At 64.1% G+C, this 57671-nt stretch carries 49 protein-coding genes (2 of these 49 cut by a window edge); 22 read left to right on the plus strand and 27 right to left on the minus strand.

The features are described 5' to 3' along the window. A protein-coding gene (locus tag L8V00_RS06770; protein WP_269944572.1) for a Pls/PosA family non-ribosomal peptide synthetase crosses the window boundary here: on the plus strand, positions 1-3179 show its 3' portion. Its footprint begins 721 nt before the window's first position; 3179 of the gene's 3900 nt are visible here — the last part of the coding sequence; its start codon lies off the left edge, out of view; its stop codon occupies positions 3177-3179. A 91-nt stretch (positions 3180-3270) separates the two neighbouring features. Here L8V00_RS06770 and ppk2 read toward each other — a convergent pair whose 3' ends face one another. The 3 genes from ppk2 to groL form a co-directional block, all read right to left on the minus strand. Continuing rightward, positions 3271-4161, minus strand: a complete 891-nt coding sequence (gene ppk2 / locus L8V00_RS06775) for a polyphosphate kinase 2 (RefSeq protein ID WP_034987296.1) — start codon at positions 4159-4161, stop codon at positions 3271-3273. A 160-nt stretch (positions 4162-4321) separates the two neighbouring features. Further along, positions 4322-4453, minus strand: a complete 132-nt coding sequence (locus tag L8V00_RS06780) for a PorACj family cell wall channel-forming small protein (protein ID WP_161799464.1) — start codon at positions 4451-4453, stop codon at positions 4322-4324. Positions 4454-4722: 269 nt separating this feature from the next. After that, positions 4723-6366, minus strand: a complete 1644-nt coding sequence (groL, locus tag L8V00_RS06785) for a chaperonin GroEL (protein WP_049049725.1) — start codon at positions 6364-6366, stop codon at positions 4723-4725. A gap of 232 nt (positions 6367-6598) precedes the next feature. On the opposite strand from groL, the gene L8V00_RS06790 reads away from it, so the two are divergent. Both L8V00_RS06790 and L8V00_RS06795 read left to right on the plus strand, forming a co-directional pair. After that, positions 6599-8014 (plus strand): dipeptidase, encoded by a 1416-nt coding sequence (locus tag L8V00_RS06790; RefSeq protein WP_269944573.1) that lies wholly within the window; start codon positions 6599-6601, stop codon positions 8012-8014. A gap of 169 nt (positions 8015-8183) precedes the next feature. Beyond that, entirely contained in the window at positions 8184-8804 is a 621-nt protein-coding gene (locus L8V00_RS06795; RefSeq protein WP_269944574.1) for a hypothetical protein, read from the plus strand. A 78-nt stretch (positions 8805-8882) separates the two neighbouring features. On the opposite strand, the gene L8V00_RS06800 is transcribed toward L8V00_RS06795, so the two are convergent. The 3 genes from L8V00_RS06800 to L8V00_RS06810 form a co-directional block, all read right to left on the minus strand. Further along, complete coding sequence (locus L8V00_RS06800; RefSeq protein WP_269944575.1) at positions 8883-10061, minus strand: glutamate--cysteine ligase; 1179 nt, start codon at positions 10059-10061, stop codon at positions 8883-8885. A 50-nt stretch (positions 10062-10111) separates the two neighbouring features. Then, positions 10112-10828: a LytR C-terminal domain-containing protein gene (locus L8V00_RS06805; RefSeq protein WP_269944576.1), complete on the minus strand. Its 717-nt coding sequence runs from the start codon at positions 10826-10828 to the stop codon at positions 10112-10114. Between the two features lie 89 nt (positions 10829-10917). Next, positions 10918-11130: a DUF3263 domain-containing protein gene (locus L8V00_RS06810; protein ID WP_269944577.1), complete on the minus strand. Its 213-nt coding sequence runs from the start codon at positions 11128-11130 to the stop codon at positions 10918-10920. 25 nt (positions 11131-11155) lie between these two features. Here L8V00_RS06810 and L8V00_RS06815 point away from each other — a divergent pair, with 25 nt between their 5' ends. The 5 genes from L8V00_RS06815 to L8V00_RS06835 all read left to right on the plus strand — a co-directional run bounded on the left by L8V00_RS06815 (position 11156) and on the right by L8V00_RS06835 (position 15863). Then, positions 11156-11737: a peptide deformylase gene (locus L8V00_RS06815; protein WP_035004751.1), complete on the plus strand. Its 582-nt coding sequence runs from the start codon at positions 11156-11158 to the stop codon at positions 11735-11737. Continuing rightward, complete coding sequence (locus L8V00_RS06820) at positions 11730-12827, plus strand: N-acetylglutamate synthase, CG3035 family (protein ID WP_269944578.1); 1098 nt, start codon at positions 11730-11732, stop codon at positions 12825-12827. The genes L8V00_RS06815 and L8V00_RS06820 overlap by 8 nt, the downstream gene beginning before the upstream one ends. Positions 12828-12838: 11 nt before the next feature. Then, on the plus strand, positions 12839-13639 hold the full coding sequence (locus L8V00_RS06825) for an exodeoxyribonuclease III (RefSeq protein ID WP_269944579.1): 801 nt from the start codon (positions 12839-12841) through the stop codon (positions 13637-13639). Positions 13640-13642: 3 nt separating this feature from the next. After that, positions 13643-15154: a cardiolipin synthase gene (gene cls, locus L8V00_RS06830; RefSeq protein ID WP_035004758.1), complete on the plus strand. Its 1512-nt coding sequence runs from the start codon at positions 13643-13645 to the stop codon at positions 15152-15154. Between the two features lie 166 nt (positions 15155-15320). Then, on the plus strand, positions 15321-15863 hold the full coding sequence (locus L8V00_RS06835; protein ID WP_035004760.1) for a MarR family winged helix-turn-helix transcriptional regulator: 543 nt from the start codon (positions 15321-15323) through the stop codon (positions 15861-15863). 92 nt (positions 15864-15955) lie between these two features. Here the strand turns inward: L8V00_RS06835 and L8V00_RS06840 are convergent, their stop codons facing one another. After that, positions 15956-16768, minus strand: a complete 813-nt coding sequence (locus L8V00_RS06840; protein ID WP_035004763.1) for an ABC transporter permease — start codon at positions 16766-16768, stop codon at positions 15956-15958. Then, positions 16768-17859, minus strand: a complete 1092-nt coding sequence (locus L8V00_RS06845; RefSeq protein ID WP_269944580.1) for an ABC transporter ATP-binding protein — start codon at positions 17857-17859, stop codon at positions 16768-16770. The genes L8V00_RS06840 and L8V00_RS06845 overlap by 1 nt, the downstream gene beginning before the upstream one ends. A 76-nt stretch (positions 17860-17935) precedes the next feature. Here L8V00_RS06845 and L8V00_RS06850 point away from each other — a divergent pair, with 76 nt between their 5' ends. The 3 genes from L8V00_RS06850 to L8V00_RS06860 are packed head-to-tail and all read left to right on the plus strand — an operon-like array spanning position 17936 to position 23002. Beyond that, on the plus strand, positions 17936-19348 hold the full coding sequence (locus L8V00_RS06850) for a hypothetical protein (RefSeq protein ID WP_035004767.1): 1413 nt from the start codon (positions 17936-17938) through the stop codon (positions 19346-19348). Further along, positions 19348-20433, plus strand: coding sequence for a transporter substrate-binding domain-containing protein (locus L8V00_RS06855; RefSeq protein ID WP_239316328.1), 1086 nt, complete (start codon positions 19348-19350; stop codon positions 20431-20433). Before L8V00_RS06850 ends, L8V00_RS06855 begins: the two co-directional genes overlap by 1 nt. After that, entirely contained in the window at positions 20423-23002 is a 2580-nt protein-coding gene (locus tag L8V00_RS06860) for a serine/threonine protein kinase (RefSeq protein ID WP_269944581.1), read from the plus strand. Before L8V00_RS06855 ends, L8V00_RS06860 begins: the two co-directional genes overlap by 11 nt. 521 nt (positions 23003-23523) lie before the next feature. On the opposite strand, the gene L8V00_RS06865 is transcribed toward L8V00_RS06860, so the two are convergent. The 9 genes from L8V00_RS06865 to L8V00_RS06905 form a co-directional block, all read right to left on the minus strand. After that, a complete protein-coding gene (locus L8V00_RS06865) occupies positions 23524-24735 on the minus strand; it encodes an acetate kinase (protein ID WP_269944582.1) in 1212 nt (403 codons plus the stop codon). Between the two features lie 121 nt (positions 24736-24856). Next, positions 24857-26401: a phosphate acetyltransferase gene (pta, locus tag L8V00_RS06870; protein ID WP_420840048.1), complete on the minus strand. Its 1545-nt coding sequence runs from the start codon at positions 26399-26401 to the stop codon at positions 24857-24859. 102 nt (positions 26402-26503) lie between these two features. Continuing rightward, positions 26504-27517: a sulfite exporter TauE/SafE family protein gene (locus L8V00_RS06875; protein ID WP_269944584.1), complete on the minus strand. Its 1014-nt coding sequence runs from the start codon at positions 27515-27517 to the stop codon at positions 26504-26506. 72 nt (positions 27518-27589) lie between these two features. Continuing rightward, positions 27590-28399 carry a sirohydrochlorin chelatase gene (locus L8V00_RS06880; RefSeq protein WP_269944585.1) on the minus strand — a complete coding sequence of 270 codons (810 nt, stop codon included), beginning with the start codon at positions 28397-28399 and terminating at the stop codon, positions 27590-27592. Position 28400: 1 nt separating this feature from the next. Next, positions 28401-29660: a sulfate adenylyltransferase subunit 1 gene (locus tag L8V00_RS06885; RefSeq protein ID WP_269944586.1), complete on the minus strand. Its 1260-nt coding sequence runs from the start codon at positions 29658-29660 to the stop codon at positions 28401-28403. Next, on the minus strand, positions 29660-30574 hold the full coding sequence (cysD, locus tag L8V00_RS06890; protein WP_269944587.1) for a sulfate adenylyltransferase subunit CysD: 915 nt from the start codon (positions 30572-30574) through the stop codon (positions 29660-29662). Before cysD ends, L8V00_RS06885 begins: the two co-directional genes overlap by 1 nt. Beyond that, positions 30571-31371 carry a phosphoadenylyl-sulfate reductase gene (locus tag L8V00_RS06895; protein WP_269944588.1) on the minus strand — a complete coding sequence of 267 codons (801 nt, stop codon included), beginning with the start codon at positions 31369-31371 and terminating at the stop codon, positions 30571-30573. The genes cysD and L8V00_RS06895 overlap by 4 nt, the downstream gene beginning before the upstream one ends. Before the next feature lie 244 nt (positions 31372-31615). After that, complete coding sequence (locus L8V00_RS06900; protein WP_051901675.1) at positions 31616-31825, minus strand: hypothetical protein; 210 nt, start codon at positions 31823-31825, stop codon at positions 31616-31618. A gap of 3 nt (positions 31826-31828) precedes the next feature. Then, positions 31829-33556 (minus strand): nitrite/sulfite reductase, encoded by a 1728-nt coding sequence (locus L8V00_RS06905; RefSeq protein WP_269944589.1) that lies wholly within the window; start codon positions 33554-33556, stop codon positions 31829-31831. Positions 33557-33924: 368 nt separating this feature from the next. Here L8V00_RS06905 and L8V00_RS06910 point away from each other — a divergent pair, with 368 nt between their 5' ends. Then, positions 33925-35346: an FAD-dependent oxidoreductase gene (locus tag L8V00_RS06910; protein ID WP_049049892.1), complete on the plus strand. Its 1422-nt coding sequence runs from the start codon at positions 33925-33927 to the stop codon at positions 35344-35346. A gap of 44 nt (positions 35347-35390) precedes the next feature. Further along, the gene (locus tag L8V00_RS06915) at positions 35391-35963 is read left to right on the plus strand and encodes a GNAT family N-acetyltransferase (RefSeq protein ID WP_269944590.1); all 573 of its coding nucleotides are present in this window, start codon (positions 35391-35393) and stop codon (positions 35961-35963) included. Positions 35964-36360: 397 nt separating this feature from the next. Here L8V00_RS06915 and trhO read toward each other — a convergent pair whose 3' ends face one another. Together trhO and purT are read right to left on the minus strand one after the other, a co-directional pair. Further along, the gene (gene trhO / locus L8V00_RS06920; protein WP_239316311.1) at positions 36361-37293 is read right to left on the minus strand and encodes an oxygen-dependent tRNA uridine(34) hydroxylase TrhO; all 933 of its coding nucleotides are present in this window, start codon (positions 37291-37293) and stop codon (positions 36361-36363) included. A gap of 16 nt (positions 37294-37309) precedes the next feature. Beyond that, positions 37310-38545, minus strand: a complete 1236-nt coding sequence (purT, locus tag L8V00_RS06925; RefSeq protein WP_269944591.1) for a formate-dependent phosphoribosylglycinamide formyltransferase — start codon at positions 38543-38545, stop codon at positions 37310-37312. A gap of 183 nt (positions 38546-38728) precedes the next feature. On the opposite strand from purT, the gene L8V00_RS06930 reads away from it, so the two are divergent. Further along, a complete protein-coding gene (locus tag L8V00_RS06930) occupies positions 38729-39163 on the plus strand; it encodes a Rieske (2Fe-2S) protein (RefSeq protein ID WP_049049896.1) in 435 nt (144 codons plus the stop codon). 47 nt (positions 39164-39210) lie between these two features. Here L8V00_RS06930 and L8V00_RS06935 read toward each other — a convergent pair whose 3' ends face one another. The 3 genes from L8V00_RS06935 to L8V00_RS06945 all read right to left on the minus strand — a co-directional run bounded on the left by L8V00_RS06935 (position 39211) and on the right by L8V00_RS06945 (position 41988). Then, a complete protein-coding gene (locus L8V00_RS06935) occupies positions 39211-40425 on the minus strand; it encodes an ATP-binding cassette domain-containing protein (protein ID WP_269944592.1) in 1215 nt (404 codons plus the stop codon). Between the two features lie 79 nt (positions 40426-40504). Next, positions 40505-41185, minus strand: a complete 681-nt coding sequence (locus tag L8V00_RS06940) for an energy-coupling factor transporter transmembrane component T (RefSeq protein WP_035004817.1) — start codon at positions 41183-41185, stop codon at positions 40505-40507. Then, a complete protein-coding gene (locus L8V00_RS06945; protein ID WP_269944593.1) occupies positions 41182-41988 on the minus strand; it encodes an ECF transporter S component in 807 nt (268 codons plus the stop codon). The genes L8V00_RS06940 and L8V00_RS06945 overlap by 4 nt, the downstream gene beginning before the upstream one ends. A 463-nt stretch (positions 41989-42451) precedes the next feature. On the opposite strand from L8V00_RS06945, the gene metE reads away from it, so the two are divergent. Further along, positions 42452-44770 (plus strand): 5-methyltetrahydropteroyltriglutamate--homocysteine S-methyltransferase, encoded by a 2319-nt coding sequence (gene metE, locus L8V00_RS06950; RefSeq protein ID WP_269944594.1) that lies wholly within the window; start codon positions 42452-42454, stop codon positions 44768-44770. A gap of 384 nt (positions 44771-45154) precedes the next feature. Here the strand turns inward: metE and L8V00_RS06955 are convergent, their stop codons facing one another. Further along, a complete protein-coding gene (locus L8V00_RS06955; protein ID WP_269944595.1) occupies positions 45155-46234 on the minus strand; it encodes a nucleoside hydrolase in 1080 nt (359 codons plus the stop codon). Positions 46235-46313: 79 nt separating this feature from the next. Between L8V00_RS06955 and L8V00_RS06960 the strand changes: the two genes are divergently transcribed. Continuing rightward, entirely contained in the window at positions 46314-47048 is a 735-nt protein-coding gene (locus tag L8V00_RS06960) for a TetR/AcrR family transcriptional regulator (RefSeq protein ID WP_269944596.1), read from the plus strand. Positions 47049-47082: 34 nt separating this feature from the next. Here L8V00_RS06960 and L8V00_RS06965 read toward each other — a convergent pair whose 3' ends face one another. Continuing rightward, positions 47083-47892 (minus strand): histidine phosphatase family protein, encoded by an 810-nt coding sequence (locus L8V00_RS06965; protein WP_269944597.1) that lies wholly within the window; start codon positions 47890-47892, stop codon positions 47083-47085. A gap of 178 nt (positions 47893-48070) precedes the next feature. On the opposite strand from L8V00_RS06965, the gene L8V00_RS06970 reads away from it, so the two are divergent. From L8V00_RS06970 to L8V00_RS06980, 3 genes are read left to right on the plus strand one after another with little or no spacing between them, the layout of a single operon-like run. Next, positions 48071-48955, plus strand: coding sequence for an SDR family oxidoreductase (locus tag L8V00_RS06970; RefSeq protein ID WP_269944598.1), 885 nt, complete (start codon positions 48071-48073; stop codon positions 48953-48955). Positions 48956-48960: 5 nt separating this feature from the next. Further along, positions 48961-50214 (plus strand): acyl-CoA dehydrogenase family protein, encoded by a 1254-nt coding sequence (locus L8V00_RS06975; RefSeq protein WP_269944599.1) that lies wholly within the window; start codon positions 48961-48963, stop codon positions 50212-50214. Further along, entirely contained in the window at positions 50204-51316 is a 1113-nt protein-coding gene (locus L8V00_RS06980; protein WP_269944600.1) for a phosphotransferase family protein, read from the plus strand. The genes L8V00_RS06975 and L8V00_RS06980 overlap by 11 nt, the downstream gene beginning before the upstream one ends. Here L8V00_RS06980 and L8V00_RS06985 read toward each other — a convergent pair. Continuing rightward, complete coding sequence (locus tag L8V00_RS06985; protein WP_269944601.1) at positions 51313-51744, minus strand: pyridoxamine 5'-phosphate oxidase family protein; 432 nt, start codon at positions 51742-51744, stop codon at positions 51313-51315. The genes L8V00_RS06980 and L8V00_RS06985 overlap by 4 nt on opposite strands. A gap of 212 nt (positions 51745-51956) precedes the next feature. Here L8V00_RS06985 and nrdI point away from each other — a divergent pair, with 212 nt between their 5' ends. After that, the gene (nrdI, locus tag L8V00_RS06990; protein WP_269944602.1) at positions 51957-52400 is read left to right on the plus strand and encodes a class Ib ribonucleoside-diphosphate reductase assembly flavoprotein NrdI; all 444 of its coding nucleotides are present in this window, start codon (positions 51957-51959) and stop codon (positions 52398-52400) included. Positions 52401-52458: 58 nt separating this feature from the next. Next, the gene (gene nrdF / locus L8V00_RS06995) at positions 52459-53475 is read left to right on the plus strand and encodes a class 1b ribonucleoside-diphosphate reductase subunit beta (RefSeq protein WP_065422298.1); all 1017 of its coding nucleotides are present in this window, start codon (positions 52459-52461) and stop codon (positions 53473-53475) included. Positions 53476-53480: 5 nt separating this feature from the next. On the opposite strand, the gene L8V00_RS07000 is transcribed toward nrdF, so the two are convergent. Further along, positions 53481-55103, minus strand: a complete 1623-nt coding sequence (locus tag L8V00_RS07000) for an AMP-binding protein (RefSeq protein WP_269944603.1) — start codon at positions 55101-55103, stop codon at positions 53481-53483. Positions 55104-55259: 156 nt separating this feature from the next. Between L8V00_RS07000 and L8V00_RS07005 the strand changes: the two genes are divergently transcribed. Then, positions 55260-56978 (plus strand): choline/carnitine O-acyltransferase, encoded by a 1719-nt coding sequence (locus L8V00_RS07005; protein WP_269944604.1) that lies wholly within the window; start codon positions 55260-55262, stop codon positions 56976-56978. A 19-nt stretch (positions 56979-56997) separates the two neighbouring features. Here L8V00_RS07005 and L8V00_RS07010 read toward each other — a convergent pair whose 3' ends face one another. Next, positions 56998-57671, minus strand: the 3' portion of a protein-coding gene (locus tag L8V00_RS07010; protein ID WP_070487222.1) for an adenylosuccinate synthase. The gene runs 616 nt beyond the window's last position; 674 of the gene's 1290 nt are visible here — the last part of the coding sequence; its start codon lies beyond the right edge, outside the window; the stop codon is at positions 56998-57000.

Consider the following 57671-nt stretch of genomic DNA (forward strand, 5'->3'; position numbering starts at 1 on the left):
TTTCCCGCAGCGTCACGGCCGTTTCCACCGTGCCGACCCTAGCCGGTCTCTGGCCCGATGAGGCTCTGGATGCCGTGCGTCTGCTGATCTTCGGCGGCGAGGCCTGCCCGCCAGAGCTAGCCGCCCGCCTGGCCACCGATTCCCGCGAGCTGTGGAACACTTATGGCCCGACCGAGGCCACCGTCGTGGCCTGCGGCACCACCATGGACGGGGTGCGCCCGGTTTCCATTGGCACTCCCCTGCGCGGCTGGGACCTGGCTGTCGTTAACGAAAACAACCAGCCGGTGGGCTGGGGTGAGACCGGCGAACTGATCATCGGCGGCGTCGGCCTGGCCCGCTACCTGGATCCGGAGAAGGATGCGGAGAAGTTCGCGCCCATGCCGGAGCTCGGCTGGGAGCGCGCCTACCGCTCCGGCGACCATGTGCGCCTCGAGGAAGATGGCCTGTACTTCGTCGGTCGTATCGACGACCAGGTGAAGATCGGTGGGCGTCGAATCGAACTCGGTGAGGTAGACGCCGCGCTGTCCGCCCTTCCCGGAGTACGCAGCTCCACCGTCGTGGTGCAGACCACTGGCGGCGGGGACAAGGTACTGGTGGGCTACGTCTCCACCGAGGGAGACGTCGAGGACTTCGACCAGCAGCAGGCGCTAGACCAGCTGCGCGATTCCATGCCCGCTGCCATGGTTCCGCGCCTGTGCGCGCTGGACGAGCTGCCGGTGACGACCTCCGGCAAGGTGGACAAGAAAGCCCTGCCATGGCCGCTGCCTTCCAGTGGCAACGCGGAGTTCGACAACCCCACCCAGCAGTGGCTGGCGGGGCTGTTCGCCGACGCGCTCGGCACGGCAGTAACCAGCCCGGATGCGGACTTCTTTAACCTCGGCGGCACCTCCCTGGGTGCGGCCACGCTGATCAGCCGCGTGCGCCAGGAGGTTCCCACCGTCAGCGTGCGTGATCTCTACGATCACTCCCGCCTGGGTGCACTGGCCGAGCACATCGACTCTCTGCGCGAAAAGACCGGCGGCACGGGCTCCGGCCAGGCCGCACAGGCCAAGGACGTCACACCCGCCAAGCCGGTGGGTATCGGCACCCGCCTTGCACAAGCCCTGATCCAGGTTCCGGCGCTCACCCTCGCGGGCGCGCAGTGGGTCACCTGGATCCTGGTGTTCAACGCGATCCTGTTCCACGGTTCCTCGTGGGCAGGCGACCTGCCGTGGGTGGTCGACGTGCCTTGGGCCGTGGTCATCGCCGCGGTGATCGTCTTCGCCACCCCGCTGGGCCGCCTGCCACTGTCCGCGCTGTTGATCCGCCTGATTACGGCGGGCATCGGCGAAGGCGACTATAAGCGCGGCGGCTCTGTTCACCTGCGCATTTGGGCTGCGGAGCGCGTGGCGGATTCCTCCGGCGCACGCGATGTCTCCGGTGCCGCGTGGATCACCACCTATGCCCGTTGGCTGGGCGCGAAGGTCGGCAAGGGCGCTCAGATGCACACCCTGCCGCCCGTCACTGGCCTGCTAACCCTGGGCAAGCACTGTTCCATCGAGCAAGAAGTGGACCTTTCCGGCTACTGGCTGGAGGGCGATGTGCTGCATGTCGGCAGAATCGAGGTCGGCAAGGACGCCTCCGTCGGCGCCCGCTCCACCCTGTTCCCCGGTGCCCGCATCGGCGCCCGCGCTCACATCGAGCCCGGCTCAGCCGTCACGGGAGCCAAGAAGGTCAAGGCAGGTTCGCAGTGGGCAGGTTCGCCTGCGGTGAAGGTCGGCAAGGCCCGCAACCGTTTCCCGGAGCACGCCGCCCCGCGCCGCACCATGTGGTTCTGGCTCTACGCGCTGAGCGCCATCGCGATGTCGTTCCTGCCCCTGGTGGCTCTGTTCGTCGCTGCGGCGTTTGTGCTGTGGCTCGTTCCTGTTGACGCCCCCTTGCTGGCGCTTCCCATCGCCGCAGTTGGTGGTCTGGTGGCATTTGCAACGTACGCAGCACTGACGTGGCTGTCCGTCCGTCTGCTGTCCGCAGGCCTGAAGCCGGGCGTGGTGGCCGTGCGCAGTCTCAGCGGCTGGCGCGTCTGGGCGGTCGAGCGCCTGATGGATAGCGCCCGTACGCAGCTGTTCCCGATGTACGCAGCACAGCTCACCCCGCTGTGGTTCCGCAGCCTGGGCGCCAAGGTGGGCAAGGATGCGGAGATCTCCACCGCCGTGATGGTGCCGCGCTTCGCCGAGGTGCGCGAGGGCGCGTTCCTGGCAGACGACACGATGGTCGGCGGCTACGAGCTCGGCGGTGGCGGCTGGATGCTTACCGGTAACACGAAGGTGGGTAAGCGATCCTTCCTGGGCAACTCCGGTATCGCCGGTCCGGATCGCACGCTGAAGAAGAACTCTCTGGTGGCCGTGCTCTCCTCCACCCCAGAGAAAACGAAGTCCGGCAGCAACTGGCTAGGCTCCCCGCCAGAGCGCCTGCGCCGCGTGGCTGTGGAGGCCGGCGGCGAGTCCCGTACCTACAACCCGGGCTTCGGCCTGAAGGTGGCCCGCGGCATCGTAGAGACCCTCCGCTTGCTCGCCCCGATGACCTCCGCCGCGATTGCCGCGGGTGTGGTACTGGCGCTGCAGTGGATGCTGGTAAACCAGGGCATCTGGCAGACCTTCGCGGTTTCCGGCCTGGTTCTGGTCGGCGCTGGGTTCGTGGCTGCGGCGGTGACGGTGCTGATGAAGTGGCTATGCGTGCAGCGCATCAAGCCAGGCGAGCACGAACTATGGTCGGCCTTCGTGTGGCTCAACGAACTGCAGGATCAGTTCGTGGAGACCGTGGCCGGCCCCTGGTTCCTGGCGCACACGATGGGTACTGGCAGCCTGAACATGTTCCTGCGTGCACTGGGCGCGAAGATTGGCCGGGGCGCTTGGTTGGATTCCTATTGGCTGCCGGAGGCGGACCTGGTCAGCATTGGCCGGGGTGCCAGCGTGGGCCCGGGTTGTGTGGTGCAGACGCACCTGTTCCAGGACCGCGTGATGAGCCTGGATACCGTCACCCTGGGAGACGGTGCGACAATGGGCCCCCACAGTGTGGCTCTGCCCGCCGCCGCAATCGAGCAGGCGGCGACGGTCGGCCCGGCGTCACTAGTTATGCGCGGCGACCACGTACCCGCCGCGACGAGGTGGCAAGGCAACCCGATCGAGATCGTCGAAGGTTAGCCTCCAAGAGCACAGGCCCCGGCCGCCCTATGCAGGGCAGCCGGGGCTTGTTCGCGTACTGGCTTATTCTGGCCAGCCCGGGTGGATGCTATTAGTCGCCGATCTGGTCGCGGCCGCGCTTGACGATCTTCGGATCCGGCTCGCCGACGACCTCGTGATCCTTGTCCGCGTACTCGAACTTGGACAGGACGTAGCGCATCGCGTTGATGCGGGCGCGCTTCTTGTCGTTGGACTTAATGGTGATCCACGGGGACTCGTTAGTGTCCGTGTAGCGGAACTGCTCTTCCTTGGCACGGGTGTAGTCATCCCACTTGTCCAGGGAAGCCAGGTCCATCGGCGAGAGCTTCCACTGGCGAACCGGGTCCACCTGGCGGATGGCGAAACGGGTGCGCTGCTCCTTCTGAGTGACGGAGAACCACAGCTTCGTCAGGGAGATACCCGAGCCCATGATCATGTTCTCCAGCATCGGAACCTCACGCAGGAACTCCGCGTGCTGATCGTTGGTGCAGAAGCCCATCACGCGCTCCACGCCGGAGCGGTTGTACCAGGAGCGGTCGAAGAAGACGATCTCGCCGCCGCACGGGAAGTGCTGGACGTAGCGCTGGAAGTACCAGGAGGTGGACTCGCGCTCGGAGGGCTTCTCCAGGGCCACGGTGCGGGCACCACGGGGGTTCAGGTGCTCGTTGAAGCGCTTGATGGTGCCGCCCTTACCGGCAGCATCACGACCCTCGAAAATAATGATGTGCTTCTGGCCGGTGTCCTTGGTCCAGTTCTGGAACTTCAGCAGCTCGATCTGCAGGGCGCGCTTGGTGGTCTCATACTCGTCGCGGCTCATGCGCTCGTCGTAGGGGTATTGGTCGCGCCAGGTATCAACCCGATGGCCGTCCGGAGTGATCAGTACCGGATCGTCTTCATCCGAGTCGTCCACCAAGTAGCCCTCGGTAGCGGCAAGATCAACCATGTGGAATTCTTCTTCGGCCATGTGCCTGGGTTCTCCTTCGCCTGAAGATTTTTCAATTCTAGTAGCACTTTCCAGTCTAGTGGTTTTGGCCCAGCTATACAGATGTGCCGGAACCATACGGGGTAGGAAAGGCATGAAAAAACCCCGGCCGAAGCCGGGGTTTTAGCTGTTAAGCGGAAGCTTACTTCTCAGCCTTGCCGTTAACCCACTCGTTGATAACGCCGGCAACCTTGCCCAGGCCCTCGAAGATGCTCTTGAAGCCGCCGAAGAAGTCGGTCAGCTGGGTGAAGATGTTGTTGATCTGCTCGAACATACTAGTTTCTCCTCTTGTAGAGATTGGGGGCGCCAGTTCCTCTGAGCCCGATAATTTTCTTGTGGTAGTGACGCCCCCTCTAGGCCGTCTGGAGAATAGAGTAGCGGATCTGCGAAAAGCCACAACCCCTGGGCGAGACCTTCTTTAAATCCACCCCCCACCAGGGGGTAACGATTCAATAAAGATCCAGCTCAGGGGTTGTTTTTACGGCGAGTCCACCTAGGTTAAATCTAGGAAAACCAGCTATTTTTAACTGTTTTACACGGGGCTTAGAAGCCGCCCATGCCGCCCATCTCGTCAGCACCCGGCATTGCCGGTGCCTCCGGCTCCGGCTTGTCCGCGACGACAGCCTCGGTCGTCAGGAACAGTGCCGCGATGGAAGCAGCGTTCTGCAGCGCGGAACGGGTGACCTTCACCGGGTCGGAAATGCCAGCACCCAGCAGATCGACGTACTCGCCGGTTGCAGCGTTCAGACCCTCGCCTGCAGGCAGGTTGGCAACCTTGTCCACGACTACGCCCGGCTCTAGGCCAGCGTTGTGAGCGATCTGCTTCAGCGGGGCTGCCAGGGCCGCGCGTACGATCTGCACGCCGGTAGCCTCGTCGCCTTCCAGGCCCAGGTTGTCGTCCAGCACGTTGGCGGTCTGCAGCAGGGCTGCGCCACCGCCGGCGACGATGCCCTCTTCTGCGGCTGCCTTAGCGTTGCGCACGGCATCCTCGATGCGGTGCTTGCGCTCCTTCAGCTCCACCTCGGTGGCGGCGCCGACCTGCAGCACTGCAACGCCGCCGGACAGCTTAGCCAGGCGCTCCTGCAGCTTCTCTGCGTCGTAGTCGGAGTCCGCGTTCTCGATCTCCTGGCGGATCTGCTTGATACGGCCAGCCAGCTGCTCTGCAGAGCCTGCGCCGTCGACGATGGTCGTATCGTCCTTGGTCACCACGACCTTGCGGGCGGTGCCCAGCATCGGCAGGTCTGCGGTCTCCAGGGAGAGGCCAACCTCTTCGGCGATGACCTGGCCGCCGGTCAGGATCGCGATGTCCTGCAGCTGCGCCTTACGGCGGTCGCCGAAGCCCGGTGCCTTCACGGCGACAGACTTGAAGGTGCCGCGGATCTTGTTAACAACCAGGGTGGACAGAGCCTCGCCCTCGATGTCCTCGGCAACGATCAGCAGCGGCTTGCCGGACTGCATGACCTTCTCCAGCAGCGGCAGCAGATCCTTGACGTTGGAGATCTTGGAGCTAACCAGCAGGATGTACGGGTCCTCCAGCACAGCCTCGCCACGCTCCACGTCGGTGGCGAAGTAACCGGAGATGTAGCCCTTGTCGAAGCGCATACCCTCGGTGACCTCGAGGTTCACGCCGAAGGCGTTGGACTCCTCGACGGTGATCACGCCGTCCTTGTTCAGCTGACCGTCGCCAACCTTGTACATAGCCTCGGCGATCAGCTCGCCGATCTTCTCGTCAGCAGCGGAGATGCCGGCGGTAGCGGCGATCTGCTCCTGGGTCTCGATCTCCTTGGCGTGGCTCAGCAGCTCCGCCGTGATCTTCTCCACGCCAGCCTGGATGCCGCGCTTGATGCCCATCGGGTTGGAGCCAGCGGCAACGTTGCGCAGACCCTCGCGTACCAGGGACTGCGCCAGGACGGTTGCAGTGGTGGTGCCGTCGCCAGCGACATCATCGGTCTTCTTGGCGACTTCCTTGACCAGCTCGGCGCCGATCTTCTCGTAGGGGTCTTCCAGCTCGATTTCGCGAGCGATCGTCACACCGTCGTTGGTGATCGTCGGGGCGCCCCACTTGCGCTCCAGGACGACGTTGCGTCCCTTCGGGCCGAGGGTTACCTTAACCGCGTCTGCCAGGGTGTTCAGGCCCTTTTCCAGTCCGCGGCGTGCTTCTTCGTCGAATGCAATCATCTTAGCCATGAGGCTTTTCGATCCTCCGTTTAGAGTTGGCGACACATACGGCTCAGATCAAGCGCCCGCGACGGCACGGGTGAATGAATGTCGCGACATTCACCCTCACTTCATCTGACGGTTATTTTCTGGCACTCCCTTAGTTCAAGTGCTAACCCCGTTTTTAGCACTCTCCCCCATCGTCTGCAAGGTGCCGTGCACGCACATCGGCTGTCCAGTCCGGTCGCTACAGTAGTTATCTATGAGCGATACCAACAGTGAATCCAACAGCGCATCCAACACCTCGCAGCTAGACCTCGCCCGCGCCGCCATCGCGGAGCAGATGCCGCAGCTGAAGAAAGACCTCACAACTCTCGTCTCCTTCGAGTCGGTCCACTCCACCCCGGGCCTGGAAGATGCCAATGCCGCTGCCGCGCAGTGGGTCATCGACGCATTCACCAGCGTGGGCATCCCCGTCGAAGGCCACGTCACCACCGACGGCTCCACCTCCGTCATCGGCCTGCGCGAGCCCGCCGAGGGCTACCCCACCATCCTCCTGTACTCCCACTTCGACGTGCAGCCCGCCGGCGACATCGAAGCGTGGACCGATGACCCGTGGACCCTCACCGAGCGCGATGGCCGCTGGTATGGCCGCGGCACCGCCGACTGCAAGGGCCACGTCGCCATGCACGTTGCTGTGCTGCGTGCTCTTTCTATCCTTTCGGACGCCCACTTCCCGGCCGCCAAGAATCTCGGCATCCGGATCGTCGTCGAGGGCTCGGAGGAGCGCGGCGGCTATGGCCTGGAGGACCTGCTGGCCGAAAAGCCGGAGCTCTTCGCCGCCGACACTTTCCTCATTGCCGATTCCGGCAATGACACCCTGGGCGAGCCGAGCCTGTGCACCGCGCTGCGCGGTTCCGCGCCGGTCACGGTGCGTACCCGCACGCTGGCACAGCCGATGCACTCCGGCCAGTTCGGCGGCGCGGCACCGGATGCCTTGGTCGAGCTGGTGCAGCTTCTTTCCACTCTCCACGACGAAAACGGTTTGGTAGCCGTCCCGGGATTGGAGCCGAAGGAGCGCTGGGGTGGCGTCGGACCAACAGAACAGGAATTCCGCGACAACGCCGGGGTAACCGACGGCGTGGAGCTATACGGAGCCGGCGAATGGCAGCCGAACGACCTGACGGTGATGAACCCATCGATCACGATCACAGGCCTGGATGCGCTGTCGGTGGCGGACTCGGTGAACTCCGTGCCCGCAACCGCGGCGGCCGTGGTAAGCCTGCGCGTGCCGCCGGGACGCGAGCCGCAGGAGTGCCAGGACCTGCTGGTCAAGCACCTGGAAAGCCTGAAGACGAACGCGCAGGTGGAGATCGAGCGCGGCTCCCTGGCCGAGGCATTCCAGGCGGATACCTCCGGCCCAGCGCTGCAGCGGCTCGGCGAGGCACTGGGCGAGGTCTACAGCAAGGAGACGATGGAGGTCGCCTCCGGTGGGTCGATTCCGCTGACCAACAAGCTGCTGGGTGCGTACCCGCAGGCGGAGCTCGCGCTATACGGCATCGAGGAGCCGAAGTGCGCCATCCACTCCGCGGACGAGTCCGTGGATCCGGGCGAGATTGAGGCCATCGCGACGGCCGAGCTGCTGTTCCTGCTGCGCACCGCAGAGGAGCACAGCTAGCCGCCCAGAATCTCACCTAATGAGAAATAGGCAACAGTTTGAATCTCAGAGTGAGACGGATTACATTATTTAACTAGCAGTACTTTATATAGGTACCCAACTTTATTTGAGCACCCATTCAGCGGGTGCCCAAGGCCAACTAGATCTTGTTCCAGAAAATCGAGTCACCATGAACGTTTCCTCTACGAACACCACGACCTTGATCCGCTTCGCCAGCTCGGACCAGGACCTGGATCTAGACGCGCCTGTGTACACCCCGCTACCCAGCGGTCGCCGTTCCACCGCGAAGACGTACAGCGAGCCGGTGCACACCCGCATCGAGAAGCGCCGCAAGCGCACCCGCACCTTCGCGGAGGATCCGTTCCGCGCCCGCTTCGGCCAGCGCCTGCCGGTGGGCATGCGCCAGGAAGCACGCGGCATGGAGTGGAAAAAGTTCATCCGCACCTACGCGCCCGGCGCGATCCGCGTGGACTACCTGAAGGCCACCCGCCTTTCTCTGGGCCGCCACGACTTCGACATGCAGGTCAGTGGCCTGCGCGCCGATGGACAGTCCACCCGCGTGGAGATCACCGCGATGGGCGCATCCTCGGCAATGACGGAAACCCTGGCAGACCACGGCTTCCCCGTGGAAGTCGCAGAGTTCCACCAGTACGACATCTTCGAGGCCACCGTGACCTTCATCTACGCGGTGCACAAGTCCAAGCGTGTGTGGGCAGTTGGCTTCGGCGCGGACCGCGATACCTCCATCGCTAGCGCCCTGTGCAACGCGGCTGCCCGCCTGCACCTCTAGCGCGGCTACCCGCCTCTAAGCTCAGCACCTCTAAGCTCAGCCACGTAATGGTGGCTAGGGCACGCCACTGTCACGTAACTACAGCGACTTCCGCAGGGACTCGACTGTCAGGTCCACCGCGGCGATCCACGCCTCCGGCTGCGTGAAGCCGCCCTCTACCCCGTCGTCTCCACGGGTGCGGGTGCCGGGCTCCGGCGCGGCACCGTGCTCGCGGGCCGCGGCGCGTTGCAGCGCATAGTCTCCGCCACGGGCGATCAGCTTGCGCACATCCTGGAGTTCCGCTGCGCATCCCAGCTCCTCGGACAGCGGGGCGAGCCTATCCACCCAGGCGTCCAGCTCGTCAGTGACCAGCGCCTCGTTGGTCTCCCGGTCGGTAATGATCAGCGCGTCCAGGCCATAGCGGGCCGCGCGCCACTTGTTCTCCGCCACGTGCCAGGGCTGCAGGGTCGGTAGCTCGTGGCCAGCGTCCAGGCGGCGCTCGAAGTACACCACCAGACAGTGGGTGTAGGCGGCGATGGCGGCGAGCTCCCACAGCTCCATCGTGGCATCAGCAAAACGGGTTTCCACCGTGCCGTACTTGGTGGGGCGCACGTCGAAGTGCATGGAGCCGGTGTGGTTGATCACTCCCGATAGGTCCTGATCCCGGTTGAATTCCTCCCACTGCTCCCAGTTTTCAAACTGGTAAGGCATGCCCGCAGTCGGCAGCTGTTGGTACAGCAGGGTGCGGTTGGAGGAGTAGCCGGTATCCAGCCCCTCCCAGGCGGGCGAGCTGGCGGACATGGCCAGGATGTGCGGGTAGTGCGTCATCAACGCATTGATGATGGGCCACACTTTTTCCTTGGAACCCACGCCCACGTGCACGTGAATCCCCCAAATCAGCATCTGACGGCCCCAGTACTGGGTGCGCTCGATGATCTCCTGGTAGCTCCCCTTTTCGCTGAGCTGCTGATCCCCCCAGTGCGCGAACGGGTGCGTGCCTGCGGAAAACAGGTTCACGCCGATGTCGTCCGCGCATTCCAGCAGCTGCTTCGCCTGCACGTACAGGTCCTCGACTGCCTCCGGGATCGTGTCGTGCACACTGGAGACCATTTCCACGGTGTTGGCCAGGAACTCGCGGACGACCTTGTGGCCGGGGTGCACCTCGTCCATCCGCTCTATCAGTTCGGCGGCGCGCGGAACCAGGTCGCGGGTTTCGGGGTCGACGAGGGCGACTTCCCACTCAATGCCGACGGAAGGTGCGGAACCCGGGAAGTCCATTGCGGCCCCTTAGAAGATATGTAGACAGAAGTTAAAAGAACGCTTTTACTTTAGCGGGGCATGTCATTTGTTGTCACAACCACAACACCCGCGGGGCGCTCCCCCTCCAGCATCTCTACGCCTTCGATGGCTCGGTCGGTAGCCTCGTCACGCTCGCGCGCCTGGATCCCCAGATCCTTGGCGAGCTGCTCGGCCAGCTGACGCTCGGCGTCATTACCCTTCGGGTAGAGCACCACAGACGTCGGGAAGACACCCGACTCGTCCGGTAGGTTGCCCACACCGGTCTTGTTCCACTGCTGGTCGCGCATCTTGTTGGCGACGTCGCCGGCGAGGCCGTTGATGGGACTGTTATTGAGGACGGCTACGTAGGTGTCTTCTTTATTGACGCCACCTTCCGCCGCTGCCGCATCACCATCGCGACTCTCGTCAGCGCGATCCCCCTCCCGGTTTTCGCGCTCGTCTTCCGGCTTCGGCTTCTCGGCATCTTCCGCGTCCGGGCGGTTGGGATCTTCGCCCTCGGGGGCGGAGGGCTTCTCACCCTGCTTAGCTTGCTCGCCCTGCTGACCCTGCTGACCCTGCGTCTGCTGGGTCTGGCTGGCCTGCTCGGATTCATCGGAATCATTGCCGGACAGGGAGAATACGCCCCAGCCAATCAGCAGAACGGCTACGGCAATCAGGATCATGGCTAGGCCGCGCAGCGGGAGGCCGAGGTTCTCATTATCCGCGTCGTCGTCGAGTGCATGGCGTGGTCGATTCGGTTCAGTCACGCCACAAAGTTTAACTTCCGTAACATCGGTAACAAACCTGACACGCGCTGTGCCTCATTCTTCGTCAGAGCTCTTCATCACTAGTCTCGTCAGAACTCATCATCACGGCGACGCAACAGCATGCGTACCAGGACGGGGTCGAAGTCCAGCGCCTCCGGGCGCTCGATCAGACGGTTGAGCTGCTGGAAGTAGCGGACCGGATCCACCCCAAACTCGCCGCGGATGTGCTCATTCTTCGCGCTGGCATCCCGCCACCAGCGGCGCTCGAACTCCAAAATGGCGATCTCTCGGTCTGACAACATGGAACTAGATTCTAGACTGTCTGTTATGACCATCATGCCTATCGTCATCTGTGGCGACCCTGTACTGCACAACCCCACCACCAAGGTGGATCCCAGCGAGATCGCTGACCTCGCCCCACTGATCGCGGACATGTACGAAACGCTCTCCGCCGCCAACGGCGTGGGGCTGGCAGCCAACCAGGTGGGCGTAAACAAGCGCTTCTTCGTCTACGACTGCCCCGATACCGAGCGCGGTGAGATGCGCCGCGGCTGCGTGATCAACCCCGTGCTCGAGACCAGCGAGATCCCGGAGACCATGCCGGACGAGGAGGAAGACGAGGAAGGCTGCCTGTCCGTCCCCGGCTACTCCTTCCCCACCGGACGCGCGGACTGGGCACGGGTAACCGGCCTGGACGAAAACGGTGAGGAGGTCACCGTCGAAGGCACCGGCTTCTTCGCCCGCTGCCTGCAGCACGAGGTCGGCCACCTGGATGGCTTCCTGTACACCGACACCCTGATCGGCCGGTGGAAGCGCAAGTCCAAGAAGGCCATCAAGGCCGAGGGCTGGGATCACGCGGGCAACACCTGGACCCCCGGCGTGGACGAGGATCCTTTCGGGCATGAATAAAGACACGACGTTCTCCGCCGCCCACGCAGGTGCCCGGCGCGTGGAGGGCTTCGGGTTCCCCATCAGCCGCCGCACCGACCCCGTGAGTATCCGCCCGGGCACGCGAGTGGTCGTGCGCTACCGTGTGCCGGGCGATGCCGCTTCCGGCCACGGGGCAGGCTCCGTCACCGACGCGATCGGCGTGCTGCGCAACATAAGCCCGCTGCAGGTGGACGACCTTGTGATCGCCGACGAGGACGTTGTGGTGCTGAAGACCCTCAGCGCCAAGCCACTGCGCAATAGCGACATCCGCGCCCTCGAAGCCGCCAAGGCCGCGGCCTTCCCCGGCATCGAAAACCAGATGATCGGCGGGTGGCTGGCGCGCGCGGGCGATGGCATCACCGAGCGCAGTAACTCCGCCGTGCCCATCGGGCCGAGTGCCGGATTGCAGGAGGTTCCGCTGGCGCAGCTGGAGGAGTTCTACCGCTCCCACGACCTGCCCTGCCAACTGATGATCCCCGACCGGATCGGCCGACCCGCCGAACACCTGCCGGGCGAACGCGGCCCGGAGATCCTGGTGATGAGCAAGGAGCTCGGCGACTCGGCGCGGCTCTCGGCGCAAGACTCGCCGCAAGGCTCGCCGCAGGCTCCGACTCCGGCTCTGGACACGTCCCAGACCGACGCGCTGGACCCATCCCTGGCCGACACGCAGATCGAGCTGGCCGTCGACGAGACCCCGGATGCCGACTGGTTCTCCATGTACAAGTTCCGCGGCCAACCCCTGCCGAAGAAGGCCCTGGACCTGCTGTGCCACCGCATCGACGGCCAGCTGGGCTTCGCCCGCCTCACCGTCGATGGCCAACTCGCGGCCATCACCCGCGCCACCATCACCGACGGTTGGCTGGGTTACTCCGCCGTGGCCGTGGCCCCGGAGTTTCGCCGCCGCGGCCTGGGTACCCTCCTGTGCCAACACCTGCTTAGCTGGGGCGCGGACAACGGCGCGGAGCGCGCCTACCTGGACGTTATCGATTCCAACACCGCCGGAAAGGCGCTGTACCACAAGCTGGGTTTCAGCGAACACCACCGCAGCCGTAGTCTGCGCACGCGCTAGAATGCTTAACCATGCGCATCGCCACCTGGAACATCAACTCCGTACGCACCCGCGAGGAGCGGGTGCGCGAGTTTTTGCAGCGCAGCGACGTGGACGTGCTGTGCCTGCAGGAGACCAAATGCACGGACAAGCAGTTCCCCGACTTCACTGACACGGGCTACGAGCAGGCCCACTTCGGGCTGCACAGCTTTAATGGCGTAGCCATCCTGTCGCGCGTGGGCCTGGCGGACGTGCAAACCGACTTCGGCCAGCCCGGCTTCAACAAGGACCTGGATGCCGAACAGGCGCTGGAAGCCCGCGCCATCGGCGCAACCTGTGGCGACGTGGAGGTATGGAGCCTGTACGTTCCGAACGGCCGCGAGATCGCGGATCCGCACTACTCCTATAAGCTGCGGTGGCTGGACGCCCTCGCGGCGTATGCGGCGGGTTCGGGCGTGGGGGCGTCCCAAAGAAAGAGCAGCGAGAAGCTGTGCCTGGTCGGTGACTACAACATCGCCCCGCGCGACGAGGACGTGTGGGATCGCAGCTTCTTCGACGGCCGCACGCACGTGACTCCCAACGAACGCGCCCGGTTGCGTGCCCTGGAGGACGCGGGAATGACCGCCGCAACGGACCTGATCGCCGACGAATACACCTACTGGGACTACCAGGCCATGCGCTTCCAGAAGGGCGAAGGCATGCGCATCGATCTGCAGTATGCCCGCGGAATCACTCCCACCGCCGCGCGTGTGGACCGCGATGAGCGCAAGGGCAAGGGCGCCTCCGACCACGCGCCGGTGATCGTGGACTACAGCGTGGATGGCGAGGCCTAACCCATGCCCTTCCCCGACCTCCTCGGCCTGTTTAGCGAGTTCACGGACGATTTGCAGTGGTGGCAGGTCACACTGGTCGTTCTGGACTACGCGCTGAAGATCTTTGCGCTGGGCTGGGTTCCTAAGGAACGACGCCCAACGTCCGCCATGGCCTGGCTACTCGCTATCTTCCTGATCCCCTTCATTGGCATCTTCCTATTCCTGCTGATGGGATCGCCAGCGATCAACCGGCGGCGCCACCGCATCCAGAACCAGGCGAACGAACTGATCCGCACGATGAGCGCCGACGAGCCCGACGTCCCCGAGGGCAGCGAGCTCAGCGACGAGCTACGTTCGCTGGTGCGACTCAACCGGGAGCTCACCGCACTGCCCGCCGTGAACGGCACCATGCAGGCCCTGCATTCGGACTACGAGGAATCGATCGCCGCGATGACCCGCGCGATCGACTCGGCCGAAGACTACGTAAACGTCGAAATTTACATCATGGCCTGGGACGATACGACCGAGCCCTTCTTCGAAGCACTCGGCCGGGCCGCGCAACGCGGAGTGACCGTGCGCGTGCTGTGGGACCACATCGGCGCGCACAAGTACAAGGGCAACAAGAAGCTGGGTAAGAGGCTGCAGGCCATGGGCGTGGACTGGCAGGTCATGCTGCCTCTGCAGCCGTTCAAGTGGCGCTTCCGCCGCCCCGATCTGCGCAACCACCGCAAGCTGGTGGTCGTGGACGGCCGGGTGGCCTTCATGGGCTCGCAGAACATGATCGAGGCCCCGTACCAGAAGCCGAAGAACCACAAGATCGGCCGCGAATGGGTGGACGTGATGGCGGAGCTAACTGGCCCCATCGTCAGCACCATCAACTCGGTGTTCGCCGTGGACTGGTTCACCGAAACCAACGAGGAACTGGACCTCATCAACCCCACCGATGCCAAGCAGTGGCTGGATACGCACGACCAAGATACCGGCGCGGACATCATGCAGATCGTGCCCTCCGGCCCCGGCTTCACCACGGAGCCGAACCTGCGTCTGTTTACCTCCATAGCGCACCACGCCAAGCACACGCTCAAGCTGATTAGCCCGTATTTCATCCCCGATGAGTCCCTCATGGAAGCCGTGACCACCGCCTGCTACCGCGGAGTTCGGGTGGAGCTGTACGTATCCGAGAAGTCGGACCAGCCGATGGTGGGCCACGCGCAGGCCTCGTACTACTCGGAGCTGCTGAAAGCCGGGGTGCACATGTACCTGTACCCCTACCCGAAGGTCCTGCACTCTAAGTTCGCCATCGCCGACGGCGAGATAGCCGTGATGGGCAGCTCCAACATGGATATGCGCAGCTTCGGCCTGAACTACGAGATTTCGCTGATGGTCGGCAAGGGCGAGCTGCTGGATGCGCTGCGCTCCCTGACCGATGACTACCGGCAACGCTCCGCCCTTTTGACCGCCGAGCAGTGGAGCACCCGCCCGCTGTACAAGCAGTATGTGGATAACGTCGCGCGCCTGACGAGCGCGCTGCAGTAGCGCACAGTAGCGCGCTGCAGTAGTACTGCACTAACGCTGCAGTAACACGCCGTGTTGGCGAATTGATTGTTTTCATTATCGCCGATTAGTGCAATAGCACTTTTGCCGTCATATAGGGTGAATCACAAGTTACTTACATACGCACACAAAAAGAAAGTTTCGCCCGATGACCCCGTCACCCCAGAAGTCGCCGCAGACGCCTTCCCACCCCCCGGTACGCGGCCGTAAGGCACCCGAAATCCTGCCGGAGATCGACGTCGCAGAGATCGCCACGGCAGTGTATGACTTTCTTTCCGCCACCCGCCGCCTGATGGAGCGCCCCAACCAGTCGCTGGAGATCTCCCAGTCGGAGATCGAGGTTCTGCAGTTCATCTCCCAACACCCGGGATGCGGTGTGTCGGACGTCGCCCGCCTGCGCTTCCTCCGCGCCTCTAACGTCTCGGCGACCGTGCGCCGCCTCATCAACGGCGGGCTGATCCGCCGCCAGGCCAACCCGGAGGATAAGCGAGCCCAGGATCTGTATCTCACGGACGAGGGCGTAGACATGATGAACTCCATCACCGACGAGTGGGCGCTCATCATTACGAAGGCCACCGACCGAATGGATGCGCGCGACATCGCAAAGCTGCGCCGTGGCGTGCCCGCCCTGCGGAACCTCTCCCTGGCTGCGGAGTCCCTCGTCGACGATCTGCAGCGCAACCCGGACTAGCCCCGGAAGACTCACACCAGCCCCAAAGCTAAAACGCCCCACCTGGCATCTCAAGGCCGGTGGGGCGAAGGGGGCGTCACTAAGAAAAGCGCTTAAGCGTCCCGCTTCTTCAGCGTCACTACGCCGACGATGAAAAGCACCAGACACCAGGCGGCGAAGTACAGGATCGAGCCCGTCTGGCCCCACGGCGCCTTGTCGAGGTCCCGCATGCCGACATATGCCTCAGCGTTGGTGAACGGCATGTACGGCGGCAGCCAGTCGCGGACCTTCGGCACCAGCTGTACCAGCGTGCCCTCGATCACCAGGTTCCACAGCAGCATGATTGCGATGCCGCCGGCGGTGTTGCGGACTAGGTAACCCACGCCGATGGCGGCGGCGATGGTCAGCAGCAGGTACAGCTCGATACGCCCGATCTGCTCCCACAGGCCATCGGCGCCGAGGCCGACCTTGCCCAGCAGCTCTTCATCCTCCAGATTCCAGCCGAGCGACCACTTGGCGAGAACCGTGCCCACCACGTTGGAGATCAACGCGAGGATCGAGGCGATCACGCCGTAGACCAGGAACTTTGCGATCGGCACCTGCCAGCGAGTCGGGGTGGCCAGCAGGGTGGTCTTGCTGGTGTTCGCGCCGTATTCGGTGGTCACCAGCATCACGGCCTGGATCATCACGATCATCATGCCGAAGGAGAGGAAACCGCTTAGGCCCATGTCAGCGCCGACGCCCGCGACGACGGACATGTACAGCTCTGGGTCCTTCTGCGCCTCCTCGCTCGTCAGCAGCGAGCCGGTCATGCCACCGTTAAGCAGCGCGAAGCCGAGCGAGAAGAACAGGATCAACCCGGAAGTCCACCACAGGGCTTTGGTGCTGCGGAGCTTAATCAGCTCCGATTTGATCAGGTTCACCATTACTTGTCCCCTTCCTTCTGCACGCGCACGGCGTTGCCGGTTGCCTCGCTGCTTTCTTTAGCGCTCTTTTCTTTATGACGCCCACCTGCGGGTTCCGCCTCTTCCGGCGCTGCCTTGGGAGTGGCCTTTTCCGCCGCCTCAGTCTTGCCGGGCTTGGCCTCAGCCTTGTCGGCCTCGACACTGGCGTGGTACTCCACGTGCTCCTGGGTCATGCGCAGGTATGCGTCCTCCAAGCTCGGGCGCTTCTCCGACAGCTCGCGCAGGCGTAGGCCGTAGCTATAAGCCAGGGCACCGATCCAGTCGCTTTCCTGCTGCGGGATGGTGAGCGTCGCGCGGCCGTCCAGATCCTTCCCCTCCTGGAACGCCACCGACTCCTCCGTCAGCGCGGCCTTCATCTCCGCAAGGTGGTCGGTGCGCACGACGGTGGATACCTCGGAAGTGGACTTAATAAACTCGTGGGTGCTCTGGTTGGCCACCAGGCGCCCCTTACCGATAACGATCAGGTGGTCGGCGGTCTGCGCCATCTCGCTGAGCAGGTGAGAACTGATCAGCACGGTGCGGCCCTCCCGCGCCAGGGCCCGAACGAAATCGCGCACCCAGCGGATGCCCTCCGGGTCCAGGCCGTTCACGGGCTCGTCCAGGATCAGCACCTCCGGGTCGCCCAGCAGCGCGCAGGCCAGGCCCAGGCGCTGCCCCATGCCCAGGGAGAACTTGCCGGCCTTGCGGCCCGCCACATCGCTTAAGCCCACGATGCCCAGGACTTCATCCACGCGCTTTTTAGAGAATCCGTTGGCAGCGGCGACCCAGCGCAGGTGTGCCGCGGCGCTGCGGTTGGGGTGGACCCACTTGGCATCCAGCAGCGTGCCGACCTTCTCCAGCGGGCGCTTGTACTCGGCATATGCCTTGCCATCAATGCGGGCAGTTCCCTTGGTCGGCTCATCCAGCCCCACGATCATTCGCATCGTGGTGGACTTGCCGGCACCGTTGGGCCCCAAGAACCCGGTGACGATTCCGGGTGAGACCTCAAAATTCAAATCGTTGACTACCGTGTTGCCTTTATAGGCTTTGGTTAGGGAACTGACCGTAATCATGCGTTCTAGTCTGCCACAATAAGGGGAGTTTAAGCAGACTTTGTGGGCACACAATTACTTAGGCTGTATATACTTTATGGCTATGCCCCCAGTGACTGCGTTCGAGGCAGACCGGTGGATGGACAGCGATGAGCACCCCACCGGTCGAGGCAGCTCGTTCAAGGGGTTTGTGAACCCGGCGCTCGAAGCCCCGCGCCGGTTCCTGAAGTTCGCCTCCACCTCCCCCGGCCTACTCACCATCGTCTCGACGATCCTGGTTTTGGCCATTCTCGCCGCGGGCGGGGCAATGGTCTACAGCTCGCAGAACCGCCAGGCGCAGCTGAACACCTTGGTCAGCCAAACCGAGCCGCTATCGGATGCGGCGCAGGAACTCTTCAACTCCCTTTCCGTGGCCGATTCCGTGGCCACCACCAGCTTCCTGCGCAAGTCCACCACCGACGCCGCCACCCGGGACTACGACGCAGCAATGTCCAGCGCCTCGACCTCCCTGATCCGCGCCACCAGCGGCATCGACAACATCGAGTCCCGGGAAATGGAACTGGTACTGCAGATCCAGAACTCCATGCCGGAGTACGTGAAGCTGATGTCCAACGCGCAAACCCACGACCGTCTGCGCAACCCCGTCGGCGCCTCCTACCTGGCCCAGGCCTCCACGCTGATGCAGGACACGATGCTGCCGGCCGCCCAGGAGCTCTACTCCCGCACCTCAGAGGAGGTCTCCACCCAGCAGGCGAAACTCTCCGCTCCCCTGTGGTTCCCACTGTCCGGCATCGTGGCGGCGATCATCATGCTGGTGATAGCCCAATTCTGGCTCGCAGCATTGACCAATAGGCGCCTCAACCTGGGATATGTGGCGGCTACTGGGCTTATGCTATTCGCCCTCGTATGGGCGTCAATAAGCGCTGCCCTGACGTGGCACGCGGGTAACCAAGACGTGCAAGGCACCGTGCGACCACTCGAGCAGCTCACGGCAGTGCGCATCTCGGTGCAGCAGTCGCGCACCCAGGAAGCGCTGGGGCTGATTCAGCGCGACTACGGCGAAGATCGCCAGCAGGAGTTCTCGGATGCCATGGCGGACATCGACAGCAAGCTGGAAGGCCTGCGCAACCAAGTGAGCCACCCCGAGCGCATCGATACCGCCCGGGAAGCGCTGCGCTCGTGGGACGAATCGCACGCGAAGATGGTCTCCGAGCTGAAGAATGGCCGTTACACCGAAGCGCTGGCCGCGGCGCTGGACACGAAGGTCAGCGAGGAAAAGCAGGATGGAAAGAAAGACCTGCGCGCCGCCGATGAAGATACGTCCGACTACACCGTCGTGGACAACGAAATGCAGGAGCTCATCAGCAGCACCCGCGAAGAACTGCGCGACATCCTGGTGGAAGGCCGCACCGCCGCCGGCCGCGTGACCAACCTCGTACTGGCCCTGACAGTGCTCTCCGCACTGTGCGTCTTCTTTGGCACTAGGCCCCGACTGCAGGAGTTCCTCTAATGAGAAAGCAAGCGTTCAAGCCTGTAGTCGCCGCGCTGACGGTCGCGGCCATCGCCCTCACCTCGGCCTGCGCCACGGAAAACCCCAGCCTGCCGGAATGGCCTTCCGTACAGCACAATTCCAGCGACGATCTGCCCTACGGCGCGACGTATGTACAGCCCGACGAGGTTCCTAGTGACGGTGACGCCGCATCGGATTCGAATGAAAACATCGACAACACTGGCGACGAAGAGCCGTTTGGCTCTATCAAGCCGGATACCCGCGAGCCGAAGGAGCGCGTGCCGCAAATCATGCGCCGGGGTCGTCTGGTGGTTGGCGTGGCCCAATCCCTGAACCGGCTAGGCTTCCGCGACCCGGTCTCCGGCGACGTCGCGGGCTTCGAAGTGGACCTGGCGCGCGAGATCGCACGCGACATTTTCGGCGACCCGAACAGAATCGAGTTCCGCTACGTAGAAAGCCGCGAACGCGCAGAGGCGCTCAAGAGCGGCGACGTGGACATCGTGGTGCGCACAATGTCGCCGACGCTTTCCCGCCAATCGAAACTGGAGTTTTCCATCCCCTACCTGCAGGTTCATTCGCGCCTGCTGGTGTTGAGCGACTCGCAGATCCAAAGCTTCGACGACCTGCAGAATAAGACAGTGTGCGTGACGCGCGACTCGACCTCCGCGGTGCGCATCAAGCAATACGACGTGGGGCGGCTGCTGCTGACGCAGGCATGGACTGATTGCCTCATGGCCATGCAGCGCTTCCAGGCCGATGCGATCTATACGGATGACGCGATCCTCACCGGCCTGCGAGCCCAGGATCCCTACACAACCCTGGTGGCCGACGCGCCGGAGACGAGCTACTACTCGGTGGCGATCTCCCCGCCGGGATTCCCAAAGCATACGACCGGGCTGGTGATGCAGGTGAACTCCACCATGGAGAGGATTCGGCGCGACGGAACGTGGAGGAACCTCTATGACACGTGGCTGGCGGACTACTTAGGGCCGGCGTCATCACTACCGATTAAGTACCGCACCGAGGAAGAGACGAAGGAACTCAACAAGATCCGGCGAAGGGAGGCGAACGGTAATGCAGAATAACGACAGCGAACCGGAAGAGCGCACCGAGGCCGTAGAATTCGACCCCTTCGCCGACAGCGAACCAGAAGAACACACCGAAGCCGTAGAATTCGACCCCTTCGCCGACAGCGAACCAGAAGAACACACCGAGGCCGTAGAATTCGACCCTTTCGCCGACGACGAAGACACAGACGCGACGGTGCAGCACACCGAACCCGTGGGTAACCCGGCGAACGCCGTGGACTCCGGCGAGCGCTCGCGCATCGAGGCGCTATCGACGTTCCGCAAGAGGCGCGGCACGCACCGCTCCGGCGCCTCCGTGGCCGACGGCATGGTGCAACTTCCGTTCATCCCGCCGACGAACCCGGAAGACGCAGTCATTGACCCCAGCGCAGCGATCGAGAAAGGCGTGGAAGCACCGACACTGAAGGCCGGCGACATCATCGCAGGCCAGTACGAGATCCTCGGCCCCATCGCGCACGGCGGTCTGGGCTGGGTGTACATCGCCATCGACCACAACGTCGCCGACCGCTACGTGGTGCTCAAAGGCATGATGGCCACGGAAAACGAGCAAGAACGCGCGGTCGCGGAATCCGAGCGGGCGTTCCTGGCGGACATCACGCACCCGGGAATCGTGAAGATTTTCAACTTCATCGACGACCCACGCTCCCCCGGCGGCTTCATCGTGATGGAGTACGTCGGCGGGCCATCGCTGCGCGGGCAGCGGCGGAAGCTGTCGGCCGGGGTGCTGGATCTGGACGTGGCGATTGGCTACATCCTGGAGATCCTGCCCGCACTGGACTACCTGCACTCCCGCGGCGTGGTCTACAACGACCTGAAGCCGGACAACATCCTGATCACCGAGGACCAGGTGAAGCTGATCGACCTGGGTGCGGTGACAGGCATCGGCGCGTTCGGGCACATCTTCGGCACCAAGGGTTTCCAGGCCCCGGAGATTGCCAAGACCGGACCGACCGTGGCCAGCGACATCTACACCGTCGGCCGCACCCTGGCCGCACTGATCGTGAACCTGCCGGTGGAAAACGGAGTGTATGCCTCGAGGCTGCCCACCCCAGACGAAGAACCGCTGTTCCGCGAGTATCTGTCCCTGTACCGCCTGTTGCTGCGGGCCACGGACGAGGATCCGGAGGCGCGCTTTAGCTCCGCCACCGCCATGGCTAACCAGCTGATCGGCGTGCTGCGGGAGATCCTGGCTATCCGCGACGGCCGCCACTACCCGCACCTCTACACCCGGTTCACCGCGCAGCGTAGTACGTTCGGCACCAAGCACATTGTGTTCCGCACCGACCAGCTGGTCGACGGCGTGGTGCGCTCCGTGGAGATCTCCGTGCCGGAGGTTGTCAGCGCCCTTCCCACCCCGCTGGCCGATTCGCAGGACCCGGGGTATGGCCTGCTTTCCGCCACCAGCTTCACCGAGGCCGGGGACCTGCTGGATACCCTGCGCGCTGCTTATGCCCAGCCGGAGCTGAAGCACTCCGTGGAGATTCCGCTGACGATGGTGCGTGCGCTGCTGGACGTGGGCCAGACGCGCGAGGCCCACAATCTGCTGGACGAGCTGAAGCCGCGGTTGGAGAAAGACTGGCGCTTCCAGTGGCACTCCGGGGTGGCGGCGCTGCTGACGGGGCAGTTCGCGGACGCGCAGAAGTTCTTCAACCGGGTGCTGTACATTCTGCCTGGTGAGCCCGCCCCGAAGCTGGCGCTGGCCGCCACCGACGAGCTGTTGCTGCAGCAACAGGGCGTGAACTCTACGAAGCTGCTGAGCGAGCACGTCTCCCGCGCCGCTTCTGCCCTGGCTTATGCGCAGAAGTTGCCAGTTAAGGATTACACCGGGGTGCCCAGCTGGGAGCACGTCACGCTGGATCCGGTTTCCCTGCGCTTCCACGCCATGCGCCTTTACGGGTTGGTGTGGGCTACGAACCAGTCCACTGTTTCCAGCGCGTTTGGCCTGGCCAGGCAGCTGCGCGCGGAGGGTATGGTCGATTCGGCGGTGGCTGCGTTGGACCGGCTGCCGCAGGCCTCGCGGCACAATCGTCTGGCACGGTTGACGTCTATCTTGTTGCTTATTTCTGACGCCAACAGCCTCACCGAGTCCCGCATCCGCCGTGCGGCTAGACGTTTGGAGACGCTACCGACTAACGAGCCGCGCCTGCCGCAAGTTCGCATCGCAGTGCTGAGCGCGGGTCTGAATTGGCTGCGTGGCGCTAACGACGGCCCGGACGGCGGTGCGGGGATTGCCGGAGTTGGAACTGGTGGCAGTGCTGCTGGTGTCGCTGGTGTCGCTGGTGCCGGCAGCTCGGTTACCGGAGCTGGCGGTACTGGCGCTGGCCGCGGCTCCCGCAAGTCCAAGGGCAAGCGCAAGCGCAGTGCCGTGAACAGGGCAAACGTAGGTTCTCAGGTCAACCGGAAGGCAGCTGCGGCTCCCCTGTTCGACGTGCAATTTACCGAGCGTGGCCTGCGCACCGGCTTGGAGAAAAGCCTGCGTCAGTTGGCCCGCCAGGCTCCTTTTGCCCGCCACCGCTACGACTTGGTGGACATGGCCAACCAGATCCGCCCCCGCACCTGGTTCTAGCTGCGCACCTGCCCTCCCATTCCAGCTGCGCAACTGCCTTCTCATCCAAGCTGCGCACCTGGATCCCACGTCACGCCCCGCACTCCCCCTCCCCTGAGTGGCAAATGTCGCTAGAGCGGGAATCCGTGCGCCCCCAGAACGGCAAATGTCGCTAGAACGGGAATCCGTGCGCCCCCAGAACGGCAAATGTCGCTAGAACGGGAATCCGTGGAGGCGCAAGAACAGATCTCGCGAAGCGCAAGCTCCTGACCTGCGCCTTTACATTAATGAAAACTATCTGCATTAACGTATTCCCGTTCTAACGACATTTCGTCCCCAGCGGAGCCCTAAATGCCACAGGCAATCCTGCATTTTCACCCAACGAGGCACGCATTCCCGTTCTAACGACATTTCGTCCCCAGCAGGGGCAGCCAGAGCAACCCAGCGCCCCGGCAAACCCCTACCGCTGCTTTGGCCAGGTCAGCCCTCACCGGCCAATGCCAGCTGGAGGAAACCCCTACCGCCGCTCGGCCAAGCAGGCCCTACCGCTGCTCGGCCAGCTCCGTCGCCTGGCGCGCGATCGCCAGCTCCTCATTCGTCGGAACCACGAACACCTTCACCTTGGAATCGTCCGTAGAGATCTCCCGCGCGCCGACGATCCCCTCGGAGTTCTCATTCCGCGCCTCGTCAATCTCAATACCAAAGTTCTGCAGGTCAGCCATGGCATCGCGGCGCACCTGCACCGCGTTCTCGCCCACGCCCGCGGTGAACACAATCGCATCCACGCCACCGAGGATCAGCATGTAAGAGCCAATGAAGCGGCGCAGCGCGTGGATGTACACGTCGTAAGCCAGCTGCGCATTCTCATCGCCGTCCTCGATCAAGGCCTTCAGCTCGCGGAAGTCGTTCACGCCAGCCATGCCCTTCAGACCGGACTCGCGGTTCAGCAGCTTATCCGCCTGATCCACCGTCATCCCGCCGGAGCGCGCCAGGTGGAAAATAATGCCTGGGTCAATGTCGCCGGAACGGGTGCCCATCACCAGGCCGGCGAGTGGCGTCAATCCCATCGTCGTATCAACAGCCACCCCGCCACGGATCGCGGCGGCCGAAGCACCGTTGCCCAGGTGCAGGGTGATCTGGTTGACCTCCTCGGCGGGCTTGCCCAGCAGGTCCGGCACCTTGGAGGACACGTACTCGTGGCTGGTGCCGTGGAAGCCGTAGCGGCGGATGTTGTACTCGTCGGCGATGTCCTTCTTGATGGCATAGTTCGCCGCATGCTCCGGCAGCGTGGAGAAGAACGCGGTGTCGAACACGGCCACGTGCGGCACGTGCTCCAGCAACGCGCGGGCATTCTCGATGCCGTCGATGTTGGCGGGGTTGTGCAGCGGCGCCAGCGGGATGAGCTCCTTGAGCTGCTCGATCACCTCGTCGTCGATGAGCACGGGCTCTGTGAACGTCGCGCCACCGTGGACCACGCGGTGCCCTGCTGCTACCAGGTCTAGGTCTTGGGGTCCGACGCCCAGTAGCGTCATCATGCCGAAGGCGCGTTCTAGGCCAACAGAGTGGCTGAGGATAGGGCGATTGTCTTCCATCTTCGACGTTTCCGTCTGAATCTGGATGTGCCCCTTCTTCTCACCGATCTTCTCGACAATGCCGGAGACGAATGGGTCCGCCGTCGCGTTTGCTTCCGGGTCGAGGACTTGGAACTTGATAGAGCTGGAGCCCGAGTTGAGGACGAGTACGTACTTGGTCACTTTTCTTCTCTGTTCTTTTCTCTTCTTCTGTTGGTGCCGTTTGCCGCTCGGCCGGCGGTTTGGCTTCCGCCGGTCAGCGCCTGCACACTCTCGGCCCGCGCCACGGCCGCCGGCCTTCCGGCTAGTTGGCCTGGATTGCCGTAATCGCCACGGTGTTCACGATGTCCGGCACGGTCGCGCCACGCGAGAGGTCATTCACCGGCTTGTTCAGGCCTTGCAGGATCGGCCCCACGGCCAGCGCATCGGCGGTGCGCTGGACCGCCTTGTAGGTGATGTTTCCGCAGTTCAGGTCCGGGAACACGAACACGGTTGCCTGCCCGGCCACGTCAGAGCCCGGCAGCTTCTTCTGGCCGACGGATTCCACCACTGCGGCGTCGAACTGCAGCGGCCCGTCGAGTGGCAGGTCTGGGTTGTTCTCCTGGGCCTTCTTCACGGCGGCGGCCACAGCCTCCACGTCCGCGCCCGCGCCGGAGGTGCCGGTGGAGTAGCTCAGCATCGCCACCTTCGGCTCGATGCCGAACTGCGAGGCAGTCTGCGCGGACACGGCGGCGATCTCCGCCAGCTGGTCGGGGGTGGGGTTCGGGTTCACGGCGCAATCGCCGAATGCCCACAGCACGCCGTCCATGACCATCAGGAAGATGGAGCTAACCACCGACGAACCCGGCGCGGTCTTGATGATCTGGAACGAGGGCTTAATGGTGTGCGCGGTCGTGTGGGCCGCGCCGGAGACCATACCGTCGGCGATTCCCTTGTGGACCATCATCGTCGCGTAGTAACTGATGTCCTGCATGGTCTCGCGCGCCTGCTCCAGGGTGATGCCCTTGTGCTTGCGTAGCTCGGCGAACTCGGCGGCGAACTCCTCCAACTGGTTGCCCTCGGTTGGGTCGGTCAGCGTGGCACCGGAAAGATCCAGCCCCAGCTCCTTGGCACGGCCGGCAATCTCATCCGGATTGCCCAGGATGGTCAGCCGGCACACCTTGGCACGCAGCAGCTGGTCGGCGGCGGTGAGGATGCGGTCGTCCTCGCCTTCCGGCAGCACGATGTGCGCGTTCTTTTCGCGAGCCTTGATCAGCAGGTTGCGCTCGAACAGCTCGGGGCCGATCACGGGCTCCTTCGCCGCGCTCGCCCCCGCGGCACTCCCAGCCCCGCCAGCCCCCGCACCAGCATCAGCCCCGCCGGCTGCTGCCTCCGCGATGCCTTCCAGCGCGATGTGGCGAATCGCCTGCCCTTCCGCCTCGACAGCGTTGGCTGCGGCGGCAGCTGCGGAGGCGGTGGCGTCAATAAAAGAAATACCGGCGGGCTTGCGGCCCGAGCGCACGAGCTGCCCGGAGGCCAACTGCAGCGCCGTGGCGTCGGCTGGGCTGCCAGCGAGCAGGTAGTGGGAGGCGCCCGCGGCGGCGGCGAGGCGCGAGTCGAAGGTGATCTCTCCGGTACCTAGCAGTACGGCGCCAGCACCGGCAGCGGCTCCGGCGCCGACCTTAGCGTCGTAGGCCGCGTCGAGGGCGGCGGCGAAGTCGGGCGCGGAGGGGCGGATGGTGTCGAAGATGTCGACTGCCTCTGCCTCCCCCAGGGCGTCCAAGATGTCGGAGCGGCGCGCGGCGGCGCTCGCTATCGGCGAGATGACGGCGTTCGTGCCAGTTCCTTGGGGCGCGATAGACGACGCGATAGACACAGCTCACATACCTTCCTCAATGGAGTTCCACTTCACTTCCATTGTGCCTTGGCAGCCCCGTACTAGCGAGGCACGCACGGAAGGTTCGCCCTCGCCCTACCCCCTGGCGCGCTCTTTCTCGCGCTGTTGTACGTTCGTTCTTTCTTCTTCGTATTGACGCCCACTTGCCCGCCCCTCGGCGGACTCCGCATCGCTGTCCACGGCGGCTTGCTGGGGGTCTTCCGGTGCATCGTCGCCGGTCAGGGAGCGTTCCAGCAGGGAGCGCTTGCGGACGACGACGAGGGCGACGATCACTGCGAGGCCGATCAAGATGACGGCGACCACGCCGAGGAAGCCGAAGTAGTTCACCAGGCGGCTGGAGTTCAGCAGCATCAGCAGGCCGCCGACCACGCCGCCAAGTACTTCTGGCTTCATAATGGTTACGATCCAAGCGGCGATCGGGGCGGCAATGGCTCCGCCGACCAGCAGGCCGACGACTGGCTGCCAGTTTTCCGCCAATTCCGAGCCCATGCCTGCGACGAAGCCGGCGGTGGCGGAGATTGCGACCAGGAACTCGGCGGTGTTTACCGTGCCGATGATGCGGCGCGGTTCGGCCTTGCCCACGCTCATCAGGGTGGAGGTGGTTACAGGTCCCCAGCCGCCCCCGCCGGAGGCATCCAGGAAGCCACCGGCCAGGCCCAGGCCTGCCAGGCCGAAGCGGGAGCGGCGGGTGGTGGATACCGGCTGGGTGTTTTCATTCTTCTTCCACGGCACGGCCACGCTGCGCACCAGCACATAGGCTCCGAGGAGCACGAGCAGGGTGGACACAACTGGCTCGGCTGCCTCGGTGGAGAGGTTACTGAGCACATAGGCACCCGTGAACGCGCCGATGGCGCCCGGTACGCCGAGAGCCAGGACGGTCGGCCAGTGGACGTTCTTCAGCCGCCAGTGCGACAGGCCGGAGAACAGCGTGGTGCCAACCTCCGCGAGGTGAATGGCGGCGGAGGCGTGGGCGGGGCCCAGGCCGGAGAAAATCAGCAGAGTGGTTGCGGTGATGCCGAATGCCATGCCCAGCGCGCCGTCGACCAACTGGGCGGCCACGCCGACGAGGGCAAAAATCAAGATCTTCATGAGGGGTTAGTCCTTGCTGTCTGTGTGGGGGCTTTCCGTGAGGGAAAAACTTGTTGTGAGGGGCTAGAAGGGCTAGTGCGCTTGTTGCAGGGCGCGACAGGCGCGGTTGATGACGACCGGGGCGATAGCGTCACCGAGGTGGCGCGTACACTTCCGGCCGTTTGGCATTCGGATCTTGGCTTTGTCCCAGAGCAGGCCGGGGCTGACGAACAGCGGGACGGTGACGGTGCGTTCGTCTGCGAACTCCAGCAGCGCCTCCGTGTCCCGGCCCGGGTTGTCCCCGGTGGCGACGAAGGCGCGGGTGCTGCGCATGTTCAGGCGGGCGCCAACGCGGCCGGCGAACTCGGCGACGGCCTCGTTCGCGCCCGGCTGGCTGGAGCCCACGGAGTACAGCGCGAGCTTGTCGATGCTGCCAGCCACGGCATCAGCGCTCGCGGTGCCAGTTCGTACGGCGTTTTCAGCGCTCGCGCCGCCCGCGGTGCCAGAGTTCACACTTTCCGCGAGGTACTGGGCCGTGAAGTCGGCGACCAGCTCCTCCATGTCCGCACCGGTTCCCAACCCGTCCGTGAGGTGGAGGGTCAGGCCGGCGGACGAGGTGGCGTCAATAGACTCAACGGCCTCGGCGATCGCGGCAGGAACGTCGAAGCGAGCGTGGAAAGCCTGCGTGAACAGCAAAGGAACCACCACCGCCTCCGAGTAGCCCGCCGCGACGACGCGGTGGGCGACCGTCGTGAGGGTGGCGGGGTGAAAGTCCAGGAAAGCGGCGAAGGCCGGCAGCCCAGTGCTCTCGGAAATGCGCTCGGCGATCTCGAAAACCGCCTGGTCCGCCTGCGGGTGGCGGGATCCATGCGCCAAGCAGATGATGGGTGCCGGCCGGGTCATGCTAGTTCACCAGACCTGCGGTCAGGGTGTCGCCACTACCTGGGTTGATCAGCAGCAGCGAACCGACGCGACCACCGCGGCGGTAGGTTTCGACGGGCAGCGGCTCGGCCACCGTCACGCGCACCTCCGCGATGTCGTTGAGGGCCAGCTCGTCGGCGCCACCGTGGGCAATCTCCTCCTCGCTGCGGTTGCGGCCGGAGATGTCCACGCGGCGGATGACCTCGTCCACGCGGCCGCGCACCAGCGCGGCGCCGTAGCGCACCAGCACATTGCTACGCAGGCGCACCGGGGACTCGGACAGGTGGAAGACCGTCGCGGTGAAGGACTGCTGCGGCTCCGGCAGATCCGCGGCGGCAATGATGTCCCCACGGGAGAGGTCAATATCGCGGTCCAGGCGCAGGGAGACGGACTCGCCGCGGGTGGCGGTCTGCTGCTCTCCTGCCGGGCCGTCGATGCCCTCGATGATCGCCTCGCGGCCATCGGCCAGCACCTTATCGCCGACGGACACCTTGCCCGCGGTAATGCGGCCGGCGTAGCCGCGGTAGTCGGTGGCGTGGTCGCGGATGACGATCTGGATCGGGAAGCGCAGGCCGCGCTCTACATCGGCGATGTTCTTCGCCGGCTCGGTGGTCTCCAGGATCTCCAGCACGGACGGGCCCGTGTACCAGGGAGTGTTCTGGCTGCGCGCGACGACATTGTCGCCCAGCAGCGCGGAGGTCGGGATCACGTCGACGTGCGCCAGGCCCAGCTCGGAGACCAGCGCGTCCACGTCGGCCTTCACGTCGTTGAAGACCTGCTCGCTGAAATCGACCGCGTCGATCTTATTGACGGCCACGATCACGTGGGAGATCTTCATCATCGCCGCCACGGTCAGGTGGCGACGGGTCTGCTCGATCACGCCATTGCGGGCGTCAACCAGAACAATGACGAGCTCCGAGGTGGACAGGCCAGTGACGGTGTTGCGCGTGTACTGCACGTGCCCCGGAGTGTCGGCCAGGATGAAGCTGCGCTTGTCGGTGGCGAAGTAACGGTAGGCCACGTCGATGGTGATGCCCTGCTCGCGCTCGGCGCGCAGGCCATCGACCAGCAGCGACAGGTCCGGGTTCTCCAGGCCCTTGGCATTGGAGACGCGCTCTACGGACTCATACTGGTCGGCCAGGATGGACTTCGTATCGTGCAGCAGGCGGCCCACGAAGGTGGACTTGCCGTCGTCGACGGAGCCGGCGGTGCACAGGCGGAGGGTCGGCAGGTTGGTGGACATCAGAAGTAACCTTCCTTCTTGCGATCCTCCATGGAGGACTCACTGAGCTTGTCGTCGGCACGGGTGGCGCCGCGCTCGGTGGTGGTGGACTGGCGGATTTCGTCGATCACGTCCTCGATGGTCGTGGCGGTGGAAAGGACGGCGCCGGTGCAGCTCATGTCGCCGACGGTGCGGTAACGCACGGTCTTCTCGACCAGCTCCTCGCCTTCCTTCGGGCCACCCCACTCGCCCGGGGTTAGCCACATGCCGTTGCGGTTGAAGACCTCGCGCTGGTGGGAGTAGTAGATCGCCGGGACCTCGACGTTGCGGTCGCGGATGTAGTCCCACACGTCGGCCTCGGTCCAGTTGGAGATCGGGAACACGCGGATGTTCTCGCCCACCTGGTGGCGGCCGTTGTACAGGCCCCACAGTTCGGGGCGCTGGCGGCGCGGGTTCCAGCCGCCGAAGCTATCGCGCACGGAAAACACGCGCTCCTTGGCGCGGGCCTTCTCCTCGTCGCGGCGGGCGCCGCCCAGCACCGCGTCGTAACCGCGATTCTGGATGGTCTCCACCAGCGGCACGGTCTGCAGCGGGTTGCGGGTGCCGTCCGGGCGCTCCTGGATGGCACCGCTGTCGATCCAGTCCTGGACGGCGGCGACGTGCAGGGTTACCTTCGGATCCGCGGCGATCTTGTCGCGGAACGCGATGACCTCCGGGAAGTTGTGGCCGGTATCCACGTGCACCAACTCGAAAGGAACTGGTGCGGGGTGGAAGGCGCGCTTCGCCAGCTCCAGGACCACGACGGAATCCTTGCCGCCGGAAAACAGCAGCGCGGGGCGGTCAAACTGGCCTGCTACTTCGCGCAGGATCTCGATTGCTTCCGCCTCGAGGCTCGCCAGGTGCGGCGAGAGGGCGGTGGTGTTTTCATTGCTCATGTGTGAAGTCCGCATTCTGTCTTGTTAGAGTCGGCCCAGCGGCCGGATCGGGGGTCCTGTCCTTCGGCGACCGGCAGGGTGCAGGTTTCGCAGCCGATCGACGGGTAGCCCTGCTTGGTCAGGGGGTTGATGATCAGGTCGTGGTCGTTGATATACGTCTCCACGTCCTCGTCGCTCCAGGCGACGATGGGGTTGATCTTCAGCCGGCCGGTGCGGTCCACGTCCAGCACCGGGGTGTTGGCGCGCAGGGCGTTATCCACGCGGCGCACGCCGGTGATCCAGGCGTTGAAGGGGTTCAGCATCCGCGCCAGCGGCTCGACCTTGCGCATGCGGCAGCAGGCGGTGTTGTCGCGGGAGTAAAGGCGCGGGCCGTAGACCTTGTCCTGCTCCTCGCGGCTGAGGACCGGAGTGATGTTTTCCAGCGGCAGGTTGTAGCGCTGTTGGACCTTGTCACGGGTCTCGAGCGTTTCGGCGAAGTGGTAGCCGGTGTCCAGGAAGACCAGCTCCGCGCGGTCTTCCGCCAGGCGTCCTTCCGCCAGCTCGGCCAGGACGGTGTCCTGCATGGACATGGTCACGGCAACCTTGCCGGGCACGTGCTCGGCTACCCATTCCATGATCTCTTCAGCGCTGGCGCCTTCTAGCTTGTCGTTCCACTCAGCGACGAGCTGCTCGTTAGCGGCTCTCTCTTCGTCGCTCAGCGGTGTGGTCTTGGTCGGCGCGCCCTGCGGACTCTCGGCTGGGTCTCGGAAGTCATCCGAATTCCCGCCGAGCAGGCCGGTCGCATCTACCAGGCTCATGAGCTCCTCTTCTCGGGGTTGATGTTTGGTTTGTCGAAGTGTGCTTCTTAAGAACTCGGGGGAACTCTTGGCTATTCCCCAGACAGACCGATCGGTCTGCTCTGGTTTCCACCACAATAGACCAATCTGTCCATTCCTACAACCGGGTTCAAGATTCTTTGTGACGCCCCACCGTCGCGACCTGCACAAAGGCCACGAATGGCCCCTTAGGGGTGGGGGCGAAGGGGCGTCAATAAAAGGTCAGCTACAACAGCTGTCCGTGGAACTTGACGGAGAAAACCCGCATACACTCGCGGCACTGCCAGGCGTTGTCGGTCTCCGCGTCCGGGAACAGGTTCTGGGACATGCAGTAGGGGCAGTTGTTCACCGTTGCGCGACGGGCATTGGGGTGCCCCACACGGCCACCGACCCGCTCGTTCACGCTCGGCAGAGAGTCTTTATCTGGAACACTCATCGGCTACACCAACAGCTCGTCGTCGGCGCGGACAACCCAATCGCGGAATTCCTCGCCCTCGGTGCGGTGGGACTTGAAGTTCTCCACCACGCGCACCACGTAGTCACCCAGATCCCTGGAGAAGACCTGGTTGCCGCGCACCTTCTTGCCGAAGTGCGGCTCCAGGCCGATGGTTCCGCCGAGGTGCACCTGGAAACCCTCCACGCGCTCGCCCTCGTCAGTGGTGAGGATCTTGCCGGACAGGCCAATATCCGCCACCTGAGTGCGAGCACAGGAGTTCGGGCAGCCGTTGAGGCTAATCTTCAGCGGCACATCGAGGTCGCCTAGGCGATCCTCCAACTCGTCCACCAGGGCGATAGCGCGCTGCTTGGTGACGACGTGCGCGAGCTTGCAGAACTCCAGGCCGGTGCAGGAGATGATGTCGCGACGGAAAGCCGAGGGCTTGGCGGACAGGCCGAGCTCCTCCAGATCCGCGGCGAGGGCCTCCGCGGACTTACGCTCCAGATCCAGGAACAAAAGCTCCTTGTCCGGGGTGGTGCGGATATTGGTGGTGCCGTGCTTTTCCGCCAGGTCCGCCAGCTGCTGCAGCTGCTTGCCGTCGGTGTGGCCGACGGTGGGCTTAACGCCCAGGTAGAAGCGTCCATCCTTCTGCTCGTGCAGGCCGACGTGGTCGCGGTAGCCCGGGTACTCCTCCGGCTCCGGACCGTCCAGCAGCGGGCGCTTGAGGTACTCGTTTTCCAGAACCTCGCGGAACTTCTCCACACCCCAGTCGGCCACCAGGAACTTCAAGCGGGCGCGGTTGCGCATGCGGCGGTAGCCATAGTCACGGAAGATGCGAACCACACCAGCCCAGACCTCCGGCACCTCGTCGATCGGCACCCACACGCCCAGGCGCTGGGCGAGCATCGGGTTGGTAGACAGGCCACCGCCGACCCAGACGTCGAAGCCGGGGCCGTGTTCCGGATGCTCGGAACCGATGAAGGCGAGGTCTTGGATCTCGTGGGTGACATCCTGGCGGGCGTGGCCGGAGATCGCAGACTTAAACTTGCGCGGCAGGTTGCCGAACTCGGGATCCGGCAGCATTTCCTTCTTGATTTTCTCGATGGCCGGGCGACCGTCGATGATCTCATCCTTGGCAATGCCCGCGACCGGGGAGCCGAGGATCACGCGCGGCACGTCGCCGCAGCCAAAGAAGGAATCCAGGCCAACCTTCGCCAGCTCGTCCCAGATGGTCGGGACATCCTCGATGCGAATCCAATGCAGCTGCACGTTCTGACGGTCGGTGAAGTCGGCGGTGTTGCGCGCGTACTTCTCCGAGATCTCGCCAATGGTGCGCAGGCCGGCGGAGCTAACCACGCCACCGTCTAGGCGGATGCGCATCATGAAGTAGTTATCCTGCAGTTCCGCATTGGTCAGGGTCGACGTCTTCTCACCGTCGAGACCCTGCTTGCGCTGGGTGTACATGCCAACCCACTTGAAGCGCGGGGCGAGATCCTCGGCGGGGATCGAGTCAAACCCCTCCTTGGAGTAGATGTCGCGAATGCGCTGCATCACGCTGATTCCGGGGTCTTCCTGCTTTACCCGCTCGTCGTCGTTGAGCGGCTCGCGGCCGTCCACAGCCCACTGCCCTTGGGGCTTGCGCTGCTTCTTGCGGCGTGGGCGCACCGGCTTATTCTCAGCGTTTGGTCCGGTGGTGCCGGTCGTCGTTCCGGTGGTCGTTCCGGTGGTCATGGTGCCTCAAATTCCATCTAGACTGATCTGTCTGTCTACATTGTCCGGTTCAGCCTAGATGGGATCCTGGACAAATTCAAGCGAAATGTTGATTTTTATAGACAGAGTTGTCTATAGTTCGGGGAGTTACCCGCGGTGACCCGTTTAGTGACCCTGCGTGGATTTTCGCTACATTAGAATGTGTAAATTCATGAGCAGCTCGAACGCTTCATGCGGTTCACGCGGCGCAGCAACAAAACGCACCGCGCGAGCTCAATGCACGAGTTCAACGCAAGAGTTCAATGCAAGAGTTCGTTACCGCGGTTCATCCGAAACCGAAGTACGACAAAACCGAAGTACAACCCGAACAAGAAGGATTTGCACCTGACATGCCCGAGAATCGCCCACTTCGCATTGCAGTCATCGGCTCCGGTCCGGCAGGCATCTACGCCTCCGACGCGCTGACGAAGTCTGAGGCCGACGTCAGCGTCGACATTTACGAGCGCATGCCGGCCCCCTTCGGCCTGATCCGCTACGGAGTTGCCCCGGATCACCCGCGCATTAAGGGCATCATCAAGTCCCTCCACAAGGTGATGGACAAGCCCGAGATCCGCCTGTTCGGCAACATTAACGTCGGCAAGGACGTCACCGTTGACGAGCTCAAGCAGTTCTACGATGCGGTTATCTACGCCACGGGCGCTACCGACGACCGCCCGCTGAACATCCCCGGCGGCGAGCACACCATCGGCGCCGGCGAGTTCGTTGGCTTCTACGATGCCAACCCGTACTTCGAGGACAAGTGGGATCTGTCCGCGGACTCCGTCGCCGTCGTCGGCGTGGGCAACGTCGGCCTGGACGTCGCCCGCGTGCTGGCCAAGACCGGCGAGGAGCTGAAGGTCACCGAGATCCCGGACAATGTTTATGATTCCCTGAAGGAGAACCAGGCCAAGGAGATCCACGTCTTCGGCCGCCGTGGCCCGGCGCAGGCTAAGTTCACCCCGCTGGAGCTGAAGGAGCTCAACGATTCCGACACGATCGAGATCGTTATCGACCCGGAGGACATCCAGTACGACGAGGGTTCCGAGGAGGCCCGCCGCGCGTCCAAGATTCAGGACATGGTCTGCACCCGCCTGGAGCAGTACGCCATCGCCGACCCGAAGGGCGCTCCTCACAAGCTGTACATCCACTTCTTCGAGTCCCCGGTTGAGGTTAAGACTGACGCCGAAGGCCGCGTGACCGCATTCGTCACCGAACGAACCGAGCTCAATGGCGATGGCTCTGTCTCTGGCACCGGCAAGCTCACCGAGTGGCCGGTCGGCGCGGTCTACCGCGCCGTGGGCTACAAGTCCGACGAGCAGCCGGGCCTGCCGTGGGATGAGCGTCAGAACGTGCTGCCGAACGTCGGTGGTCGCGTGCTCACCGAGGGGCCGACCGCCGATGGCATCGCGGGCGTTCCGGGTTCCGCCGACCCGGAGGCCGAGAAGCGCGAGCGCCTGCCCGGCGTGTACACCACCGGCTGGGTCCGCCGCGGCCCGGTCGGCCTGATCGGCAACACCAAGGGTGATGCCAACGAGACCGTCGCCAACCTGCTGGAGGATGCTGCCAACGGCATCGGCTTTAACCCGGAGAAGCCGGAGCTGGAGGCCGTCGAGGCTTTCCTCGAGGAGAAGGGCATCGCCCACACCACGTGGGAGGGCTGGTACAGCCTGGATAAGCACGAGCGCGAGCTCGGCGAGGCCGAGGGCCGCGAGCGCAAGAAGGTGCGCGAGTGGGACGAGATGCTGCACCACTCCCAGGGCAAGAACGTCTAAATACGGACTCTCTGCAAAGACACTAGGCAAGGACACCGAAGACTGTGGCCAACACCCCCTCCCCCGCCGCCAGCTCAGCCTCTGGCGCCGCCGAGTTCCCGGATGTTCACTTCACCGGGCGCGCGCTGCTAGCGATGCCTGCCCAGCAGCTGCACCCGCTGTACAAGCTGCGCGTGGACGTCTTCGTCCACGAGCAGCAGACTCCCTTCGCGGAGATCGATGACATCGACCCGCATCCGAACACCCACCACGTGCTGGCCTACATTCACCCTGGCAGTGGCCCGGAGTATCCCTTCGGCCAGCCGGATCCGGGCTCTCCCCTGCGTCTGGTCGGCACGGCGCGCGTGTACGGCAAGCCGGAGGATCAGCACATCGGCCGCATGTGTGTAGCCCAGGATGTGCGCGGGCGCGGCATCGCCACCCAGATCATGGAGCAGGCCTTGGAGGTCTGCAAGGGGCGCGCCGCCGCGCTAGACCCGACCACCCAGGTCGCCCGCGTTTCCCTAAACGCCCAGACACAGGCGCAGGACTTCTACGCGAAGTTCGGCTTCCAGCCGGTCGGCGAGCCTTTCGACGAGGAGGGCATCCCCCACGTCACTATGGAGCTGAAACTCTAGCCCGGCACCCCGCCGCTACCGCGCCACCATCTCCGCCGCGACCTCAGCGCACTTTTTCTACCGCGTCACCTCTCCACCGCGGTTCAACCGCGCGTGGAGAGGTGAATGTCGTTAGAACGTGAATACGTCAGCGCGCGCTGGCCTCCTCGATTTTTCACAAGCCCCTGACCTGCAGCTTTACATTTTCGACACTCATTGCTATTAACGTATTCCCGTTCTGGCGACATTTACCCCGCCCAACGGAGAATTACCCCCACGGGGCGGCGCGTATTCCCGTTCTGGCGACATTTACCCCGCCCAACGGAGAATTACCCCCACGGGGCGGCGCGTATTCCCGTTCTAGCGACATTCCCCCATCCCCTCCGGCACCCCGCCGCTGCTTTCCGGCACCCCGCCGCTACCGCGCCACCATCTCCGCCGCGACCTCGGCGCACTCCTTGCGCCCGCACGTCGCGCTCTCCGGGTCCGCGGCGCACTCCTCGCACAGCAGGATCTGCTCGCGGCACTGCTCGTTCACGCAGTTGTGGAAGTCGTTGGTCGCGTGCCCACATGCCCGGCAGCGGCCCAGCGTAGCGGCGTCATCACTAAATTCCATGTGCATGCGCCCGTCGAAAACATACAGGGAACCCTCCCAAAGCCCCTTGTCCCCGTACTTTTCGCCGTAGCGGACGATGCCGCCGTCGATCTGGTAGACCTCCTCGAACCCGCGGTTCTTCATCAGCGAGCTTAGGATTTCGCAGCGGATGCCGCCCGTGCAGTACGTGACCACCGGCTTGCCCTTCAGGTCGTCGTATTTACCGGATTCGATCTCGCCGATGAAGTCGTGGGTGGTGCGCACATCCGGCACGATGGCGTTCTTGAACTTGCCGATCTCCGCCTCCATGGCGTTGCGCCCGTCGAAGAAGACAACCTCGTCGCCGCGCTCCTCCACCAGCTTGTTTACTTCCTCCGGCTTCAGGTGCACGCCGCCGCCGATCACGCCGTTTTCGTCCACCTTCAGCTCGTCCGGGGCGCCGAAGGCCACAATCTCGTCGCGCACCTTCACGGACAGGCGCGGGAAGTCGTCGGCCGAGCCCGCGGACCACTTGAACTCCATCTTCTTGAAGCCGGGGAATTCGCGGGTGCGGCGCACGTACTGCTTGCAGCTGGCCAGCGAGCCGCCGACGGTGCCGTTGATGCCGTGCTTGCTGATGAGGATGCGGCCTTTAAGCTCCAGCTGTTCGCATAGCGCGCGCTGCCACAGCATCACCGCGGTCGGGTCGTCGATGGGGGTGAAGCAGTAGTACAGCAGGATTCGAGTTTCGTTGAGGTCGGTTGCGCTATGTCCCATACCTCGGATTTTAGGGCTACTGCCCTTCTTCTGCGAAAACCGTCGGCCGCACCTCGATATACCCAGCGGCCTCTTCGGCACGCTGCCGGGCCTGGTCGATGTCCTCGGCGGTGGCCACTGCCACTCCCATTCGCCGCCGCGCGAGTGCCCGGGGCTTGCCGAATAGGTAGACGTTGGTTTCTTCTACTGCCATTGCCTTATTGACGCCCACGTACTCAATATCGCCGTCGTGCTTATCCTCACAGCGGATTACGGCGGAGGCTCCCGGGGAGATCAGCGTGGTATCGATCGGCAGCCCAAGGATGGCGCGTGCGTGCAGGTCGAATTCAGAGAACCGCTGGGTGCCGAGGGTGACCATGCCCGTATCGTGCGGGCGGGGGCTGACCTCGGAGAAGTAGACGTCGTCGCCCTTGACGAACAGCTCCACGCCGTACACTCCGCGACCTCCCAGCGCGGTGGCGATGCGGGCGGCGATGCTGCGAGCGGTATCCAATGCGTCCTCGGACATGTGCGCGGGCTGCCAGGATTCCACGTAGTCGCCGCGGTCCTGGCGGTGGCCGATGGGCTCGCAGAACCAGGTGGCTTCCCGGCCGGTGACGGGGTCGATGGAGCGTACGGCCAGGATGGTGACCTCGTAGTCGAAGGGGATGTACTGCTCGACCATGACGCGCTGGACGTTGGTGCGGGAGTGCTTGAGGGCTGCGTTCCAGGCTGCCTCCAGTTCGTCCACTCCCCCGACGTAGCTTTGGCCTGCGCCGGAGCTGCTCATGACTGGCTTGACCACGCACGGGTAGCCGATTTCCTCGGCGGCGCGGGCGAGTTCGTCAGCGGTGGAGGCGAAGCGGAAGGTGCTGTTAGGCAGGCCCAGCTTGTCGTGGGCGAAGGTGCGGATTCCCTCGCGGTTCATCGTCAGGCGGTTGGCCAGGGCGGTTGGCACGACGGAAGCCACTTCATTGACCTCGATCTCCTGCAGCACGTCGGCAGGGATCGTCTCCGAATCCGGGACGACGAAGTGCGGGCCGACCTCGCGGACCAGCTGGCGGATGGCGTCCTCGTCGTGGATGTCCAGCACGTGGGCCTTGTTGGCCACGAGGTGCGCGGGCGCGCCGACGTAGCGGTCCGCGGCGTGCACCTCCACGCCCAGGCGTTGCAGAGCGATGGCGAGCTCCCGCCCCAGCTCGCTGGCTCCGAGCAGGAGGACCTTGAGGGAGGAGGGAGTCAGTGGAGTACCAATTGCCTCGGGAGTGTACATAGTCTTTCACCTTACTTATGCCCACATACTTACGCTGTCAGGCCCGCCCGGCCCGCGCGCGCCAGCCCCGCCCGGCTTGCGTGCCAGCTCCGCCGCCTTACGCGGCCAGCTCCGCCCATCCCGCGTACCAGCCCCGCCGCGTGCGAGCTTGTAGCCCGCGCGGCCTGATGGGATGATCGGTTTATGAGTGAAATGCAGCCGAACCCCCAGCGTCACAGCTCCCTCCCCTGCTCCCGCCGCTCGTTTCTGCGCGGGGTGGCCGTAGCCACCGCAGCCACCGCCTCCGGCGCCCTGCTGGCAGCCTGTGCCGGCGAGGAGGTTGTGGCGAAGGCCGATGCCGCGGACCTGGAGGTCGGCGGCGCGACAATTCTGGACGGCTGGGTGCTCTCCCGCCCCGGAGAGAACGAGTACAAGGCGTTCTCCACCTCTTGCCCGCACGCCGGTGGCACCATCAACTCCATTGAGAAATCCGGAGACGTAACCGTGGCGGTCTGCCCGAAGCACATGTCCAAGTTCGACGTCGCCACTGGCGATGTGCTGGAAGGCCCCTCCCGCGACCCGATGGTCCCGGCCAAGAAGGTCGAGCGCAACGGCGACTCGATCGAGATTACGGACTAGTTCGCTGCGCTCGGCGGAACTAACCCGGCGCAACTAGCCCGGCGGGACTAGCCCGCCATATCAATCCGCAGGTCGCTGACCTGCGCTGCAAAGCGCGCGTCGTGGCAGGTCCACAGCACCGTCGGCGCGCTCTGCGTGTGCCGCGTGCCCTGCCTGCCCGGCGCGCCCGCGCTACCAGGTTCGCCCAGCGCGCCAGATCCGCCCCGCCCGATCATCCGCGCATACTCGCCACCCGCGTAGCGGTGCATCAGCTCCGCCAGCTCGCGGTAGCCCAGCACGTCCAGCCCCACGGTCGGCTCGTCCAGCATCACCAGGTCCGCGCCGCGCACCATCGCCGCTGCGACCAGCACGATCCGCCGCTTTGCCGCGGGCACGTCCAGCGGATGGGTGTTCGCCCACCTGCCCAGCCGGGCGAAGTCTATTGCCGCTTCGGCCAGCTCCTCGCCCGCCCCCACGGCCAGCTCCTCGGCCACGGTCCGGCAGGTCACCGCCTGATCCATCTGCGTGGGCGCCCAGCCCTTCAGCCCCTCCGCGCGCAGCGTTCCCCGGTACTTCAGCAACCCCAGCGCACCCAGGAAAAGGGTCGTCTTGCCGCACCCGTTCGGCCCGGCCAGGTGCACCACCCGACCTGCGGGAACCTCCAGGTTTATGGGACCGACGCCACCCCGGCGGAAAACCACATCCCGCGCCAGCAGGGCCGTCCCCGTGCTCCCCTGCTCGGTGATCTCCGGAGCCACCGACTCGGCTGCAGGTTTCGGCGCGGGGGAATCGGTCAGGGTGCCGTCGGCTAGCAGGCGCTGGTGCGAGGGGGCGTCATCACTTAAGGGCGAACCCGCACGATCGTAAACGGTGACGGGCCCCGGAAAGTCCGCAATGGTGCGGCGCAGGGTGTCAACGGCGGCGGCGTCCAGGCCGTCGAGGGGGCAGTCGAGCACCAGCGCTTCGGGGCGGGCCAGCAGCGCGGCGGCAATGGCCACGCGGCGGGTCTGGCCGGTGGAGAGGGTGGCGGGATTCTGCTCGGCCTGCCCCTCCAACCCCCATAGGCGCAGGGCGGTCTCCACGCGCTGTTGCATCTCGGCGCGCGGCACCCCGCGCTGCTCCATGGGGAACGCGAGCTCTTCGGCGACCGTGTTGCGCAGCAGGGAAATGTGCGCGCTGGCCTCGTTGCCAACCCACGCCGCGCCCGTCTTTTCTGCGTGCGCCCAGGCGTGTTCGGATAGTCCGACGCCACTATCTCCCCAGATGAAGGTACTCAAAGGCATTGTTCGCGCGGGATCTTTCTGGTCGTTCGCTAGTGCTTGTGCTCGCTAATGCTTGTGTTGGCTGATGCCCATAGCCCAGCTAGTGCACTGCCCACCAGCATCCCACCACCAGGGCAGCGATGGCCAGCAGGCGGACGGCCCAGTCCAGGGCAGTATCCGGGACGGGGCGCAGTACGGTACGCGGGCCGGGCTCGCCGATGCCGGTGCGCTGCAGCGGGCGGGCGCGGGTGGCGGCATCGTCCACCATGCCGACGATCAGCGGCAGGATCATGCGGCACTTCGCCCCCAAAGTGGAAACGTCCACGCCGCGGGAGGCGCGAACCTGCTGGATAGTCAGCCAGCGGGCGCGGGCCAGCGGCAGCAGCCGGGCGGTCGCGCCGACGACGTACACCAGCTTGGCGGGCAGGCGCGGCTGGACGGTACGCATCAGCTGATCGAGGTTCACGAAGCTGCCGATGGTCAGGCCGATGGTGGTGGCGGCCAGAAAGCGGCTGCCCAGGGAAAGGGCGATCTGCAGGCCGTCGCGGGTGATGATCCACCAGCCGGGCTCCTGGCCAAAGGGGGCGTACATCAGGCCGAAGCCGATGAAGGCCGGTAGGCCTAAGAGGTTGGCTGCCAGGAAGGGACGACGGGGCGTCGAGAAGAAAAGAGCCACAAGGGCGCACAGACCCCACGCGATAGCGCTCACGGCGAGGCTATCGGCGACGAGGACGAAGATCACCCCGCTGGCGGCGAGGGTGAGGTAGGTCAGTGGGTTCATGCGGTCTTGTCTGCTGCGGCGGTGTGGTCGGCAGGGGCGCTGCCGTCCTTGCCCACCGGTGCGAAGGTGCGGAGCGTGCGCTGTGGCAGGGCGCGGATGACCAGGTAGATGATGGTGAACACGATCAGCTTATCGAGCGGGTCGGACGTCCAGGACTGCAGGAAGACGGCCGTCATCGGCTCGAAGCCCAACGTCCGGTAAGCAGTGACCAACAGACCCGTGCCCGTGCCTGCAGTGCCGCCGAAAATGAAGGAGGCGATTGGCGCGGAGAGCAGGGCCGTCAGGAAGCCAATGAGCAACGCGGACAAGCCGATTCTCCAATACGCACCGCCCCACCACTTGCCCAGCAGGCCAGCGCAGACGCCGACGAAGGCATAGGCCGCAGCGAAACCCACAACGGTCGGGTTGAATGTGCCCCACACCAGGGCGGACAGCACGCCGGTGACCAGACCCGCCCACGGGCCGGCCAGGGCGCCGACCAGCACGGTGCCGATGGAATCCAGGTACAGCGGCAGTGGCAGGCCCATGTTGCCGATGATGTGGCCGAGGATCACGTTGATGGCCAGGGCGACCGGCAACAGCGCCAGGGTGCGCACGGGCAGGCGCGGGATCACGGCAATCAGCGCGAGGATGGCGGGGACGACGAAGCCGACCAGGGCGATGGTGGAGCTCTTGGAATCAGCGAGGGACTCGTAGTTGGAGTCGCTGGGCTGCCAGATGACGAGGGTCAGCCAGGTGGCGACAATGATGATCGCGGCTAGACCGAGCAGTGCATAAGTGGCTTTTTGTGACAGGGGGCGCATGGGGTGGAACCTCAAATTTCGGAAGTCTTCACACAGGCCAGCGCGGGCTGGGCACAACGTCTATGTCACCTCGACGTTCCGCCCGCGAATCACCCCGCGTGGCCAGTGGTTTTGATGTCGTTTAAATGCTTACAGCCTGCGGACCCGATGCACAAATCGCAGGGCTTTAGGCGGGGCGATTCGGCGGGTTTTCGGATACGAGGGCGGGGGTTATGGAACCCCGAATTAAGTGATCTAGTTGACAGACTAAGCTGTCTATTCTTAAATAGTTGAGCAAGCGACCCACGCACCGGCGGAGGCTTTGCCTCGCCACTCGTGTGCGCCTTCTGGAGCCCCGGGAAAGGCGCACCCGCGCGGGAACCGCACTGGCAAGAATTCCATACAGCTAAACAGCTTTACAGCTTTACAGCTAGACACAGCCCCGCTTGGCGGGGCCACTAGGAAAAGGAAGACAGGAAAGACAATGACTTTCAACGCAACCGTCGCCGGGGTACCGCGCATCGGACCCGACCGCGAGCTAAAGAAGGCTCTCGAGGGATACTGGCGCGATAACTCCACCGGCCGCAACCTGGCAACCACCGCAACTCGCCTGGTCAATGACTACACCGACGAGCTGCTGGCCGCTGGCCTGGATTCCGCAGCGTTCTCCGGCCGCTCTTTCTACGACGCAGTGCTGGACACCACCGCCCTGCTGGGCCTGCTGCCCGAGCGCGTCGCCGACATCGCGGACCACGACAACGACGGCCTGCCGCGCTTCATCGACCGCTACTTCGCCGCCGCCCGCGGCACCAAGGAGCTGCCGGCCTCCGCAATGACGAAGTGGTTCGACACGAACTACCACTACATCGTCCCGGAGCTATCCAAGGACTCCCGCGTAGAGCTGGACGATTCCGCGTTCCTCGAGGACATCCGCGACCAGGTCACCCGCGCAGGCGAGGCCGTTCGTCCGGTGCTGGTTGGCCCGCTGACGTACCTGGCGCTGTCCCGCACCGTCGATGGTTCTGATGCCTTCGCTCACCTCGAGGAAATTTTTGACGCCTACTCCCGCCTGCTCAAGCGCATCGCCGATCGCGGCGTGAAGTGGGTACAGTTCGACGAGCCGATCCTGGTCACCGACTTCGCCTACGCTGATGCGGCCGCCAACGAGGATCTGCTGAAGCGCACCCGCGCTGGCTACGAGAAGCTGGTTGAGGCTGCGGGCGCTGGCGATGAGGGCGTCAACCTCCTCATCCAGACCTACTTCGGCGACGGCAACGCAGCCATCGAGCTGCTGGGCGGTTCCGGCGTGGCTGCCTTCGGCGTGGACCTGGTCACCGGTGGTGCTGCCGCCGCCGAGCTGCCCGCCTGGACCGGCAAGGAACTGCTGGCCGCAGGTGTTGTGGATGGCCACAACGTCTGGCGCACCGACCTGGACGCAGCACTGAAGACCCTGCAGGGCCTGAAGGAACGCGGCCCGGTTGCCGTCTCCACGAGCTGCTCCCTGCTGCACGTGCCTTACTCCCTGCAGCGCGAACAGAACCTGAACCCCGAGGTGCAGAAGTGGCTGGCCTTCGGCTCCGAGAAGATCCGCGAGGTCGCTGCCCTGTCCCGCACCCTGCGCGGCGAGCAGACCGAGGCCGACGAGCAGCTGTTCGCCGAGACCCGCGAGGCCATCGAGGACCGCAAGAACTCCACCCTGACCCACAACGCCGCCGTGCGCGAGCGCCAGGATGCCGTGACCGACGCCGACCGTCGCCGCGACTCCATCGAGGCCCGCCGCGAGGCACAGAAGGCAGAACTGAACCTGCCACCGCTGCCGACCACCACCATCGGCTCCTTCCCGCAGACCACGGAGATCCGCCAGGCACGCGCAAAGCACCGCAAGGGCGAGATCGACGACGCAGCCTACACCCAGGCGATGAAGGACGAGGTCGCGGACGTTATCAAGCGCCAGGAAGAGCTGGGCCTGGACGTGCTGGTGCACGGCGAGCCGGAGCGTAACGACATGGTGCAGTACTTCTCCGAGCAGCTGGACGGCTACCTGTCCACCGAGCACGCTTGGGTGCAGTCCTACGGCTCCCGCTGCGTGCGCCCGCCGATCATCTTCGGTGACGTTTCCCGTCCGCACGCGATGACCGTCGACTGGTACAAGGTTGCAGCTGACCTGACCGACAAGCCGGTCAAGGGCATGCTGACCGGGCCGGTGACCATGCTGGCTTGGTCCTTCGTGCGTGACGATCAGCCGCTGGGCGAGACCGCTGACCAGGTTGCGCTGGCTCTGCGCGACGAGATCGACGACTTGATCGCCGCTGGCGCCCGCGTGGTGCAGGTGGACGAGCCCGCTATCCGCGAGCTGCTGCCACTGCGCAAGGAGCAGCAGCCGGACTACCTGAAGTGGGCCGTCGGCTCCTTCCGCCTGGCTACCTCCGGCGCGGAGAACAAGGTGCAGATCCACACCCACATGTGCTACTCCGAGTTCAACGAGCTGATCGACACGGTCTCCAACCTGGACGCCGACGTGACCTCCATCGAGGCCGCCCGCAACGGCATGCAGGTTCTGGCAGCGCTGAAGGACGAGGGCTACGAGCTGGGCGTTGGCCCGGGCGTGTGGGACATCCACTCCCCGCGTGTTCCGAAGCAGCAGGAGGTCGACGACCTGCTGACTGCCGCCCTGGATTCCGTGGACCCCTCCCTGCTGTGGGTTAACCCGGACTGTGGCCTGAAGACCCGTGGCTGGGAAGAGACCACTGCCTCCCTGGAGGTTCTGGTGTCTGCCGCTAAGAAGGCCCGCGAGCGCGTCTAGTTTCATCTAGCGCCCGCAGGCCACCCGCTGGTTGGCTAGCCACTCCAGCTACCTGGGCACTTCAGCTACCTGGCCACTGGTTAGCTGCGCCGCGTCGGAGACTTTTCGAAGTCCCGGCGCGGCGCTTTTGCATTTCCAAGCCTCTAAATGTCGCTAGAACGGGAATACGCAAGCTCTCAGCGCGGAGCCGGAAAATTTAAAACGCTCTGACCTGCGGGTTTAGACTAATGCAAATTATTGCCCTTAACGCATTCCCGTTCTAACGACATTTACCCCCTCAAAGCCCTTGGCTACCGTCCTTCTGACCCCCGACTACCCGCCTTCTAGCCCCGGCTACCACCCTTCTAGCCCTGAAGTGCCGCCCGCAGACCACCCACTCGAACTTCACCCGCAGACTACCCGCTCGAATTCTGCGAACACATCGGCCGGATCCAGGGACTCTAGGATCCGGGCATTCGCCGGGCGATCCCAGTACGCGCCGCGCGCCTCTGCTCCCCCACTGGTCGCAGCACCTTCACTGGCGGAAACCTCCGCAACCCGGTCGGCCACGGTAGTGCCGCGCATGAGGGGAGAGTCGGCTTCGACGTCCACGGTGGCGTCATAAAAAGAACAAGGAACGCGCCGCAACATCACCATGGCCGCGGCGAGGTCGTGGATCTGCGCGCAATAGCCCACGCCGACCGACTGGTGGAATTCGAAGTAGAAGCGGAGAGCGTCGCCGAGGAGGGTCGCCAGCTCTGGGCGCGTGGGGCGCAGCGCTTGCTGCCACCTGCGCAAACGTTCGGGATAGAGCAGGACTTGCTCGGTGACGTTGAGCGGGCAGATCGTCGGCCGCTGGCGGGTGGAGGCGGGAGCATCGGCGGACGCAGGGGTAGAGGCGGGAGCGGCGAAGACCTCCTTCAGCGCGTGGGGGTCGACCCAGGCATTCCACTCGGCGGTCGGCGTGGTGTTGCCGGGGTAATTAAAAGCGCCGGTCATCAGGGTGATCTCGGCTCCAGCCGTGCCGCTTCCAGTCGCGCCGCCCACAGCCTCCGGCGCATGCCGAAGCGCCCAGGCGAGGTTTGTCGCCGGGCCGGCAATCAGGATGTGCGTAGCTCCGCGCCACGACTCTACCGCCGCCCGCGCATCGTCCTCCGAGCCCGCTTCGCCCACAGCCCCCGCAGCACCACCCCCATCCAGAGGCGAGTAATAGCCTAAACCTTTTTCTCCGTGCGTTTCCGGAGTCGTTGTCAATGGAACCCTCAGCGGCGATCGCGCACCCGCCACGACAGGCACGTCCGCTGCTCCAGCCAGCCGCAGGACCTCAGCAGAGTTCACTGCAGCCTGGCGTGCAGTCGTATTTCCCGCGCTGGTCGTGACTACTAAATCAATCTGCCCGGTGGAATGCAGACCAGCTAAATAAATCAACGCAAGGCTGTCGTCGATCCCCGTATCCACGTCCGCAACAACGCGCGGTTTCTGCATTCCCGTCGAGTTTGAATTTTTAATCATTGAAGCCCGAAAAACTTTCATTATTGTTTAGTTAATAAGGTTTAAGTCTTATATGATGAAGCCTATGGTGCACGACTATGGAAGCTGGCGAAGAGCTTCAAATAACTACCCACGTCATAACCCACGCGGCACCGCAGCTACTCACTCAAACGAATCACTCTCTCCGAAAGCTGCGGCCCGTCGCGCAGACATTCTGGACGCCGCCCGCAAGGTGTTCACCACCGACGGCTACCACCACACTAAGCTGACGAAGATCGCGGAGGAGGCCGGCTGTTCCGTCGGCACCCTCTACACGTATTTCGAGGACCGCCAGGACCTTCTGATGAACGTGTTGGCAAGTGTGGAAAAGGACCTAAACCCCACACTCGACGACAGCTTGCTGAGCATTGATGACGCCCGCGCTACGGTGATTCACAGCAACCGGGAGTTCGTGCGCTTCTACGCGAATAATGCAGGAGCCATGAACCTGGTTGCCCAGTCTTCCCAGTTCACCCCCGAACTTGCGGATCGGCAGATGCAGATCGCTAAGCAGATGGTTGGCCGCAATCGCCGAATGCTGGAGGCGATGATTGCCAAAAACATGATCCCGCCGTTGGAGGATGTGGAATACACCGCCGCCGCCATAGCTGCGATGTTCACGCGCTTCTGCCACGCCACCTTTATTCAGGGATTCTACGAGGTCACGGACGAAAACCGTGAGGAAATCGTGGAGCGCACGATCAAAACCCTCAGTCTGATGACTTTCCGCATGGTCGGCATGGAGGACACGAAGCCCGGGGAGCTCTAAGGCAAACCCGGAAGCCCCTTAGGCGGAGCCATCTTTAGCGGTAGCGGCGCAACGGGCGGCCGCCCGATGCATCCGGAGTGTCCAGGTGCGCGTGTTCGTTGAAGCTCAGCAGCTGAGCCTTACCCGCACTCCGGACACTAAACACGCTCACTGAAGCAGTGAAGATGTTGTTGATCAGCCGCGTCCAGTCGGCGCCGATGAGCTCCGCCGCACACATGGAGATCGGCCCGCCTGAGGTAACCACCACGATTGGTTGAGCTCCCGCGGCGAGGGATGTGGCGTCCGCAAAACCTTGCCTGACCTGCGCGGCGAAAGAGTCGAATGCCGGGGTGGAGCGCCACTCGCGCAGGGCCGCGTCGATGGCACGGCCGAGCAGGCGGTTGTGCTCCTTCATCCCCCGGGGGTTATCGCGCGCGGCTTCGTAGGCCCGGCGGATCTCCGCGAGCTTGTCGGGGTGAGCGCGGAAGTAGGGGGCCAGCACGTCGTCGGAGCTAAACTCGCGCCACTGCTCCACGGTGCGAATGGCCTGCGGCTCCAGGCCAGCAGCCTCCAGCTCCGCATGAACACCTTCGGCCGTGCTGAGCTGCCGACCGAGCGGTCCGGACAGCACCACCGGCCGCGCTGCGCCCTCGCCTGTGGCGCTCTCCTGCACTGCGCCAGAGCGGGCGCCCCCGCCTACCCCACCGATGCGCACGGCCAAGCTGCGCCCAGTTGCCGCGGCCTGCTCGTGCCCGAGGGGTGTCAGGCGGTCGTAGGTTTCCTCCATGGCGCCGTCTGCGACATCGCTGGTGTGCAGGCCTCCAGAGTTCGCCTGCCCATGGCGAACCAGATACAAAATCCCCATTTTCTAGAACTCCAAACTTTTTAAACCTCAGGCCAGTCTCCCTCACTTAGACCCAAATTTCCTTAGTTTTGCGATCCTTCATTTTTGCAGCCCGCCATCTGCTTATGATGCGAGTCACAACTCAATCCCAACATCCCTACTCAAATCCCGTACCCAACACCTGCTAAGGACCCCTTGAATGAGTAAATACGACTACGCCGGGCTGACCGCCATCGTCACCGGCGGCACCCGAGGCATCGGGCACGCCACCGCACTACAGCTCGCAGCCAGTGGCGCGAACGTGGTCATCACCGGCCGCAAGCCAGAGACCGTCGTCCCTGCCGCCGAGGAACTGCAGGCAGCCGCCCGAGAGCAAAACCCGGACGCGGGTCGCGTGATCGGCATCGCCGCCCACGTTGCGGACCCGGAGGCAGCGAAGAAGGCCTGCACCCAAGCGGTCGAGGAATTCGGTCGTCTAGATGTACTCATAAACAACGCGGGCACGAACCCCGCCTTCGGCCCCGTGCACAAGCAGTCCGCGGAAATCATGACGAAGGTTTTCCAGATCAACACCATCGGGCCAGTCATCTGGACCAGCGCCGCCATCGAGGCAGGCCTCGGTAAGGCTGCCGGCACTGACACCGCTGACCGCAGCCCCGCCGGCGCGGTCGTGAACGTCTCCAGCATCGGTGCTCTGTCCATGGAGGACTACATCGGCGTGTACAACGCCTCCAAGGCCGCCCTGCTGCACCTGACCAAGCAGATGGCCCGCGAACTCGCGCCACGCATCCGCGTGAACAGCATCTCCCCCGGTGTTGTTCGCACCAAGCTTTCGGAGGCGCTGTGGAAGGAGAACGAAGACTCCACCTCCACCCTGATCCCCGCTGGCCGCATCGGCGAGCCAGAGGACATCGCCGATGCCATCGCTTTCCTGGCGGCGCCCACCAGCTCCTGGCTCACCGGCGAGAACCTCGTGGTCGACGGCGGAATGCTCGTGGGCAACAAGACCATTGACGTGACCACCCCCGGAAAGTCCGGCGCTGCTGAAAAGGCCGCTGACGGACAATCTGGCGTCGAAAGGTAAAAACAGTGGACTTCCAACACAGCGAACGGTCCTTGGAGTACCAAGGCAAGCTCACCGAATTCATGGACGAGTGCATCTACCCGGCCGAAGCCGTGTACGAGCAGCAGATGCGCGAATCCGGCGACCCGCACCACTTCCCCGCCATCCTCGACGAGCTGAAGGCCGAGGCGAAGAAGCGCGGCCTGTGGAACCTGTTCCACCCCCACCTCGGTGCTGGCGGCACTGGTGACAATGGCAGCGCTGGCGGAGACAGCAACCGCCCGGGCCTGACCAATGCCGAATACGCGCCCCTGGCGGAGATCATGGGCCGGTCCATGCACCTCGCACCAGAGGCCTGCAACTGCAACGCACCGGACACCGGAAACATGGAGGTCTTCGAACTCTACGGCACCGACGAGCACCGGGAGAAGTACCTGGAACCCCTGCTCAACGGCGAAATCCGCTCCGCATTTGCCATGACGGAGCCGGGTGTGGCTTCCAGCGATGCCACCAACGTGCGCATGAGCATGGAGCGCACCGACGGCGGCTACGTGCTCAACGGCCGCAAGTGGTTCACCTCCAACGGCATGCACCCGCACCTGAAGGTGATGATCGTGATGGGCAAGACCAGCCCGGATGCGGAGGTCCACCGCCAGCAGTCCATGCTCGCCGTCCCCGCGGACGCGCCTGGTGTGACGATCGTGCGCAACCTGCCGGTGTTCGGCTACCACGACCGCGAAGGCCACGCGGAGGTCCACTTCAAGGATGTCTTCGTACCGGATAAGGACATCCTCGGCGGCGAGGGCATGGGCTTTAAGATCTCCCAGGATCGCCTGGGGCCGGGCCGCATCCACCACTGCATGCGCGCCATCGGAATGGCCGAGCGCGCCCTGGAACTCATGTGCACCCGCGCTATGTCCCGCACTGCATTCGGCAAGCCTCTAGCCAACCGCGACAACATCCGCGACCAGATCGCCCAGGCCCGCATCGACATCGAGCAGGCGCGTCTGCTGACCATGAAGGCCGCCTGGATGATGGACACGGTTGGAAACAAGGCAGCCCGCCAGGAGATCGCCGCCATCAAGGTGGCCGCCCCGGCGATGGCGCTGCGGATCGTTGATCAGGCTATTCAGGTGCACGGCGGGGAGGGCGTCACCGACGACACTCCCCTGGCCGCGATGTGGGCGGGCTTGCGCACTCTGCGCTTGGCCGACGGCCCCGATGAGGTGCACCGCATGACCATCGCCCGAGCAGAACTGAGGAAGTATCGTGACAAGTAACTCTGGCCGTTCCGGCGCCGCGGGCGCCCCTAGCCCTTTTTCTGACGCCCACCTGGCCAGCTGGCTGCACGACGTAGCCGGACTGGAAGGCGGCGCGAACGGCATTTCCCTGCAGCGGATCGGCGCGGGGCAATCGAACCTGACATACCTGGCCACGGATTCCCAGGGCAAGCGCGTGGTTGTGCGCCGTCCGCCCTTGGGCACGCTGACCGCCAGCGCCCACGATGTTGTCCGCGAGGGCAAGATCATGGCAGCCCTGGAGAACACGGATGTACCGGTGCCGAAGATCTTCGGCAGCTCGACGGACTGGGAGGAAAGCCGCGAAAACAGCGGTGAATCTAGTGAGCGCGTAGCCGACGTGCCGGTGATCGCCATGTCCGCCATCGACGGGGTGACCGTCAACTCCATGAAGGTTGCGGACAGCATCACGCCCGAGGTGCGCGGCAAGATCGCCGACGGGCTTATCGACGCGATGGCGGCGATCCACAGCGTGGATCTGAAGTCGGTTGGTTTGGACGACTTGGCGTCGCACAAGCCCTACGCCCCACGGCAGCTACGGCGCTGGACGGGCCAGTGGGATAAGACGAAGACCCGCGAGCTGCCGGCGCTGGACGAACTGACGCAGCTGCTGGTGGCGAAGATTCCGGAGCAGGACGAGACCGTGCTGGTCCACGGCGACCTGCATATCGGCAACATCATTGCGGCCCCGGAGACCGGGAAGATCAACGCGGTGGTGGATTGGGAGCTGACGACGCTCGGCGACCCGCTGTCGGACATCGGCTCCCTGATGGCGTATTGGCCGGTGAAGAATGGCCTGCAGCTGCCTGGCTTCGAGGCCGCGCTAGCCGACGGGTTCCCCACCCCGGAGGCGCTGGCGGAGCGCTACCTGCAGAAGGCAGGTAAGGATTCCGACCGCGACCGGCAGGCACTGGCCTACTGGCACGTGCTGGGCCTGTGGAAGGTCGCCATCATCGTGGAGGGCGTGGTGCGCCGCGTAATGAATAACCCCTCCAACCAGGCCATTTCCGGCGCTCCGACGCAGGAGATGGTGGAGTGGATCGTTAACCAGGCGGCTATCACCGCCCGCGAATACGGTTTTTAACCCACCATCAGGGACTCGTCATCGCTGGCCAACAACCGGCCAGCATTCTTGCCGAGCATGAGGGTGTAGATCTGTTCAATGTGGATCAGCACCGCCATCTTCGGCGGATTATGCCCCTTCTCCTCAGCGAACTTCACCGCTGCTTCCCACACCGGCCCTTCGTGGAACAACTCTGCTGGACCGATAAACCGGTACCCGTCCAGCTCTGCCCAATCCACGACCGCGACGGCGGCCTTCGAACCGGTCCGCAGGTTTTCCAGGTGCTGCCGGCCGGTGTTTTCGTTGTAGATCAGCGTCTCGTCATCCCACACACGCAGACTGCGCTTCGGGCCGATGTTCGGTAGCAACGTCTCGCCGTCGGTCACAGTCGCCAGGTACGGCAGCTGTGCATCGATCATGTCTTTCATTTCTTGGGTTAGCTTCGCCACGAGCTTTTTCCTTTCTTCTCTCTGGCATATTCCGCACTACGCAGCCGCGTACGCGGTGTGAACTTGGATACACTAGGCACCCTACACAAAAGTTCAATACATTGTTATTGTAAAGTTCGTGTCATTGAACTTTTGGAGCTAGTTTCATGGATATTTACCCCAACGAACAACCAGCTCCAACTAGCAACAAGCTGTAAAGGACCTCTCCCCCAATGCAACCAATCGCGGTCTCGCAGCCGCGCATCGTCTACTTCTCCTCTGCCTCCGAAAACACCCGCCGATTCGTCGACAAGTTGGACATTCCCGCCCGCCGCATCCCCTTGCGGCGCAAGGAGCCGGAGCTCATCGTCGACGAGCCCTATGTGCTCATCACCCCAACCTATGGCGGAGGTGACCCGCGGAAGGCGGTGCCCAGGCAAGTCATCACCTTCCTCAACAATTCACATAACCGCTCTCTCATCAGGGGCGTGATCACCAGCGGAAACAGGAATTTCGGTACGGCATACTGCTGCGCTGGACCAACAATCGCCGCCAAGTGCCGGGTGCCGGAGCTCTATCGCTTTGAATTGCTCGGCACGGCCCGCGATGTTGCCCGTGTTCGGGAAGGCATCCGGGAGTTCTGGGATCGGACTGGCGGGGAGATGTGGCGTCCATAAGACAGAGCAATAAGACACAAGCAGAATGACACGATCGAGAACAATCAGAAAGGAAACAATGAGCTACCTCACGCGCTCCCAAACCCCACCCCAATGGCCGCACGACCCCGCCCGGCCGCTGCGGCCGGTGAATTGGAACCGGCTGGACGACCAGAAGGACCTGGAGATCTGGCAGCGGCTGACCAGCAATTTCTGGCTGCCAGAGAAAGTACCGCTGTCCAACGACCTGCCAACCTGGAACGCACTGACGGACGCAGAACGCGAGCTGACCACCAAGGTATTCACCGGGCTCACGCTGCTGGATACTGTGCAGGCGACCGTTGGTGAGATCAGCCAGATCCCGGATGCCCGCACCGAACACGAACAAGCGGTCTACGCAAACATCGCCTTTATGCAGGCCGTTCACGCGCGCAGCTACAGCAGTGTGTTCAGCACGATGTGCAGCAGCGAGGAGATCAACGCCGCCTATACCTGGGCCATCGGTAACCCAGCCCTGCAGCGCCGAGCGACGGCAGTGATGCAGCACTACTACGGGGACGACCCACTCAAGCGGAAGGTCGCCGCCACGCTACTGTCCTCCCTGCTGCTATACGCCGGGTTCTACCTACCGCTGTGGTTTAGCTGCCGTGGCACGCTGATGAATACAGCCGACATGATCCGGTTGATCCTGCGTGACAAGGCCGTCCACGGGTACTACTCGGGATACAAATTCCAGCGAGGACTGGAGGCCCACCCGGAGCGCTCGGCGGAACTCGAGGAGTTCACATTCACACTAGTGGAGGAACTTCTGGAGTTAGAGAAGGAGTACTCCGGAGATCTGTACGGCGAAGCTTTAGCCGACGAGAAATCGCTGATCGACGGCGTGATGGCCTTCGTGCACTACAACGCGGATAAGGCGCTGATGAATCTGGGGTATCCACCGCAATACGAAGAAGAAGCGGCGAAAACGGAGCCGGAGATCATCGCCGCCCTGGCGCCGGATTCCAACGAAACACACGACTTCTTTAGCGGCTCCGGATCCTCCTACGTGATCGGGCGGGCGGAATCAACGGAGGAGGATGACTGGGATTTCTAGCGCCGCTAGGCCTTAGCTGCCACGGGCACGTTCTTCAGATCCTTGCGCAGGATCTTGCCCGTGCTGGACTTCGGGATCGCGTCGATGAACTCGACCATACGGATCTTCTTGTACGGAGTCACGCGTTCGGCAACCCACTCCATGAGCGCCTCTGCGCTCACGGCCGGGTCGTTCGGGTCCACTCCCTGCTGCAGCACCAGGAATGCACGTGGCAGCTCTTCGCCGTCCGATTCGCGCAGGTAACCGACCACGGCCGCGTCGGCGATGGCCTCGTGGGTCATCAGCAGCGCTTCCAGCTCGGCCGGGGCGACCTGGTAGCCCTTGTACTTGATCAGTTCCTTCATGCGGTCGACCACGTAGGCGTTGCCCAGGTGGTCTAGGTTCGCGATGTCGCCGGTGCGCAGCCATCCGTCGGGGGTGATGGTGTTGGCGGTGGCTTCCTCGTTGTTGAGGTAACCGAGCATCACCTGTGGGCCGCGCACCCACATTTCACCTTCGGAGGAACGCTCGCCCTCGTTCGCGGGCGGGTGGATCTCCTCGAGGTCTTCTGTCGTGATGTCCACGATCTTCACCTCCGTGTTGGAGACCGGCAGGCCGATGGAATCCAGTGGCGTAACTCCGACGTCGCTCACGCTAGTGACGGGGCTGGTTTCCGTCATGCCGAAGCCCTGCAGGATGCGCACGCCCAGGCGGTTAGCCACCGCGTTTGCAAGCTGCCCGTCCAGGGCCGCCGCGCCGGAAAGTACGGTCTCCAGGGAGCCGATGTCGAACTTGTCCACCAGCGGGTGCTTGGCCAGCGCCACGGCGATCGGCGGGGCGATGAAGGTGAACGTGATGCCGTGCTTCTGGTGAGCTGCCAGGAACTTCTCCAGGTCGAAGCTGGGCATGGTTACCACGTGGGCGCGCACGTACAGGCAGGAGTTCAGCAGGACATTCATGCCGTAGATGTGGAAGAACGGCAGCACGCACATCACCACGGAGTCGCGGTCCAGGCCGTTGGGACCGAGCCGCACGCCGATCTGCAGAATGTTCGCCACGAGGTTGCGGTGGCTCAGACGCACGCCCTTCGGCACACCCGTGGTGCCCGACGAGTACGGCAGCACCGCCACGTGAGTCGCCGGGTCGATGCTAACCTCCGGCGCGGGGCGGCCCTCCCCCACGAGCGCCTTGAGGCCAGTTGCTTCGTCGGTGAGGTCGATGATGTTGCCCGGGTCGATCCCTGCCTCTTCTGCACCTTGGACGCCCGCTTCTCCCAGCAGCTTGGTCGTCAGCACATACGTCGCACCTGAGTCCTTAAGCTGTTTTGCCACGTCGTGAGCGTTCAGTAGTGACCCCAAGGTAGTAACAGTTGCCCCGGCGCGGAGAATTCCATGGAAGGCGACCGCGAAGGCGAGGCTGTTCGGGCAGTGCAGCCCGACGACTACGCCTGGCTTGACTCCGCGTTCGGCCAGTGCGCCCGCGAAGGCGTCAATAAGAGCCTTGAGTTCCCCGTAGGTGGTTTGCGATCCCGTGGCGTCGTCCGTGATGGCGATGCGACCAAGGTCTTCTTCGGCGATGTTGCCGAAAAGTACGTCGTAGATTGTGCTGTTCGGGATGTCGATTTCCTGCTGTGGGCTCTGGATCGGCATGGTTTCACTCCTCGTAACCGGGGCTTGCGTTTGCAAATTTAAGACAAACCTTAAGCGAGTGACGTGCATCACGTTGCCGAACAAGTATTTTCCTTTTAAAAATATTCGGATCTTTCCGGCGTTCACCCCCCGTGGCTCCTCAGTAGACTCGAGGTCATGCAGGATAATCGCGCTCACCTCAAGCCTCTCCCCGTACCACCGCTGGATGCCACGCTGCCCGCGCTCCGCCATGCGGTCTCTGCCGTCGCGGATGCCGATACGCTGGCCGCCACGGAGCGAACCATCGAGGACTTCCAAGCCAACCAGGGCCCCGCCCTGCAGTCCGCCTTGGAGGCCTTCGCCGCCGACCGCGACGCCGCGAACAGCAGCTGGCTGGCAGACCGCTGGCTCCGCGATTACCTGACCGTTCGCACGCCGCTACAGACCACCTCGAACGTGGGCTTCCAGATCAACCTGCGCACGGAGACCTCTGGGTTGGATCGTGCCGTGGACATCCTGCGCGCCCTGGCGCTGGTGCACCTGAAGCAGGCCGATGGTTCGATGCCGGAGGAGGTCGACGGCCGCGGCAATCCGCTGGACGCCAACCAGTGGCGCTGCTTCAACGGTGCGCTGCGCATCCCCCGCCCAGACTGCGATGAGGTCACCTTCAGCGAGCTCGGCACCGCATCCCGCAGCATCGGCATGATCGTGGATGGCCACGTGTTCGACCTGCGCATCACGGACGAGCAGGGGCGCCTAGCCTCTCGGGAGCAGCTGCGCGCCATCCTGGAGGTGCTGCGTACTAACTCCGACACCGCCGGGAGCACCACCGGCGACCCTGCCGCTCCCGCCCTGGACTCTCGCCTTTCCTACCTCGGCTCCGCGGCTCTGGCGGAGGTTCCGCTCCCCGCGGAGACTCAGGCCACCCTGCGCGATCAACTTTTCGCGCTGCACCTGATCGACGATGCGCAGGCCACCGACGCCGACCTGCTGCGCGACCTCACTTTCGCCCCCGGCCACGCCTGGGTTTACAAGCCACTGACGTATGAAATCAACCTGGCCAGCAATTTTGCGGCCATGCACGTGGAGCATTCGACGGTCGATGGAGCCACGCTCGTGGAGGCGGTGCGTCGGGTGCAGGAGGCTGTGGATAGTGACGCCCCTACGTCCCCAAGCGCCGACGCGGATGTCACCCCAGCTGATGTCGCCCCGCTGGAGCTATCCCCGGTTGCGCCTGCCGCCTCCATCCCCACCGGCGACGAATACGCCGTAGAAATCATCGAGGTGCCGAAGCTGGCGAAGGAGGAGCTGCCTTTCAAGTTCAGTGCCGATGCGATGAGCCAGCTGATTCTATCCATCGCGCAACTGCTGACCTTCGGCCGCATCCGCGCGGTGTACGAGGCCGTGGATATGCGCGAGTACAAGGCCGGCCGCACGGAATGCCTGCGCGCGGTCACCCCGGAGGCCGTGGCTTTCGCTAAGCAGCTCGTCGCCGGCAAGCCGACTGTCGAGGCCCTGCAGGAGGCCCTGAATGCCCACCGCAACTGGGTGATTGGCTGCAAGACTGGTCGTGGCATCGATCGCCACCTGTGGGCGCTGTCTTTCACCTCGGAGAAGCAGTCCGGCGCTCCCCTGGCGCTGCTGGCGGATCCGGGCGTCAAAGCCGCCCGCACGGACTTCCTGTCCACCACCTCGATCGGTAGCGATGCGCACATCATCCGCTATGTTTTCGCCCCCACTATCCCCAATGGTTTCGGCGTGAACTACACGCCGAAGGCCACCAGCATCGAGTACTGCCTGACCTTCAACCGTGACAAGGCGGAGCAGCCGGAGCAGTTCCAGGCCAACCTCACCCGCGCGGCGGAACTGCTGGCCGACTTCCTGCGCACGCTCTAGCGCGCTCTAGTGCAGCGCCCTAGCTCTCCGCGACGTCGTTGATGACGATGGTCTGGTCGCGGCCCGGACCCACGCCGATGTAGGAGATCCGGCAGCCGGAAAGCTCTTCCAGGCGCTTTACGTAATCCTGCGCCTTCTGCGGCAGCTCCTCGAAGGTCTTGCAGTCCGTGATGTCCTCGTCCCACGCGGGCATGGTCTCGTAGATCGGGGTGGCGTGGTGGAACTCGGTCTGCGTCATCGGCATCTCGTCATGGCGCACGCCATCCACGTCGTAGGCCACGCAGATCGGGATTTCGCCGATGCCGGTCAGCACGTCCAGCTTCGTCAGGAAGTAGTCGGTGAAGCCGTTCACGCGGGAGGCGTAGCGGGCGATCACGGAGTCGTACCAGCCGCAGCGGCGCTTACGTCCGGTGTTCACGCCAACCTCGCCGCCGGTGGTCTGCAGGAACTCGCCCCACTTGTCGAACAGCTCCGTTGGGAACGGGCCGGCACCCACGCGGGTGGTGTAGGCCTTGATGATGCCCAGCGATGCGGTAATGCGCGTCGGCCCAATTCCCGTACCCACGCACGCGCCGCCGGTGGTGGGGTTAGAGGAGGTCACGAAAGGATACGTGCCGTGGTCCACGTCTAGCATCGTGGCCTGGCCGCCCTCCATCAGCACAGACTTACCGGCGTCAAGAGCTTGGTTCAACT

Source organism: Corynebacterium evansiae, assembly GCF_027570065.1.
Lineage (GTDB): Bacteria > Actinomycetota > Actinomycetes > Mycobacteriales > Mycobacteriaceae > Corynebacterium > Corynebacterium evansiae.

Bases quoted from the DNA above. Each gene is read 5' to 3' on its own strand.
- trhO (WP_239316311.1), bottom strand. From the start codon at position 37,293: ATGGGACATAGCGCAACCGACCTCAACGAAACTCGAATCCTGCTGTAC.
- L8V00_RS06940 (WP_035004817.1), bottom strand. From the start codon at position 41,185: ATGAACCCACTGACCTACCTCACCCTCGCCGCCAGCGGGGTGATCTTC.
- L8V00_RS06810 (WP_269944577.1), bottom strand. From the start codon at position 11,130: ATGTTGTCAGACCGAGAGATCGCCATTTTGGAGTTCGAGCGCCGCTGG.
- L8V00_RS06820 (WP_269944578.1), top strand. From the start codon at position 11,730: ATGAATAAAGACACGACGTTCTCCGCCGCCCACGCAGGTGCCCGGCGC.
- L8V00_RS06850 (WP_035004767.1), top strand. From the start codon at position 17,936: ATGGCTATGCCCCCAGTGACTGCGTTCGAGGCAGACCGGTGGATGGAC.
- nrdI (WP_269944602.1), top strand. From the start codon at position 51,957: ATGCAACCAATCGCGGTCTCGCAGCCGCGCATCGTCTACTTCTCCTCT.
- L8V00_RS06930 (WP_049049896.1), top strand. From the start codon at position 38,729: ATGAGTGAAATGCAGCCGAACCCCCAGCGTCACAGCTCCCTCCCCTGC.
- cysD (WP_269944587.1), bottom strand. From the start codon at position 30,574: ATGAGCAATGAAAACACCACCGCCCTCTCGCCGCACCTGGCGAGCCTC.
- L8V00_RS06960 (WP_269944596.1), top strand. From the start codon at position 46,314: ATGATGAAGCCTATGGTGCACGACTATGGAAGCTGGCGAAGAGCTTCA.
- L8V00_RS06815 (WP_035004751.1), top strand. From the start codon at position 11,156: ATGACCATCATGCCTATCGTCATCTGTGGCGACCCTGTACTGCACAAC.
- L8V00_RS06780 (WP_161799464.1), bottom strand. From the start codon at position 4,453: ATGTTCGAGCAGATCAACAACATCTTCACCCAGCTGACCGACTTCTTC.
- L8V00_RS06840 (WP_035004763.1), bottom strand. From the start codon at position 16,768: ATGGTGAACCTGATCAAATCGGAGCTGATTAAGCTCCGCAGCACCAAA.
- L8V00_RS06965 (WP_269944597.1), bottom strand. From the start codon at position 47,892: ATGGGGATTTTGTATCTGGTTCGCCATGGGCAGGCGAACTCTGGAGGC.
- L8V00_RS06955 (WP_269944595.1), bottom strand. From the start codon at position 46,234: ATGCAGAAACCGCGCGTTGTTGCGGACGTGGATACGGGGATCGACGAC.
- L8V00_RS06945 (WP_269944593.1), bottom strand. From the start codon at position 41,988: ATGCGCCCCCTGTCACAAAAAGCCACTTATGCACTGCTCGGTCTAGCC.
- L8V00_RS07000 (WP_269944603.1), bottom strand. From the start codon at position 55,103: ATGCCGATCCAGAGCCCACAGCAGGAAATCGACATCCCGAACAGCACA.
- L8V00_RS06800 (WP_269944575.1), bottom strand. From the start codon at position 10,061: ATGGACTTCCCGGGTTCCGCACCTTCCGTCGGCATTGAGTGGGAAGTC.
- L8V00_RS06790 (WP_269944573.1), top strand. From the start codon at position 6,599: ATGAGCGATACCAACAGTGAATCCAACAGCGCATCCAACACCTCGCAG.
- L8V00_RS06835 (WP_035004760.1), top strand. From the start codon at position 15,321: ATGACCCCGTCACCCCAGAAGTCGCCGCAGACGCCTTCCCACCCCCCG.
- L8V00_RS06970 (WP_269944598.1), top strand. From the start codon at position 48,071: ATGAGTAAATACGACTACGCCGGGCTGACCGCCATCGTCACCGGCGGC.
- L8V00_RS06895 (WP_269944588.1), bottom strand. From the start codon at position 31,371: ATGAGCCTGGTAGATGCGACCGGCCTGCTCGGCGGGAATTCGGATGAC.
- cls (WP_035004758.1), top strand. From the start codon at position 13,643: ATGCCCTTCCCCGACCTCCTCGGCCTGTTTAGCGAGTTCACGGACGAT.
- L8V00_RS06860 (WP_269944581.1), top strand. From the start codon at position 20,423: ATGCAGAATAACGACAGCGAACCGGAAGAGCGCACCGAGGCCGTAGAA.
- L8V00_RS06825 (WP_269944579.1), top strand. From the start codon at position 12,839: ATGCGCATCGCCACCTGGAACATCAACTCCGTACGCACCCGCGAGGAG.
- L8V00_RS06905 (WP_269944589.1), bottom strand. From the start codon at position 33,556: ATGACCACCGGAACGACCACCGGAACGACGACCGGCACCACCGGACCA.
- L8V00_RS06880 (WP_269944585.1), bottom strand. From the start codon at position 28,399: ATGACCCGGCCGGCACCCATCATCTGCTTGGCGCATGGATCCCGCCAC.
- L8V00_RS06885 (WP_269944586.1), bottom strand. From the start codon at position 29,660: ATGTCCACCAACCTGCCGACCCTCCGCCTGTGCACCGCCGGCTCCGTC.
- L8V00_RS06935 (WP_269944592.1), bottom strand. From the start codon at position 40,425: ATGCCTTTGAGTACCTTCATCTGGGGAGATAGTGGCGTCGGACTATCC.
- groL (WP_049049725.1), bottom strand. From the start codon at position 6,366: ATGGCTAAGATGATTGCATTCGACGAAGAAGCACGCCGCGGACTGGAA.
- metE (WP_269944594.1), top strand. From the start codon at position 42,452: ATGACTTTCAACGCAACCGTCGCCGGGGTACCGCGCATCGGACCCGAC.
- L8V00_RS06900 (WP_051901675.1), bottom strand. From the start codon at position 31,825: ATGAGTGTTCCAGATAAAGACTCTCTGCCGAGCGTGAACGAGCGGGTC.
- L8V00_RS06845 (WP_269944580.1), bottom strand. From the start codon at position 17,859: ATGATTACGGTCAGTTCCCTAACCAAAGCCTATAAAGGCAACACGGTA.
- L8V00_RS06875 (WP_269944584.1), bottom strand. From the start codon at position 27,517: ATGAAGATCTTGATTTTTGCCCTCGTCGGCGTGGCCGCCCAGTTGGTC.
- L8V00_RS06910 (WP_049049892.1), top strand. From the start codon at position 33,925: ATGCCCGAGAATCGCCCACTTCGCATTGCAGTCATCGGCTCCGGTCCG.
- nrdF (WP_065422298.1), top strand. From the start codon at position 52,459: ATGAGCTACCTCACGCGCTCCCAAACCCCACCCCAATGGCCGCACGAC.
- L8V00_RS07005 (WP_269944604.1), top strand. From the start codon at position 55,260: ATGCAGGATAATCGCGCTCACCTCAAGCCTCTCCCCGTACCACCGCTG.
- ppk2 (WP_034987296.1), bottom strand. From the start codon at position 4,161: ATGGCCGAAGAAGAATTCCACATGGTTGATCTTGCCGCTACCGAGGGC.
- L8V00_RS06855 (WP_239316328.1), top strand. From the start codon at position 19,348: ATGAGAAAGCAAGCGTTCAAGCCTGTAGTCGCCGCGCTGACGGTCGCG.
- purT (WP_269944591.1), bottom strand. From the start codon at position 38,545: ATGTACACTCCCGAGGCAATTGGTACTCCACTGACTCCCTCCTCCCTC.
- L8V00_RS06795 (WP_269944574.1), top strand. From the start codon at position 8,184: ATGAACGTTTCCTCTACGAACACCACGACCTTGATCCGCTTCGCCAGC.